Raw genomic sequence first — 54,014 nt, forward strand, 5'->3', positions numbered from 1 at the left:
AACGTGCTCTTGATGTGCGCCTGGCCGTGCGCGACGTTCTTCTTTTCCTTGCGGCGCACCTTCTTGGCAGCGCCCTGACGACCCTTGGGGGGCATCTACAAACTCCTACGGGGAGGTGGTCGGTCCTACAGCGAAGACCGCTGATGAAGCGTTGTCCGCTGAGGACTACTTCTTGCCCGGCTTCTTCTTGCCGGCGATGGCGCGACGCGGGCCCTTGCGGGTACGAGCGTTCGTGCTGGTGCGCTGACCGCGGACCGGCAGACCACGACGGTGACGGAGACCCTGGTAGCAACCGATCTCCACCTTGCGGCGGATGTCGGCCTGGATCTCGCGACGAAGGTCACCCTCGGTCTTGATGTTGGCGTCCACGTACTCGCGGATCGCGACGAGCTGCTCCTCGGAGAGGTCGCGAACGCGGGTGTTCGGGTCGACGCCGGTCGCAGCCAGCGTCTCCTGGGAAAGGGTCCGGCCGATGCCGAACACGTAGGTGAGGGCGACCTCCACACGCTTTTCGCGCGGGATGTCGACACCGGAAACGCGTGCCATTCAATGGCTCCAGTTGATCCTCGGAGGTCTTCCGCAGAACCGACCCCCAGCCGCCGGCCTCTTCTGTCGTGCAGAAGATTTGGTACGGACTGGGTCCCCGGCCTCCGAACCGGGGGTATCGGACGGGACATCCCGTCCGGGCCCTGCGTATGAACAAATTCAGCTCGCGTCGCGCGAAGTCTCTGCGATATCGGTGCAGAGGGTGTGATCCGTGTGCGGTCAGCCCTGGCGCTGCTTGTGGCGCGGGTTCTCGCAAATGACCATGACCCGCCCATGACGGCGGATCACCCTGCACTTGTCGCAGATCTTCTTGACGCTCGGCTTGACCTTCATTGGGTGAGGTTCTCCGGGTCAGTTGCCAACAGCCCCGAACGCCCGTGAGGGCGCACGAAGGTACGGGCAAGATCTACTTGTACCGGTAGACGATCCGGCCACGCGTCAGGTCGTACGGAGACAGCTCCACCACGACCCGGTCGTCAGGGAGGATACGGATGTAGTGCATACGCATCTTGCCGCTGATGTGTGCCAGGACCTGGTGGCCGTTCTGGAGCTCGACCTTGAACATGGCGTTCGGCAGAGACTCGACGACAGTGCCCTCGATCTCGATGGCACCTTGCTTCTTGGCCACGCTTCGCCCTTCGAATCGACTACCTTGATCGGCTCCCCCGCCTTTTCCCTTACGGGCGCATGCGGACATGCGGGTGCACGAGAGCCGACGAGTCAGTCTACGTCAGCCCTAGCTGAAACACGAATCGAGAAGTCTGCCCCACAGGGGAGATCCTTAACCGAGAGACCACCTCGGGGCAATCCAGGACGAAGCGCTGCCCTTCAGCCCGTCGGGCGTTCGAGGACGAGGCCCTGACGGGGCCGAGACGGGGGCCCAGCGGCAGCAGCCTCCCGGGCCGGGACCTTCCCCGGGCCCACGCCGGAGCGAACCCCAGGCCCGGCCCACGGCCACACCGCCGGCGGGCGCCTCAGCCCAGCGGGTCCGGCGCCGCCGTGATCCCGTGCTCGGCCAGCTTCGCCCTGCCCCCGTCGGGAGACGTGAGCACCAGCGGCCCCTCCTCGGTCAACGCCACCGAGTGCTCCCAGTGCGACGACCAGGTCCCGTCCGTCGTGATGACGGTCCACTCGTCCTCCAGGACCTCGGTCCGGGGAGTGCCGAGCGAGACCATCGGCTCGATGGCGAGGCAGAAGCCGGGCACCAGCTTGGGCCCCTTGCCCCGTCGGCGGTCGACGTAGTTCAGCAGGTGCGGGTCCATGTGCATCTCGGTGCCGATGCCGTGACCGCCGTAGTCCTCGATGATGCCGTAGCGGCCGCCGCCGGGCTTCGGCTGGCGGCGGATGTACGTCTCGATGGCCCGCGAGACGTCCACCAGGCGGTTGCCGAGCTTCATGGCCGCGATGCCGGCCCACATCGACTCCTCCGTCACCCGGGAGAGCTCGACCACCTCCGGCGCGTGGCCGGAGCCGACGAAGGCGGTGTACGCCGCGTCGCCGTGCCAGCCGTCCACGACCGCGCCGCAGTCGATCGAGATCACGTCGCCGTCCTTGAGGACGACCTCGCCGGAGGGGATGCCATGGACGACCACGTCGTTCACCGAGGTGCAGATCGTCGCGGGGAAGCCGCCGTAGCCCAGGAAGTTCGACTTCGCGCCGTGCTCCGCGAGGACCTTGCGGGCGACGAGGTCGAGGTCCATCGTCGTCGCACCCGGCACCGCCGCCTCCCGGGTGGCCGCGTGGATGGCGGCGACGACCAACCCCGCCGCGCGCATCTTGGCGATCTGCTCGGGGCTCTTGATCTGCACCATGGGGGGCCTGCGCTCTCCGTCACTCAGGTCGGTCACGTACGTACACAACAGTACGGCCGTGGGGTCCCGGAGGACTCCACGGCCGTATCCGGGCCGACGACTACTGGTCGTCGCCCTCGCGCTTCAGCGCCGCCAGCGCACGGCCGGTGACCTCGTCCACGGGGCCCATGGCCTCGATGGTCACGACCAGGCCCTGCGCCTTGTAGTAGTCGATGATCGGCTCGGTCTGCGTGTGGTAGACCTCGAGCCGCGTGCGGACGGTCTCCTCGGAGTCGTCGTCGCGCTGGTACAGCTCGCCGCCGCAGACGTCGCAGACGCCGTCCTCGGCAGGCTTCTTGTACGAGATGTGGAAGACGTGCGCGGAGTCGTTGCGGCAGATGCGCCGACCGGCGATCCGCTTGACGACCTCCTCCTCCGGGGCCTCCAGGTCCAGTACCGCGTCCAGCTTGATGCCCTCGGTGGTGAGGAGCTCGTCGAGCGCCTCGGCCTGCGAGACGTTGCGCGGGAAGCCGTCCAGCAGGAAGCCTCGCTCGGCGTCCGGCTGCTCCATGCGGTCCTTGGCCATGGCGATGGTGACCTCGTCGGGGACGAGGTTGCCGGCGTCCATGTAGGACTTCGCGAGCTTCCCGAGTTCCGTCTGCTGGCTGATGTTGGCGCGGAACAGGTCGCCCGTGGAGATGTGCGGAACGCGGAGCTTCTCGGCCAGTTTCGTGGCCTGCGTTCCCTTTCCGGCGCCCGGCGGCCCGACGAGGACGATACGCATCAGCGGAGGAACCCTTCGTAATTGCGCTGCTGGAGCTGGCTCTCGATCTGCTTCACCGTTTCGAGACCGACACCCACGATGATCAGGATGCTGGTACCACCGAACGGGAAGTTCTGGCTTGCCCCGAAGCCAACCAACGCCATCGTCGGTACAAGAGCGATAAGACCCAGATACAGCGAACCCGGCCAGGTGATCCGGTTGAGCACGTACGACAGGTACTCAGCGGTCGGTCGGCCAGCCCGGATGCCCGGGATGAAGCCACCATACTTCTTCATGTTGTCGGCGACTTCCTCGGGGTTGAAGGAGATCGCCACGTAGAAGAACGCGAAGAAAACGATCAGCAGGAAGTACATGCTGATGTAGATCGGGTGGTCGCCCTTGGTCAGGTTGGTCTCGATCCAGGTCTTCCAGCTGGACTGTCCGCTGGAGAACTGAGCGACCAGGGCGGGGATGTAGAGCAGCGACGAGGCGAAGATGACCGGGATCACACCGGCCTGGTTCACCTTCAGCGGGATGTACGTCGAGGTGCCGCCGTAGGACCGGCGGCCGATCATGCGCTTCGCGTACTGCACGGGGATCCGGCGCTGGGCCTGCTCGACGAAGACCACCAGACCGACCATGACGAGGCCGACCAGGATGACGGTGCCGAACTCGATCCAGCCGTCCGCCAGCGTGCCCTGCTTCTTGATGGCCCACAGAGCGGAGGGGAACGTCGCGGCGATCGAGATGAACATCAGGATCGACATGCCGTTGCCGATGCCGCGGTCGGTGATGAGCTCACCGAGCCACATGACCATGGCCGTGCCGGCGGTCATGCAGATGACCATGGTGATGGTCGTGAAGATCGCCTGGTCCGGGACGATGCTGGACGCGACCGAGCAGCCGGAGAACAGGGCGCCGCTGCGGGCCGTGGCCACCAGGCCGGTGCCCTGCAGGATGGCGAGCGCCACGGTCAGGTAGCGGGTGTACTGCGTGATCTTCGCCGTACCGGCCTGGCCCTCCTTCTTCAGGGCTTCCAGACGCGGGATGACCACGGTGAGCAGCTGAAGGATGATGCTCGCCGTGATGTACGGCATGATGCCCAGCGCGAAGATGGTGATCTGCAGCAGCGCGCCGCCGCTGAACATGTTCACCAGACCGAAGAGGCCCTGGTTGCCGGACGCCTCGTCCACACACCGCTGAACGGACGTGTAGTCGACACCAGGGATCGGGATGTGCGTCCCGACCCGGTAGATCACGATGATCCCGAGCGTGAAGAGGAGCTTCTTGCGCAGGTCGGGCGTCTTGAACGCCCGGGCGAACGCGGTGAGCACGGTGCCTCCTGCGACCCCCGCGCATCTGCGTCAAGGGTGACGGTCTTGAGGGGCCAATAAAAACAACGACTTACGACAACGACATGAGTAACGGTCGACTGCCGCTCAAGGTGCCCCCTTGGGAGAACCTTGTGAAAAGTGGGCAGTGCTGGTCACCATACCCGCGACACACCTGCCCTAGGAACGACCAACCGGGGATACCCCATTTGTGGGGTATCCCCGGTCGGGATCGCTCAAGTCATCGAGACACCTGAGATGTTCAGATGAGCTCGGTGACGGTACCGCCGGCGGCGGTGATCTTCTCCTTGGCGGAGCCGGAGACGGCGTCGACCGTCACCTGCAGCGCCACGGAGATCTCGCCCTGGCCGAGGACCTTGACGAGGCTGTTCTTGCGAACGGCGCCCTTGGCGACGAGCCCCTCGACGGTGACCTCGCCACCCTCCGGGTACAGCGCGCCCAGCTTGTCGAGGTTCACGACCTGGAACTCGGTCTTGAACGGGTTCCGGAAGCCCTTGAGCTTCGGGAGACGCATGTGGAGGGGCATCTGCCCACCCTCGAAGCGCTCCGGAACCTGGTAACGGGCCTTCGTGCCCTTGGTACCACGACCGGCCGTCTTACCCTTCGACGCCTCACCGCGACCCACACGGGTCTTCGCGGTCTTGGCGCCCGGGGCGGGACGGAGGTTGTGGATCTTGAGCGGGTTGTTCTCCGCCATGATCAGTCGACCTCCTCGACCGTCACGAGGTGGCGGACGGTGTGCACCATTCCGCGGAACTCGGGGCGGTCCTCCTTGACGACCACGTCGTTCAGGCGCTTGAGCCCGAGCGAACGCAGGGTGTCACGGTGGTTCTGCTTGCTGCCGATGTACGACTTCGTCTGCGTGATCCTGAGCTGTGCCATTACGCAGCACCAGCCCCGGCACGCGCACGAAGCAGAGCCGCGGGGGCGACGTCCTCGAGGGGCAGACCGCGGCGGGCCGCGATCTCCTCGGGACGCTGCAGGCCCTTCAGGGCCTCCACGGTCGCGTGCACGATGTTGATCGCGTTCGACGAACCGAGCGACTTCGACAGGATGTCGTGAACGCCGGCGCACTCGAGCACGGCACGCACCGGGCCACCGGCGATAACGCCGGTACCGGGGGAAGCAGGCTTGAGCAGGACGACGCCCGCGGCCTTCTCGCCCGTGATCGGGTGCGGGATGGTGCCCTGGATACGGGGGACCTTGAAGAAGTGCTTCTTGGCCTCCTCAACGCCCTTGGCGATGGCGGCCGGCACCTCCTTGGCCTTGCCGTATCCGACACCCACGGTGCCGTCACCGTCGCCCACCACGACCAGCGCGGTGAAGCTGAAGCGACGACCACCCTTCACAACCTTGGCGACACGGTTGATCGCGACGACGCGCTCAACGTACGCGGTCTTCTCGGCGGCAGCAGCGCCGCCGTCACGGCCCTTCCGGTCCCGCCGCTCGCCGCCACCGGCACCGCCACCGCGGCGCTGGGGTCCAGCCATTGGAATTACCTCTCTCTGTTTCCGCTAGCTACGGAACCGACTCAGAACTTGAGTCCGGCTTCGCGGGCGGCGTCCGCCAGGGCGGCAATGCGCCCGGCGTACTGGTTACCACCACGGTCGAACACGACAGCCTCGACACCGGCAGCCTTGGCGCGCTCGGCGACCAGGGCGCCGACCTGCTTGGCCTGCGAGGACTTGTCGGCCTCACCACCGCGGATCGTGGTGTCCAGGGTCGACGCCGACGCCAGGGTGTGACCCTTGATGTCGTCGATGACCTGGGCCACGATGTGGCGGTTGGAGCGCGTCACGACCAGGCGCGGACGCTCCGCCGTACCCGAGATGTGCTTACGGATCCGGATGTGGCGACGCTTGATCGCGGCACGCTTGTAAGCGTCGCCCTTGAGGATCTTCTGTCCGTATGCCATGGCTTACTTACCCGCCTTTCCGACCTTGCGGCGGATGACTTCGCCCTCGTACTTGACACCCTTGGCCTTGTACGGGTCGGGCTTGCGCAGCTTGCGGATGTTGGCCGCAACCTCGCCGACCTTCTGCTTGTCGATGCCCTCGACCTGGAAGCGGGTCGGGGTCTCCACCTTGAAGGTGATTCCCTCGGGCGCCTCGACGGTGATCGGGTGGCTGTAACCGAGCGCGAACTCGAGGTTCGAGCCCTTCGCGGTCACGCGGTAACCGACACCACTGATCTCGAGCTTCTTCACGTAACCCTCGGTCACGCCGGTGATCATGTTCGCCACCAGCGTGCGGGACAGGCCGTGCAGGGCCTTGCTCTGACGCTCGTCGTTGGGGCGAGTGACGTTCAGGACGCCGTCCTCAGCCTTGGCGATCTCGATCGGCGAAACGACGGTGTGGGTCAGCGAGCCCTTGGGGCCCTTGACCGAGACCGTCTGGCCGTCGATGGTGACGTCCACGCCGGCGGGAACCGTGATAGGGAGCTTGCCAATACGCGACATAGCTGTTTCCTCCGTTCCCTTCCGCTACCAGACGTAGGCGAGAACTTCTCCGCCTACGCCCTTCTTGCCGGCCTGCTTGTCGGTGAGGAGACCGTGCGACGTGGAGATGATCGCCACGCCGAGGCCACCGAGCACCTTGGGCAGGGAGGTGGACTTCGCGTAAACCCGGAGACCGGGCTTGGAGATCCGCTTGATGCCCGCGATGGAGCGCTCACGGTTCGGGCCGAACTTCAGCTCGAGAACGAGGCTCTTGCCGACCTCGGCGTCCTCGACCTTCCAGCCGGTGATGAAGCCCTCCTGCTGGAGGATCTCCGCGATGTGAGACTTGATCTTCGATGCCGGCATCGTCACGGAGTCGTGGTACGCCGAGTTCGCGTTCCGCAGACGCGTAAGCATGTCTGCGATCGGATCAGTCATGGTCATGAATTGGCCTGTGGCCTCTCTCGCCGGGGTTTCCTGGTGCGCCATCCCTCTCCCCGATCCGAGACGGGACGGGTGCGGCGCGGTGGACCTACGGCGTAGTAAGTCGTACGGGCGTCAGGCGCCCAACCCTCCCAGCCTACGGCATGGAAGGACGGGCACCTGACACGCCCATTGCTTACCGAGAGCCTCTGGAACCCTTATTTAGGGGTTTACCAGGAGCTCTTGGTCACGCCCGGCAGCTCGCCGCGGTGAGCCATCTCACGAAGGCACACACGGCAGAGGCCGAACTTGCGGTACACGGAGTGCGGACGACCGCAGCGCTGGCAGCGGTTGTAAGCGCGCACAGCGAACTTGGGCTTGCGAGCAGCCTTAGCGATCAGAGCCTTCTTCGCCATCTCGCTCACGCCTCCTTGAAGGGGAAGCCGAGGTGACGAAGGAGCGCGCGGCCCTCAGCGTCGTTGGTCGCCGTGGTGACCACGGTGATGTCCATACCCCGGACACGGTCGATCTTGTCCTGGTCGATCTCGTGGAACATGACCTGCTCCGTGAGACCGAAGGTGTAGTTGCCACGGCCGTCGAACTGCTTGGGGGACAGACCACGGAAGTCGCGGATGCGCGGAAGCGCGAGCGACAGGGTGCGGTCCAGGAACTCCCACATGCGGTCGCCACGAAGCGTGACGTGGGCACCGATCGGCTGACCCTCGCGCAGCTTGAACTGCGCGATGGACTTGCGGGCCTTGGTGACGGCCGGCTTCTGACCGGTGATCGTGGTGAGGTCGCGGATGGCGCCCTCGATCAGCTTGGAGTCGCGGGCGGCGTCGCCCACACCCATGTTGACCACGATCTTGACGAGGCCGGGGATCTGCATGACGTTCTCGTAGGAGAACTCTTCACGCAGCTTGCCCGCGATCTCCTCGCGGTACTTCGTCTTCAGACGCGGAGTGGTGGTGGTAGCCATCAGATGTCCTCACCCGTCCGCTTGGCAACGCGGATCTTGTTGCCCTCGTCGTCGAAGCGGTAACCGACGCGCGTGACGACCTTGTTGCCGTCCTTCTCCACGACCAGCTGAACGTTGGACACGTGGATCGGGGCCTCGGTGGTCACGATGCCGCCGGCCTGCGAGCCCTTGGCGGTCGGACCGGCCTTCGTGTGCTTCTTGACCCGGTTGACACCCTCGACCAGGACACGGTCCTCACGGGGGAAGGCCGCGATGACCTTGCCCTGCTTGCCCTTGTCCTTACCGGTGATGACCTGGACCAGGTCGCCCTTCTTGATCTTCATGCTTACAGCACCTCCGGAGCCAGCGAGATGATCTTCATGAACTTCTTCTCGCGCAGCTCGCGCCCGACCGGGCCGAAGATGCGGGTGCCGCGAGGGTCGCCGTCGTTCTTCAGAATGACGGCGGCGTTCTCGTCGAAGCGGATGTACGAGCCGTCCGGACGGCGGCGCTCCTTGACGGTGCGAACGATGACCGCCTTGACGACGTCACCCTTCTTCACGTTGCCACCGGGGATCGCGTCCTTGACGGTGGCGACGATGACGTCACCGATGCCCGCGTAGCGGCGACCGGAGCCACCGAGCACACGGATGCAAAGGATTTCCTTCGCACCAGTGTTGTCGGCGACACGCAGTCGCGACTCCTGCTGGATCACGTCTATCTCCTGTTTGTCTGCCGGTTCCCCGGGAGCCGCTCAGCGAGCGGCTCCCGGAGCCTGGCGGAACTGTCCTGCGAGTTTGCCCGCAGGAGGATTACTTGGCCTTCTCGAGGATCTCGACGACGCGCCACCGCTTCGTGGCGGACAGCGGCCGGGTCTCCGCGAGGAGGACACGGTCGCCGACGCCCGCGGCGTTCTGCTCGTCGTGAGCCTTGAGCTTGTTCGTACGGCGGATGACCTTGCCGTACAGCGCGTGCTTCACACGGTCCTCGACGGCGACGACGACGGTCTTGTCCATCTTGTCGCTGACGACCAGACCCTCACGGGTCTTACGGAAGCCGCGGGCCTCGGTCGTGGTGTTCTCGGTCACGTTGCTCTCGCTCATCAGGCGCTCTCCACCGTCTCGATGCCCAGCTCGCGCTCACGCATCAGGGTGTAGATCCGCGCGATGTCCTTACGGACGGCCTTGAGCCGACCGTGGTTCTCGAGCTGACCCGTCGCCGCCTGGAAGCGGAGGTTGAACAGCTCTTCCTTGGCTTCGCGGAGCTTCGCCAGAAGCTCCTCGTCACCCAGTTCGCGCAGCTCGGACGCCTTGGTACCGGCCGACATCACGCTTCACCTGCCTCGCGCTTGACGATCCGGCACTTCATCGGCAGCTTGTGGGCTGCGCGAGTGAGGGCCTCACGGGCGATCTTCTCGTTGGGGTAGGACAGCTCGAACATGACCCGTCCCGGGTGCACGTTCGCGATCCACCACTCGGGAGAACCCTTACCGGAACCCATGCGGGTCTCGGCAGGCTTCTTCGTGAGCGGGCGGTCCGGGTAGATGTTGATCCAGACCTTGCCGCCACGCTTGATGTGGCGGGTCATGGCGATACGGGCCGCCTCGATCTGGCGGTTGGTCACGTACGCCGGCGTGAGGGCCTGAATGCCGTACTCGCCGAACGAGACCGTCGTACCGCCCTTGGCCTGACCACGGCGCTTCGGGTGGTGCTGCTTGCGGTGCTTGACCCTACGGGGGATCAGCATGTCGGTCAGGCCTCCGTTCCGGTGCTCTCAGCCGGAGCGGCAGCCGCCGGAGCCTCGGCCTTGGGGGCCTCGGCAGCGGGAGCCTGCTGCGGCTTACGACCGCGACCGCCACGCTCGCCACCACGGCCACCACGGCCGGCCGGGCGGTCGGCGCCGCCACGGGCCGGGCGGTTGCCGGCGCGGGCAGCAGCGTTCTCGGCGCGGACCTCGGCGATGTTCTTGACGTCGCCCTTGTAGATCCAGACCTTCACGCCGATGCGGCCGAAGGTCGTCTTGGCCTCGAAGAAGCCGTAGTCCACGTTCGCGCGGAGCGTGTGCAGGGGCACACGGCCCTCGCGGTAGAACTCCGAGCGGGACATCTCGGCGCCGCCGAGGCGGCCACCGCACTGGATCTTGATGCCCTTGGCGCCCGCCTTCATCGCCGACTGCATGCTCTTACGCATGGCGCGACGGAAGGAGACGCGGGAGGAGAGCTGCTCGGCGACGGCCTGGGCCACCAGCTGAGCGTCGACCTCGGGGTTCTTGACCTCGAGGATGTTCAGCTGGACCTGCTTCTTGGTCAGCTTCTCCAGGTCGCCACGGATACGGTCGGCCTCGGCGCCGCGGCGGCCGATGACGATGCCCGGACGCGCGGTGTGGATGTCGACGCGGACCCGGTCACGGGTGCGCTCGATCTCCACCTTCGAGATGCCGGCGCGCTCCATGCCGGACGTCATCATCCGACGGATGGCGACGTCTTCTCCGACGTATTCCTTGTACGACTTGTCGGCGTACCAGCGGGACTTGAAGTCCGTGGTGATGCCGAGCCGGAACCCATGCGGGTTAACCTTCTGGCCCATTACCGGGTCCCTTCCTTGCTGCTGACGACCACGGTGATGTGGCTGGTCCGCTTGCGGATCCGGTAGGCGCGGCCCTGGGCGCGCGGACGGAACCGCTTCAGGGTCGGGCCCTCGTCGACGTAGGCCTCGGAGATGAAGAGGCTGTCTGCGTCAGTGTGGTCGTAGTTGTGCGCGGCGTTGGCGATGGCGCTGTCAAGCACCTTGCCGACCGGCACGCTCGCGGCCTGCGGGGCGAAACGCAGGACCGCCTGAGCCTCCGTGGCGTCCATGCCACGGATAAGGTCCACCACCCGGCGGGCCTTCATGGGCGTGACGCGGATGTACCGCGCCTGGGCCCTGGCTTCCATGGTTGTCCTTCCAGTGTCTGTCATGGTCATTCCACCCCGCGTTAGCGGCGCTTCGACTTCCGGTCGTCCTTGACGTGACCCCGGAAGGTGCGCGTCGGCGAGAACTCGCCGAGCTTGTGGCCGACCATCGACTCGGTGACAAACACCGGAATGTGGGTCTTGCCGTTGTGCACCGCGATCGTGTGGCCCAGCATGCTGGGAATGATCATCGAGCGACGGGACCAGGTCTTGATGACGTTCTTGGAACCGGCTTCGTTCTGGGCGTCCACCTTCTTCACGAGGTGGTCGTCGACGAAGGGCCCCTTCTTGAGACTGCGCGGCATCTAAACCCGCTCCTAGCGCTTCTTGTTCGTCTTGCGGCGGCGGACGATGTACTTGTTCGAAGCCTTCTTCGGCGAACGAGTACGACCCTCCTTCTGACCCCAGGGGCTGACCGGGTGGCGACCACCGGAGGTCTTGCCCTCACCACCACCGTGGGGGTGGTCAACCGGGTTCATCGCCACACCGCGAACGGTCGGGCGGACGCCCAGCCAGCGCTTACGGCCGGCCTTGCCCCAGTTGATGTTGCTCTGCTCGGCGTTGCCGACCTCGCCGACCGTGGCGCGGCAGCGCTGGTCGACCAGGCGGATCTCACCGGACGGCATACGAAGGTGGGCCATCGAGCCCTCCTTCGCGAGCAGCTGCACGGAGGCGCCTGCGGAGCGGGCGAACTTGGCGCCGCCACCGGGACGGAGCTCGATCGCGTGGATCGTGGTACCGACCGGGATGTTGCGGATCGCCAGGTTGTTGCCCGGCTTGATGTCGGCCCCGGGACCGTTCTCGACGCGGTCACCCTGCTGCAGGTTGCGCGGGGCGAGGATGTAGCGCTTCTCGCCGTCCGCGTAGTGCAGCAGCGCGATGCGCGCGGTGCGGTTGGGGTCGTACTCGATGTGCGCGACCTTCGCCGGCACGCCGTCCTTGTCGTGACGACGGAAGTCGATCACTCGGTAGGCGCGCTTGTGTCCGCCACCCTGGTGGCGAACGGTCACACGACCGGCGTTGTTACGGCCGCCCTTGCTGTGCAGCGGGCGGACCAGCGACTTCTCCGGCGTGGACCGCGTGACCTCGACGAAGTCGGCGACGCTGGAGCCACGACGGCCCGGCGTAGTCGGCTTGTACTTGCGGATTCCCATTATTCAGTCCTCGTCCGATATCGGACGATCCGGACCGCCCTTAGGCGGTCGGACCGCCGAAGATGTCGATACGGTCGCCCTCAGCAAGGGTCACGATCGCTCGCTTCGTGCCCGCGCGCTGACCGAAACCGGTCTTGGTGCGCTTGCGCTTGCCGATGCGGTTGATCGTGTTGACCCCGGTGACCTTGACCGAGAAGACCGCCTGGACGGCCTGCTTGATCTGGGTCTTGTTGGCGTTCGGGTCGACGATGAACGTGTACTTGTTCTCGTCGAGGAGCGCGTAGCTCTTCTCCGACACGACCGGCTTCAGCAGGACGTCACGGGGGTCCGTGTACGACTTGCTGGGCGCGGTGATGACGGTGTTCTTGCCCTCGGCCTCGTGGCGCTTCGCCTTGGCGACGCGCGCGGCCTTGGCGGCCTTGGCCGCCTTGGAGGCGATGCTCGGGTGACGCGTAGCCATCAGGCGTCACTCCCTTCGGTGTCGTTGGCCTTGTTCGGGCCGGACACGAAGGACTCAAGAGCGGCCTGGGTGAAGACCACGTCGTCCGAGACGATCACGTCGTACGTGTTCAGCTGGCCCGGCTCCAGGATGTGCACCTGGGGCAGGTTGCGGGCGGACAGCCACGCGGCCTCGTCGGCGCGGTCGACGACCAGGAGCAGGTTCTTGCGCTCCGAGATCTTGCCGAACAGCGAGCGAGCGGCCTTCGTGGAGGGGGTCTCGCCCTCGATCACGCCGGAGACGACGTGAATGCGGTTGTGGCGGGCCCGGTCGGTGAGGGCGTGACGCAGAGCGGCAGCCTTCATCTTCTTCGGGGTCCGCTGCGAGTAGTCACGCGGCTGCGGGCCGTGGACGACGCCACCGCCGGCGAACTGCGGCGCGCGGGTCGAGCCCTGGCGCGCACGGCCGGTGCCCTTCTGACGGTAAGGCTTCTTACCGCCACCGCGAACCTCGCCGCGGGTCTTGGTCTTGTGGGTGCCCTGACGGGCAGCCGCGTTCTGCGCGACGACGACCTGGTGGATCAGCGGGATGCTGATCTTCTCCACGCCGAAGATCTCCGCGGGGAGCTCGACGCTACCGGTCTTCTCGCCTGCAGGCGAAAGGATGTCAACAGTGCTCATCGGTTACCTCAGGCCCCCTTGGCCGCGGTGCGGACCAGGACGAGGCCGCCGTTCGGACCGGGGACAGCGCCCTTGATGAGCAGCAGACCCTTCTCCGCGTCAACGGCGTGGACGGTCAGGTTCTGGGTGGTGACACGCTCGTTGCCCATGCGACCCGCCATGCGGAGGCCCTTGAACACGCGGCCCGGGGTGGCGCAGCCACCGATGGAACCGGGCGAGCGGTGCTTGCGCTGGGTGCCGTGACCGGCGCCGAGGCCCTTGAAGTTGTGACGCTTCATGACACCGGCGAAGCCCTTGCCCTTGCTCTTGCCGGTCACGTCGACCTTCACGCCGGCCTCGAAGACCTCGGCGGTGATTTCCTGACCGAGCGTGTACTCGGCGGCATCGGCCGTCCGGATCTCGACGAGGTGGCGACGGGGCGTGACGTCGGCCTTGGCGAAGTGGCCCTTGAGGGGCTTGTTCACCTTGCGCGGGTCGATCTCGCCGAAGGCGATCTGGACCGACTCGTAGCCGTCACTGTCGTTCGTGCGGACCTGGGTCACGACGTTGGGGCCGGCCTTGACGACGGTGACGGGAACAACGCGGTTGTTCTCGTCCCACACCTGCGTCATGCCGAGCTTCTCGCCCAGGATGCCCTTGATCTGCTTAGCCATTCTCAGATCACCAGCCCTCAGAGCTTGATCTCGATGTCGACACCGGCCGGGAGGTCGAGTCGCATCAGAGAGTCAACGGTCTTGGGAGTCGGGTCGAGAATGTCGATCAGGCGCTTGTGCGTGCGCATCTCGAAGTGCTCGCGCGAGTCCTTGTACTTGTGCGGCGACTTGATGACGCAGTACACGTTCTTCTCAGTGGGCAGCGGCACCGGGCCCGCGACCGACGCACCAGTACGCGTCACCGTCTCGACGATCTTCTTCGCCGAGCTGTCGATGACCTCGTGGTCGTAGGCCTTGAGCCGGATGCGGATCTTCTGTCCCGCCATGGCTACTCAGTAGTCCTGTCTCTTCTAACGCTCTGGAACCAGATGGCCCGTTCGCTTCGTCTCTCCGACCCACGCGGTCGGGTGTGTCGCGCCCTCACCGACACAGATGCCCCTTGTTCGAACATCCCTGCTGGGAAAGCACGGCCCTTCCGGAACCGCAAGCCGAGGACGAAAGGTCCACCGGGTGCCTGGTCGGCGCCGCACTGACACTTCCCGAAAGATTCCCGTACGTCCGCCCCAGCGCTGCCATCAGGCAGTTAGGGCGACGAGTACTGTGGGACTCGCTTCCGGTCCTCCCGGCGGGAGGCGCGCAGCATCAACACTCGACCGAGCAACTCCGACAGTCTGCCATATGGGGCAGGGGCCTGGCCAATCGAGCCGGAGAGAATACCCCGGACGTGACGCAGGTCAAACGCGGAGCACGGCGAGCCGCGGCCGGCGGCCTCCACCTGAGCGCTTCACCCATACGGACCGGGCCCGCACATGAGTACGTACGCCGGCGTCGGAAAGCTCCGCATCCTGGCGGCCACGGCGGCCCCGCTGATCACGCTTCCGCCCGTGGGGCTCCTGCTGCTACTGGCCGCTCCGCTGTCCGGCTGACGCGTACGCCACGAACTCGGTCCAGACGGCCGAGGCGACATGGAAGGTGGGACCGCCGTCCGGGTGCTTGCTGTCCCGCACGTGGACGGCGGCGGGGGCGGTCGCCACTTCGACGCAGGAGTCCCCTTCAGGGCCGTCGCTGTAGGTGCTCTTGAACCACGCCAGGTGGTCGGCCTCACGGGTCATGTCTCTCCCAGCAGTTGCTCGATGAAGGCCAGCGACTCCCGCGGCGAGAGAGCCTGAGCCCTGATGGTGCTGTATCGCAGTTCGAGGACGCGGAGTTGCTTCGGATCGGAGGTCGGGCGGCCGTTGAAGGCTCCATCGGAGCGCCCAACCGTCGTACCGTCCTCGAACTTCAGCACCTCGATCTTGCCGCTCAGCCCAGGATGGGCGCCGGAGTCCGTCGGCATCACCTGAAGCGTGACGTTGCGCACCACCGCCACTTCCAGCAGGTGTTCGAGCTGCTGACGCCACACCATTGTGCCTCCAACCTTTCGGCAGAGGGTCACCTCTTCCTGGACGAAGCTGAGCATCGGCACCGGGTCGCGCTCGAAGATCGACTTGCGGGCCATTCGAGCGGCCACGAGGCGCTCCAACTCCGCATCCGTGTAGGCGGACTGGGACACCTCGAACAGGGCACGGGCATGCTCCGGTGTCTGCAACAGGCCATGGATGCTGAGGCCGACGTACACCCCCATCTCGACGGCCTTGGCTTCCAACTCCGCCAGTTCCCGCACCTTCTTCGGGTACTGGACCTTCTTCACGTCCTCGTTCATCGCCGAGAGCAGGCCGCCCGCTCCGAGGATCTCGTCCGCCCTGTCCAGGTACTCGGACCTCGGGATCCTCTTGCCGCCCTCGATCTTGTAGACCATGTCCTCGCCGTACCCCACGGCCACCGCGAAGTCGGCGACCCGCATCCCGACCGCCTCCCGGCGCAGCCTCAGCTGGCGGCCCACCGTGGCCACGACCGCGACGCCCCACTCGTCGTCCGGGTCCACCTCCCAGCCCGGCTCGTCCGTCTCGTCCGTGAGCCGTACCGCCTGCCCGTCGACCGACATCCCCGCACCCCTCCGTCGTCCGTCCGCCGTCCGCCGTCGACAGGCCCGGACAAGACCGGACACGGGGCGGACAGTGACTCTACGCAACCGCGTTGTCACTGTTCACGGTACGCATGCATCGCCACTCTGAGTCACGTGATTCGAGAAACCCCTCAACTCCACTCCCCCGTCCGCAACTTCGACGTGCGCCTTTCGGCCACGCCCCGCGGGGCCCGACTGGCCCGTCTGCTCGCCACCGAGCAACTCCGCGCCTGGGGGCTGCCGATGGACCCGGCGGCCCACATCGTCGCGGAGCTGGCGGCCAACGCCGTGACCCACGGACGCGTCCCGGGACGCGATTTCCAGCTGCTCCTCTACGTCGTCGGGGACGTCCTGCGCATCGAGGTGACGGACACGCGAGGTGACCGGACGCCGTACGTCCGACCGGCCTCCCAAGATCCGGGAGACGGCGAGTCGGGCCGCGGACTGCTTCTCGTGGACGCGCTCTGCGACCGCTGGGGAGTGACCGAGGGGCGGCGGCCACGGAAGACGGTCTGGGCGGAGATCCGGATGTCTCAGGCACCGGAACCCGGTTCTCCGAACTTCGGTGGCAGGGGCGGTCTTTCCCAAGTACCACCGGGGTGAAATGACCCCGCCAAGCCCCACCCCTCCCTCCCGTGGCGCACACTCTGCACATCCGGTCGCTGCCCAAGGGCGCCCGGGTAGACATCAAGACCCTCACGGTCCGTTTCCCGGGAACGCGCCCGCGTCCCCGGCGGCCGGATCATCGCCCGCACGATCTCCTGCAACCGTCCAGGCCACCGGGAGCACCGCCCGGCAGCGACCGCGTTCCCGCGAAACGCCCGGCAGCGCCCCGCAAGGCCCTCCCGCGGTACCGCGGCCCCGCGTACCCGGCTCCGGCCCTCCCGCAGACCGCGACGGGCCTCCTCGTCCGCCTCCGCCGCCACGACTCGCCCGGCCCGAGCCGGACGGTCCGCTGCGGAAACGGCCGCACAGGGCGCAGAAAGGGGCAATCCACCTGCCTCACTCGCAGCCTTGACGGCCCCTCGTCGAGGGCTCGCGCCGTGTTCCACGACACTTCACCTGACGACCACGTCAGCAGACGACTTCGACGATTCGAGTGAGCCCATGAGCGACAACGTCCTCTCGGTGATTCCGACCGACCCGCGCTGGCAGCCGGACGAGGCCGCGGCCGACCGCGCCGCCGCGCTGCTGACCCGTCTCGTTCCCGAGGACGACGCCGGCCAGGACACGGAGATCGACGTCGACTGGTACGACGCCGTCATGGCCGTCGACTGCGGCGAGTACCTGGAGCGGATCGGCTGCCCGCGGTGCGGGGAGACCGTCTCGGACCTCTGGTACGGCGATCTCCTGGAGGCGCACGGCGACGAGGGTTTCGTGACCCTCGACGTGGAGGTCCCGTGTTGCGGGGCGGCCACCTCGCTGGACGCCCTGGAGTACGACCGGGCCTGCGGCTTCGCCCGTTTCGAGATCGCCGTATGGAATCCGGACCGGGAGCCGCTCGACGACGATGAGCTGGCCGATCTCGGCAAGGCGCTCGGGCATCCGGTGCGGCAGATCCTCGCCCGCATCTGAGCGCCGGCCGGCCACGAGGGTCCGGACACGACAAGAGGGCCCGTACGACCGGAGTCGTACGGGCCCTCTCAGGTGCTCAGCTCAGGCTGGAGCTACCAGGTCGAACAACAAGACTTACTTGTTGATCTTGGTGACCTGGCCGGCGCCGACCGTCCGGCCACCCTCACGGATGGCGAACTTCAGGCCCTCTTCCATGGCGACGGGCTGGATGAGCTCCACCTTCATCTCGGTGTTGTCACCCGGCATGACCATCTCGGTGCCCTCGGGGAGGGTCACGACGCCGGTCACGTCCGTCGTACGGAAGTAGAACTGCGGACGGTAGTTGTTGAAGAAGGGGGTGTGACGGCCACCCTCGTCCTTCGACAGGATGTAGGCCTGGGCCTCGAACTCGGTGTGCGGCGTGACCGAACCCGGCTTGATGATGACCTGGCCGCGCTCGACGTCCTCGCGCTTGATGCCACGAAGCAGCAGACCGACGTTCTCACCGGCCTGGCCCTCGTCGAGCAGCTTGCGGAACATCTCGATGCCGGTGACCGTGGTGGTGGTCTTGTCCTGCTTGATGCCGATGATGTCAACGGTCTCGTTGACCTTCAGGACACCACGCTCGATACGGCCGGTGACGACCGTACCGCGACCGGTGATCGTGAAGACGTCCTCGACGGGCATGAGGAACGGCTTGTCGACGTCACGCTCGGGGGTCGGGATCGACTCGTCGACCGCGGCCATGAGCTCCAGGACGGTCTTCGCCCACTCCGGGTCGCCCTCGAGGGCCTTGAGCGCCGAGACCTTGACGACCGGCAGGTCGTCGCCCGGGAACTCGTACTCGGAGAGGAGCTCACGAACCTCGAGCTCGACGAGCTCCAGGATCTCCTCGTCGTCCACCATGTCAGCCTTGTTCAGGGCGACGACGATGTACGGAACGCCGACCTGGCGGGCCAGGAGCACGTGCTCCTTGGTCTGCGGCATCGGGCCGTCGGTGGCGGCGACCACGAGGATGGCGCCGTCCATCTGCGCCGCACCCGTGATCATGTTCTTGATGTAGTCCGCGTGACCGGGGCAGTCGACGTGGGCGTAGTGACGCGTCTCGGTCTGGTACTCGACGTGCGCGATGGAGATGGTGATACCGCGCTGGCGCTCCTCAGGAGCCTTGTCGATCTGGTCGAAGGCCGAGGCCTCGTTCAGGTCCGGGTACGCGTCGTGCAGCACCTTGGTAATGGCGGCCGTGAGGGTCGTCTTACCGTGGTCGATGTGACCGATGGTGCCGATGTTGACGTGCGGCTTAGTCCGCTCGAACTTCGCCTTCGCCACGGGGGTCCTCCTGGAAGTGGTTCTGGAACGCCTTGCTTCATCGGCGCCAGGTGATCTTTGCTGTCAAATCCCGGGCCCGGGGCAAACACTCACGATCCTTGACGGATGCGGGTGATTGCCCCAGAGGCTCCGGAGTCAAGCCTAAAGCGTGTGAACGCGGTGCGTTACTCGCCCTTGGCCTTCGCGATGATCTCCTCGGCGACGTTCCGCGGAACCTCGGCGTAGGAGTCGAACTGCATCGAGTAGCTCGCGCGACCCGACGTCTTGCTGCGGAGGTCGCCGACGTAGCCGAACATCTCCGACAGGGGCACCAGGCCCTTGACGACGCGGGCACCGGCCCGCTCCTCCATGGCCTGGATCTGACCACGGCGGGAGTTGATGTCGCCGATGACCTCGCCCATGTAGTCCTCGGGCGTGGTGACCTCGACGGCCATCATCGGCTCGAGCAGCACGGGGCTGGCCTTGCGAGCGGCCTCCTTGAAGGCCTGCGAACCGGCGATCTTGAACGCGAGCTCGGAGGAGTCCACCTCGTGGTAGCCACCGTCGAGCAGGATGACGCGCACGCCGGTCATCTCGTAACCGGCGAGGATGCCGAACTGCATGGCCTCCTGCGCACCGGCGTCGACCGAAGGGATGTACTCCTTCGGGATACGACCACCGGTCACCTTGTTCACGAACTCGTACGAGGCGTCGCCGCCCTCGATCGGCTCGATCGCGATCTGCACCTTGGCGAACTGGCCGGTACCGCCGGTCTGCTTCTTGTGCGTGTAGTCGACCCGGTCGACCGCCTTGCGGATGGTCTCGCGGTAGGCGACCTGCGGCTTGCCGACGTTGGCCTCGACCTTGAACTCACGGCGCATACGGTCGACCAGCACCTCGAGGTGCAGTTCGCCCATGCCGCCGATGATGGTCTGGCCGGTCTCCTCGTCCGAGTGGACCTGGAACGACGGGTCCTCCTCGGCCAGGCGCTGGATCGCGATGCCCAGCTTCTCCTGGTCGCCCTTCGACTTGGGCTCGATGGCGACCTGGATGACCGGAGCCGGGAAGTCCATGGACTCCAGGATCACCGGCTGCTTGTCGTCGCACAGCGTCTCACCGGTCGTGGTCTGCTTCAGACCCATGACGGCGACGATGTCGCCGGCGCCGACCGACGCGATCTCCTCACGCTTGTTCGCGTGCATGCGGTAGATCTTGCCGATGCGCTCCTTCTTGCCCTTGACGGAGTTCAGCACGGCGGTGCCGGACTCCAGGCGGCCCGAGTAGACCCGGACGAAGGTGAGCTTACCGAGGTGCGGGTCGCTCATGATCTTGAACGCCAGCGCCGACAGCGGCTCGTCGTCGGACGGCTTGCGCTTGACGACCTCCTCCGGGTCGTTCACGGCGTGGCCCTCGATGGCCTCGACGTCGAGCGGGGAGGGGAGGTAGCGCACGACCGCGTCGAGCAGGGGCTGAACGCCCTTGTTCTTGAACGCGGTACCGCAGAACACCGGGGTGACGGTGGTGTCCTTGGACTTGCCGGACGCGATGGTGATGCGACGGATCGCGGCGTACAGCTGCTCCACGGAAGGCTCCTGGCCCTCCAGGTACAGCTCCATGATCTCGTCGTCGTTCTCGGCGACGGTCTCGACGAGCTTGCCGCGGTACTCCTCGGCAGCCTCGGTGTGGGTGGCCGGGATGTCGACGACGTCGTACATCTCGCCCTTCTCCGCCTCGGCGGACCACACGAACGCCTTCATCGTGACCAGGTCGACGACGCCCTTGAAGTCGGCCTCGGCACCGATCGGGAGCTGCATGACGATCGGCTGAGCGCCGAGGCGGTCAGAGATCATGTCGACGCAGCGGTGGAACTCCGCACCGGTCCGGTCGAGCTTGTTGACGAAGCAGATGCGCGGGACGCCGTAACGGTCCGCCTGACGCCAGACCGTCTCGGACTGGGGCTCGACGCCGGCAACGCCGTCGAACACCGTCACGGCACCGTCGAGCACACGCAGGGAACGCTCCACCTCGACGGTGAAGTCGACGTGGCCCGGGGTGTCGATGATGTTGATGGTGTGGTCGACGTCGGCCAGCGGCCAGTGACAGGTGGTGGCAGCAGACGTGATCGTGATGCCACGCTCCTGCTCCTGCTCCATCCAGTCCATGGTGGCAGCGCCGTCGTGGACCTCACCGATCTTGTAAGACACACCGGTGTAGAACAGGATCCGCTCGGTGGTGGTCGTCTTGCCCGCGTCGATGTGGGCCATGATCCCGATGTTGCGGACCTTGGCCAGGTCAAGTGAAGTGGTAGCCATAAGGCTTCAGTCTTCTCTCGGTCTCGATGTGGGTAGCGACTACCAGCGGTAGTGCGCGAAGGCCTTGTTGGACTCGGCCATCTTGTGGGTGTCCTCGCGCTTCTTCACAGCGGCGCCGAGGCCGTTGGACGCGTCGAGAAGCTCGTTGAGCAGGCGCTCGGTCATGGTCTTCTCGCGACGGGCGCGGGAGTAGCCGACGAGCCAGCGCAGAGCAAGGGTGCTCGCGCGGCCGGGCTTGACCTCGATCGGGACCTGGTAGGTCGCACCACCGACACGGCGGGACTTGACCTCGATGGTCGGCTTGATGTTCTCGAGAGCGCGCTTCAGCGTGATGACCGGGTCGTTGCCGGTCTTCTCGCGCAGGCCCTCCATGGCGCCGTAGACGATGCGCTCAGCGGTGGAGCGCTTGCCGTTCAGCAGCACCTTGTTGATGAGCGACGTGACAAGAGGAGAACCGTAGACCGGGTCGATGATGACCGGGCGCTTCGGGGCAGGGCCCTTACGAGGCATTGTTTACTTCTCCTTCTTGGCGCCGTAGCGGCTGCGGGCCTGCTTGCGGTTCTTGACACCCTGGGTGTCGAGGGAACCACGGATGATCTTGTAGCGAACACCGGGCAGGTCCTTCACACGGCCACCACGCACGAGCACGATGGAGTGCTCCTGCAGGTTGTGTCCCTCACCCGGAATGTAAGCAGTGACCTCGATCCCGCTGGTCAGACGCACACGCGCGACCTTACGCAGGGCCGAGTTCGGCTTCTTCGGGGTGGTCGTGAACACACGCGTGCAGACGCCGCGACGCTGGGGCGAACCCTCGAGTGCGGGCGTCTTGTTCTTCTCGACCTTGTCCTGCCGGCCCTTACGGACCAGCTGCTGGATCGTAGGCACTACTTCTCCGGTTTCTGTGTGCCGAATGGTGAAGCTAACCTGGAACTTCGCCGACCCACGCGGTCGGGTGTGTCGGACCCGCAGACTTTCGCCGCAAAGCAGAAAGAGGCGCGGATCGCGGTGGCCACTGCTTGAGACCCGCATGCGGCTGAAGACACGCACGAGGGCCAGGGCACACCCCAGGCACAAGGTATGAGCGTACCTAGCGCACTGACTCCGGTCAAAACAGAAGCCCGGCGGTCGACACGCCGGGGTGTTCAGGAACGCTGCCTGAGCCTTTGCGCGAGCGGAGCCGAGGAGTCCGCGTCGCCCCCCGGGGCAGCCGCCGGAGCCGGCACGCCCGGGTCCACCGTAGCCGCCGCCGCCGCCGTCACCGGGGACGCCGAGGCCGCGGAGTGCGCCCGCGCCGCGGTGTCGTGACCGACGAAATACGTCGGACGGTTCTGCACCGCCGTGTAGATCCGGCCCACGTACTCGCCGAGCAGGCCCACACAGACCAGCTGGACCGCGCCGATGAACAGCACCCCGATGAACAGGGACGTCCAGCCCGGAACGGTGTGCTGGAAGGCGTGCGCGCTCAGCGTGTAGATCATCAGGGCGAGGCAGACCAGGAACGCGAAGCCGCCCAGCCAGGTGGCGATGCGCAGGGGCGCCGCCGAGAACCCCGTGACGCTGTCCACGGCCAGCCGGATCATCCGACCCAGGGGGTACTTGCTCTGGCCCGCCGGCCGCGGGGCCCGCTCGTAGGTGACCTCGCCGCTGGGAAAGCCCAGCCAGGGCACGAGGAGGCGGTAGACCCGCTGCTGGTCCGGCAGCGCCTTCAGGGCGTCCACCGCGGCCCTGCTCAGCAGCCGGAAGTCACCTGCCTGGGCCGGCACGGACGGGCCCGCCAGACGGCGCACCAGGCGGTAGTACAGGCCCGCCGTCCACCGCTTGAAGCCGGTGTCGCTGGCCCGGTCGGCCCGGATGCCGTACACGATGTCCAGGTGCTCGGCGCGGGCCAGCGTGAGCATGTCGGGAATCTTCTCGGGCGGGTCCTGCAGGTCCGCGTCGATGCTGACCACATAGGCGCCCACGGCCCGGTCGAGGCCCGCGGTGAGGGCGGCCTGGTGACCGGAGTTGCGGCGCAGACCGATCACGCGCAGTTCCGGCCAGCCGAGCCGGAAGGCGTCGAGGAGCGCGGCCGTGCGGTCCGTGCTGCCGTCGTCCACGGCGACGACCTCGTACGGGACGCCGAGGCCGGCGAGGACCGGACGCAACCGGCTGACCAGCGCGGGAAGGACCTCTTCCTCGTTGTACATCGGTATGACGACCGACAAGACGGTCGCAGCAGCCGTGGTCGTCGGCGCTTCGGACACCCGTCCTCCCCCCACCTGTGGCGCACATGTGCGACTCTGTTGCGATCTTATGACCGCACTCTTATGACCGAACGTCACGATCATCCGGACAACGGCGCCGCCCCTGGGTGTCCGGCGATCGGCCGAGGGGGACCCCAGCCATGAGCACGGCTTCCAGCGACACGGCGACCGATCCCGCCGTGCCCGACGGGCCGACGGAGCCGTCGCGGCGACAGCGCCGCCTCGCCCTGCCCGACGGGGTACGACCGTACCTCGCCCCGCTGCTCCTCTACGGCGTGACGAAGCTCGTGGGACTGACCGTGTTCGTCCGGCTCCTGAAAGCGGCCGACGAGTACCAGAAGAAGGACCCGCGCTTCGGCGGCGGCGCCCACTGGTGGGACGTGCTCGCCACCTGGGACGGCTGGTGGTACCTCCAGGTCGCCGAGAAGGGGTACGAGCCCGGCCCGCTGGTGAAACTGGCTCCCGGCGGCCTGTTCACCGTCAAGCAGAACTCCGTGGCGTTCTTCCCCCTCTACCCGGGCCTGATCCGGGGGGTCTCCGAGATCACCGGCCTCGGCCTGTACGGGTCCGCGATCGCGGTCTCGGTCCTCGCCTCCTTCGTCGCGGCCGCCGGCGTCTACGCGGTGATCTCGACGCTGGCCGGCGCGCGGGCGGGCACGATCGCGGCCGGCCTGTGGGCGCTGGCGCCCGGCGCGGGCGTGCAGTGGGCGGTCTACTCGGAGTCGGTGTTCGTCGCCATCGCCGCCTGGTGCTGTTACTGCGTGATGAAGAACCGCTGGGTTGCCGCGGGACTGCTCGCCTTCCTGGCCGGGCTCAACCGGCCGACGTCCGCCGCGCTCATCGGCGCGGTCGGCCTCGCCGCGATCGTCGCCCTCGCCCGGCCGGAGAGCAGACGCGAGCACGGGGTCGCCGGGCCCGTGTACGCCATGATCGCCGCCCCGCTGGGCCTGCTCACCTACGTCACCTGGGTCGGCCTCGAGGCGAACGACCTCACCGCCTACTTCACGCTCCAGCGCGAGGGCTGGGCCCACTACTTCGACTTCGGCGCCTACACCCTGGACGTGCTGGGCAACACGGCGATCGGGCACAACAACTACCTGTTCGCGTTCTCCGTGCCCGACCTCATCGCCGTCCAGCTGGTCCTGGCACTGCCGTTCCTGATCGCGCTGATGCTGCGCAGGAAGCCGCCGCTGGTGCTGGTCGCGTACACCCTGGCGAGCGTCATCGCCGTCCTGGGGACCCAGCAGATGTTCGGCAACACGGGCCGCTACCTGCTCCCGGTCTTCCCCCTCCTCCTGGCCCCGGCCGCGGCGATGAGCCGCCTGAAGTGGCCGAGCCTGACGGTGTTCTTCACCACCGCGGCCGTCGCCTCGGGCTGGTACGCCCACTTCGTCATCTTCGAACTGGGAATCCCGTAACCACACCGAGGCCCGAGCGGCCCGGCCGGGCGGTCCGCCCGAGCGGCCTTCCTCGCCGAACGGCGCGCCGCAGACCGTCCCCGGCCACGGCGAACCCGTCGCGGGCGGCGTCCGGGCGGTCTGAGGGCTCTCGCCGGAGCCGGGGCGCTCCGCGACCGTGGCCGTCCCCGTAGCGCGGTAGAACGCCGGGCAGGGACCGTCCCGGGCACGCCGAAGGGCGGTCCCCCCGTGAAACACGGGGAGACCGCCCTTCAGTGCGTCGGACTCACGCCTTACTGGTTGTACGGACCGTAGTCGTAGTCCTCCAGCGGAACGGCCTGGCCGGAGCCGGTGCCGAACGGCGAGTAGTCGATGTCGTCGTAACCGACGGCCGAGTACATCGCGGCCTTGGCCTCTTCGGTCGGCTCGACCCGGATGTTGCGGTAGCGGGACAGACCCGTACCGGCCGGGATGAGCTTACCGATGATGACGTTCTCCTTGAGGCCGATGAGGCTGTCGGACTTGGCGTTGATCGCCGCATCCGTCAGGACTCGGGTCGTCTCCTGGAAGGAGGCGGCCGACAGCCAGGATTCCGTCGCCAGCGAGGCCTTGGTGATACCCATCAGCTGCGGACGACCGGAGGCCGGGTGACCGCCCTCCTGCACCACACGACGGTTCTCGACCTCGAACTTCGAGCGCTCGACGAGCTCGCCGGGCAGCAGCTCGGCGTCGCCGGACTCGATGATCGTCACCCGGCGCAGCATCTGCCGGATGATGATCTCGATGTGCTTGTCGTGGATCGACACGCCCTGCGAGTTGTACACCTTCTGGACCTCGCCGACCAGGTGGACCTGGACGGCACGCTGACCCAGGATGCGCAGCACGTCGTGCGGGTTGGTGGCACCCACGGTGAGCTTCTGGCCCACCTCGACGTGCTCGCCCTCGCTGACCAGGAGACGGGCGCGCTTCGAGATCGGGAACGCCGTCTCGTCGCTGCCGTCGTCCGGCGTGATGACGATCTTCTTCGTCTTCTCGGTCTCCTCGATCCGCACGCGGCCGGAGGCCTCGGAGATCGGGGCGACACCCTTCGGGGTACGGGCCTCGAAGAGCTCGACGACACGCGGCAGACCCTGCGTGATGTCGTCACCGGCCACACCACCGGTGTGGAAGGTACGCATCGTCAGCTGCGTGCCGGGCTCACCGATGGACTGGGCGGCGATGATGCCGACCGCCTCACCGATGTCGACCAGCTTGCCGGTGGCCAGCGAGCGGCCGTAGCACATGGCACACGTGCCGACCTGCGACTCACAGGTCAGGATCGAGCGGGTCTTGACCTCCTCGACGCCGTGGCGCACGAGCTGGTCGATGAGCACGTCGCCCAGGTCCACGTTGGCCGGCGCGATCACCTTGCCGTCGATGACGACGTCCTCGGCGAGCATGCGGGCGTAGACGCTGGTCTCGACGTCGTCCGTCTTGCGCAGGGCGCCGTCCTCGCCGCGGACGGCGATCTTCAGCTTCAGACCGCGCTCGGTGCCGCAGTCCTCCTCGCGGATGATGACGTCCTGCGAGACGTCCACCAGACGACGGGTCAGGTAACCCGAGTCGGCGGTACGCAGGGCGGTGTCCGCAAGACCCTTACGGGCGCCGTGCGTGGAGATGAAGTACTCCAGCACGGACAGGCCCTCACGGAAGGACGCCTTGATCGGACGCGGGATGGTCTCGTTCTTCGCGTTCGACACCAGACCGCGCATACCCGCGATCTGCCGCATCTGCATCATGTTTCCTCGGGCGCCCGAGTCGACCATCATGAAGATGGGGTTGGTCTTGGGGAAGTTCGCGTTCATCGCCTCGGCGACCTCGTTGGTCGCCTTGGTCCAGATCGCGATGAGCTCCTGCGTGCGCTCTTCCTTGGTGATCAGACCGCGCTCGTACTGCTTCTGGACCTTCTCGTCCTGCGCCTCGTAACCCTTGACGATCTCCTTCTTCGCCTCGGGAACGACGACGTCGGAGATGGCCACGGTGACACCGGAACGGGTCGCCCAGTAGAAGCCGGACGCCTTCAGGTTGTCGAGCGTCGCCGCCACGATGACCTTGGGGTAGCGCTCGGCCAGGTCGTTGACGATCTCGGAGAGCTGCTTCTTGCCCACCGAGTAGTCGACGAACGGGTAGTCCTCGGGCAGCAGCTCGTTGAAGAGCGCGCGGCCCAGGGTCGTCCGCAGACGGAAGGTGTCACCCTGCTGCCACTCGGGCTCGCCCTCCTCCCGCGCCGGCGGCATCCAGCCACGCGGCGGGATGGTGCCCACCGGGAAGCGGATGTCGATCGGCGACTGCAGCGCGAGCTCACCGGCGTCGAACGCCATGATCGCCTCGGCCGTGGAGCCGAAGGACCGGCCCTCGCCCTTGGTGTCGCGCAGCTCGCCGTCGGTGGTGAGGAAGAACAGACCGAGGACCATGTCCTGGGTCGGCATCGTCACCGGACGGCCGTCGGCGGGCTTGAGGATGTTGTTCGAGGACAGCATCAGGATGCGGGCCTCGGCCTGCGCCTCCGCGGAGAGCGGCAGGTGGACGGCCATCTGGTCACCGTCGAAGTCCGCGTTGAACGCGGTGCAGACGAGCGGGTGGATCTGGATGGCCTTGCCCTCGACCAGCTGCGGCTCGAAGGCCTGGATGCCGAGGCGGTGCAGGGTGGGCGCACGGTTCAGCAGAACCGGGTGCTCGGCGATGACCTCTTCGAGGACGTCGTACACGACCGTGCGGCCGCGCTCCACCATGCGCTTGGCGCTCTTGATGTTCTGCGCGTGGTTGAGGTCCACGAGCCGCTTCATCACGAACGGCTTGAACAGCTCCAGCGCCATCGCCTTCGGCAGACCGCACTGGTGCAGCTTCAGCTGCGGACCGACGACGATCACGGAACGCGCGGAGTAGTCCACACGCTTGCCGAGCAGGTTCTGACGGAAACGGCCCTGCTTGCCCTTGAGCATGTCGGACAGCGACTTCAGCGGACGGTTACCGGGGCCCGTGACCGGGCGACCACGACGGCCGTTGTCGAAGAGCGCGTCGACGGCCTCCTGGAGCATGCGCTTCTCGTTGTTCACGATGATCTCGGGCGCGCCGAGGTCGAGAAGCCGCTTCAGACGGTTGTTGCGGTTGATCACACGGCGGTACAGGTCGTTCAGGTCGGAGGTCGCGAAGCGGCCACCGTCCAGCTGCACCATCGGGCGAAGGTCCGGCGGGATGACCGGCACGCAGTCGAGCACCATGCCCTTGGGGCTGTTGCTGGTCTGCAGGAACGCGGAGACGACCTTCAGGCGCTTGAGCGCACGGGTCTTCTTCTGGCCCTTGCCGGTGCGGATGATCTCGCGGAGCTTCTCGGCCTCCTCGTCGAGGTCGAAGGACTCCAGGCGCTTCTGCAGCGCCGCGGCGCCCATCGAACCGTCGAAGTACGTGCCGAAGCGGTCACGCAGCTCGCGGTAGAGGAGCTCGTCGCCCTCCAGGTCCTGGACCTTGAGGTTCTTGAACCGGGTCCACACCTCGTCGAGACGGTCGATCTCGCGCTGCGCACGGTCGCGCAGCTGCTTCATCTCGCGCTCGGCGCCTTCGCGCACCTTGCGGCGCACGTCGGCCTTGGCGCCCTCGGCCTCGAGCTCGGCCAGGTCGGTCTCGAGCTTCTTGGCGCGGGCCTCCAGGTCGGAGTCGCGACGGTTCTCGATCTGCTGACGCTCGACGGAGACGTGCGCCTCCAGCGAGGGCAGGTCACGCGTACGGCGCTCGTCGTCGACGAACGTGATCATGTACGCCGCGAAGTAGATGACCTTCTCGAGGTCCTTGGGAGCCAGGTCGAGCAGGTAGCCCAGACGGCTCGGGACGCCCTTGAAGTACCAGATGTGGGTGACGGGAGCGGCCAGTTCGATGTGGCCCATCCGCTCACGACGCACCTTGGCGCGGGTCACCTCGACGCCGCAGCGCTCACAGATGATGCCCTTGAAGCGGACACGCTTGTACTTGCCGCAGTAGCACTCCCAGTCCCGGGTCGGACCGAAGATCTTCTCGCAGAAGAGTCCGTCCTTTTCGGGCTTGAGCGTGCGGTAGTTGATCGTCTCGGGCTTCTTGACCTCGCCGTGGCTCCACTGACGGATGTCGTCAGCGGTAGCCAGACCGATCCGGAGCTCGTCGAAGAAGTTGACGTCGAGCACTATGCGTCAATCCCTCTCAGGGTTGTAAGTCTTGGGGTCTGATACGGGGGTCCCGGGGCCGGCCGGAGGTTCAGGGATCTTCATCGCCGAACCTCCGGACCGGACTCCCGTCAGACCTCTTCGACGCTGCTCGGCTCGCGCCGGGACAGGTCGATGCCGAGCTCCTCCGCCGCGCGGAAGACGTCCTCGTCGGTGTCACGCATCTCGATGGACATACCGTCGCTGGACAGCACCTCCACGTTCAGGCAGAGAGACTGCATCTCCTTGATGAGCACCTTGAAGGACTCGGGGATGCCGGGCTCGGGGATGTTCTCGCCCTTGACGATGGCCTCGTAGACCTTCACGCGGCCGGTGACGTCGTCGGACTTGATGGTCAGGAGCTCCTGGAGGGCGTACGCGGCGCCGTATGCCTCCAGCGCCCACACCTCCATCTCACCGAAGCGCTGACCGCCGAACTGCGCCTTACCACCCAGCGGCTGCTGGGTGATCATCGAGTACGGACCGGTCGAACGGGCGTGCAGCTTGTCGTCGACCAGGTGGTGCAGCTTCAGGATGTACATGTACCCGATGGAGATCGGGTCCGGGAACGGCTCACCGGAGCGGCCGTCGAACAGCCTCGCCTTGCCGGTCGGCTGCACCATCCGCTCACCGTCGCGGTTCGGGATGGTGTGCTGCAGCAGACCCGCGAGCTCGTCCTCACGGGCGCCGTCGAACACCGGGGTGGCGACGTTGGTGCCCGGGGCGACCTGGTCGGCGCCGATGACCTGCAGGCGCTGCGCCCAGTCCTCGCCGAGCCCGGAGACGTCCCAGCCGCGGCTGGCGAGCCAGCCGAGGTGGATCTCCAGCACCTGTCCCGGGTTCATTCGGGACGGCACGCCCAGCGGGTTGAGGATGATGTCGACCGGGGTCCCGTCCTCGAGGAACGGCATGTCCTCGATGGGCAGGATCTTGGAGATGACACCCTTGTTGCCGTGACGGCCGGCGAGCTTGTCACCGTCCGTGATCTTGCGCTTCTGCGCCACGTAGACACGAACCAGCTGGTTCACGCCCGGCGGCAGCTCGTCGCCTTCCTCACGGTCGAAGACGCGGACGCCGATGACCTTGCCGATCTCGCCGTGCGGCACCTTCAGCGAGGTGTCACGGACCTCACGGGCCTTCTCGCCGAAGATCGCGCGCAGCAGGCGCTCCTCCGGGGTCAGCTCCGTCTCGCCCTTGGGCGTGACCTTGCCGACCAGGATGTCGCCTGCGACGACCTCGGCGCCGATGCGGATGATGCCGCGCTCGTCGAGGTCGGCGAGGACCTCCTCGGAGACGTTCGGGATGTCCCGGGTGATCTCCTCGGGGCCGAGCTTGGTGTCACGGGCGTCGACCTCGTGCTCCTCGATGTGGATCGAGGAGAGGACGTCGTCCTGCACGAGGCGCTGCGACAGGATGATCGCGTCCTCGTAGTTGTGACCCTCCCACGGCATGAACGCGACGAGCAGGTTCTTGCCCAGCGCCATCTCGCCGTTCTCGGTGGCCGGGCCGTCGGCGAGGACCTGACCGGTGATGATCCGGTCGCCCTCGTTGACGATGACCTTCTGGTTGACCGAGGTGCCCTGGTTGGAGCGCGAGAACTTGGCCAGGCGGTACGTGATGTACGTGCCGTCGTCGTTGGTCGTGGTGATGTAGTCCGCGGAGACCTCCTGGACCACACCGTCCTTCTCGGCCTTGACCACGTCGCCGGCGTCGACGGCGGAGCGGTACTCCATGCCGGTGCCGACGAGCGGGGACTCGCTCTTGATGAGCGGCACGGCCTGACGCATCATGTTCGCGCCCATGAGGGCACGGTTGGCGTCGTCGTGCTCGAGGAACGGGATCATGGCGGTCGCGACCGACACCATCTGGCGCGGCGAGACGTCCATGTAGTCCACGTCGTCACCGGGGACGTAGTCGACCTCGCCGCCACGACGGCGGACCAGGACGCGGTTCTCGGTGAAGCGCATGTCGTCGTCGAGCGTGGCGTTGGCCTGCGCGATGACGAACCGGTCCTCCTCGTCGGCCGTGAGGTAGTCGACCTCGTCGGTGACGATGCCGTCGGTGACCCGGCGGTACGGCGTCTCGACGAAGCCGAACGCGTTGACCCGGCCGTAGGAGGCGAGCGAACCGATCAGACCGATGTTCGGGCCTTCGGGCGTCTCGATCGGGCACATGCGTCCGTAGTGGGACGGGTGCACGTCACGGACCTCGAAGCCGGCCCGCTCACGGGAGAGACCACCCGGGCCGAGCGCCGACAGACGGCGCTTGTGGGTGAGACCCGACAGCGGGTTGTTCTGGTCCATGAACTGCGACAGCTGGCTGGTGCCGAAGAACTCCTTGATGGAGGCGACGACCGGCCGGATGTTGATCAGGGTCTGCGGCGTGATCGCCTCGACGTCCTGGGTCGTCATCCGCTCGCGGACGACTCGCTCCATACGCGCCAGACCCGTACGGACCTGGTTCTGGATGAGCTCGCCGACGCTGCGCAGACGACGGTTGCCGAAGTGGTCGATGTCGTCGGTCTCGACGACGATCGTGGTGCCGTTGTCCGCACCCGTCTCGGTCTCGCCGGCGTGCAGCTTGACCAGGTACTTGATCGTCGAGATGACGTCCTCGACGGTCAGGACGCCCGCGTCGAGCGGAGCGTCCGCACCCAGCTTCTTGTTGACCTTGTAGCGGCCGACCTTCGCGAGGTCGTAGCGCTTGGGGTTGAAATAAAGGTTCTCAAGAAGCGTCTGCGCGGCCTCACGCGTGGGGGGCTCGCCCGGACGCAGCTTGCGGTAGATGTCCAGCAGCGCGTCGTCCTGGCCCTGGGTGTGGTCCTTCTCCAGGGTGGCGCGCATGGACTCGTACTCGCCGAACTCCTCCAGGATCTGCTCGGTGGTCCAGCCGAGAGCCTTCAGGAGGACGGTGACGGACTGCTTGCGCTTGCGGTCGATGCGGACACCGACCATGTCGCGCTTGTCGATCTCCATCTCCAGCCAGGCGCCCCGGGAGGGGATGATCTTGGCGGAGAAGATGTCCTTGTCGGACGTCTTGTCGATCGAGGAGTCGAAGTAGACGCCCGGCGAACGGACCAGCTGCGACACCACGACACGCTCGGTGCCGTTGATGACGAAGGTGCCCTTGTTGGTCATGAGCGGGAAGTCGCCCATGAAGACCGTCTGGGACTTGATCTCGCCGGTCTCGTTGTTCGTGAACTCGGCCGTCACGAAGAGCGGGGCCGCGTACGTGAAGTCACGGTCCTTGCACTCGTCGATGCTGTTCTTCGGCGGCTCGAAACGGTGGTCGCGGAAAGTCAGCGACATCGACCCGGAGAAGTCCTCGATCGGAGAGATCTCCTCGAAGATCTCCTCCAGACCCGACTTCGTGGGGACGTCCTGACCGGACTCCAGAGCCGCCTCGACCCGACTCTGCCAGGCGGTGTTCCCGAGCAGCCAGTCAAAGCTCTCGGTCTGCAACGCGAGCAGGTTGGGAACCTCGAGGGGCTCCTTGATCTTTGCAAAAGAGATGCGCAGCGGGGCGGTGCTGGCGGCGTTGTTCGTATTCGCGGTCGAGGCGTTGCGCGAGGCGGCCAAGAGGGGGTCCTTCCGAGGGCTCGGACTCACTACGCGCGTACCGGCCCCTCTCTCGCGCACGGAGACGGACAGTTCCCGATCTGGCAGAAAGCCAGGTGGGAGACGTCTGATCGTCCGGGTTCAAGGGAGGGCATGCCCCTGGTGACGGGCAGGGGACAGCTAACAGGCAGCGCAAAGGGTCAGTGTAGCCACTTGGCACACTGATGTCCAGTGCGGGTTATTCGCGACCCTCGTGGTTCTCAACGCCCTCGGTCCGGTAGCCCTCAACGCACGGTGATACTGCCCTCTTCGTCGCCGATCCATGCCTCGGATTCGGATCGATGTGACGACGCGTCCTGAGAATTGCGCGCTGCGTGCGGTTCGTCAAGGCCCCCCCGCACGAACCGGGGTGCTCGGAGACACGACGAAGATCACCATACCCCCCGCTCAGAGGGGTACAAGGCAACCGTGGCCGCACCCCAGGGAACGACGAAGAGCGACCACCCAGATGGATGATCGCTCTTCGGTGCGTGGGCGTTACAGCCCCCGGAGGGGCAGTTTCAGCCTCCGCTCGCGGTCGTCGCCGACCGCAGGGTGTTACTTGACCTCGACCGAGGCGCCGGCGGCCTTGAGGGACTCGGCAGCCTTCTCCGCGGCCTCCTTGGCGACCTTCTCGAGAACGGGCTTCGGAGCGCCGTCCACGAGGTCCTTGGCCTCCTTCAGGCCCAGGGAGGTCAGCTCGCGCACGACCTTGATGACCTGGATCTTCTTCTCGCCGGCACCCGTGAGGATGACGTCGAACTCGTCCTGCTCCTCGACGGCCTCGGCGGCGGCGGCCGGACCGGCCGGACCGGCGACGGCGACCGCGGCGGCGGCGGTGACGTCGAACTTCTCCTCGAACGCCTTCACGAACTCGGAGAGCTGGATGAGGGTCATGCCCTCGAACTCGGCGAGCAGTTCGTCCTGGGTGAGAGCCATTACGGCTTTCCTTCCACTAATTCGGCTGGTGCCGGTATGTACATGTCTGGCGGGCGTACGTTCGGCCCGCTACGACCGCTGCTTCAGGCGGACTGCCTCAGGCGGCGGTCATTTCGGGAGCCGAATTACTCGGCACCGCCCTGCTCGGCCTGCTTGGCACGAAGAGCGTCCACGGTGCGGACGAGCTTCGAGGGAAGCGCCTGGAAGAGCTGAGCAGCCTGAGTCTGCTTACCCTTGAAGGCACCCGCCAGCTTGCTGAGCAGAACCTCGCGGGACTCGAGGTCCGCAAGCTTCTTGATCTCGTCGGCGGACAGCGCCTTGCCGTCAAGGACACCGCCCTTGATGACGAGGTTCGGGTTGTCCTTGGCGAAGTCACGAAGACCCTTCGCCGACTCCACCGGGTCACCGGTGATGAAGGCGACCGCCGTCGGACCGTTGAAAAGGTCGTCCAGCGTGTTGATCCCGGCCTCGTTGGCCGCAATCTTGGTCAGCGTGTTCTTCACCACGGCGTACTGGGCGTTCTCACCGAGCGAACGACGCAGCGTCTTGAGCTGCGCCACGGTGAGACCCCGGTACTCGGTCAGCACGGCGGCGTTCGAGCTGCGGAACGACTCCGTCAGCTCGGCTACCGCGGCAGCCTTGTCGGGCCTTGCCATGAGCGTCGGCCTCCTTCCGGGTGATGAGGACCGCTCAGAAGGGGCTGTGACAGACGAAACGCCCCGGCGCAGGCGCACGGGGCGTAGCTCGACCGCAAGAATTCCGTGGGAGGATTTCTCTCGGGAGCACATTCCACTGACACCTGCGCGGGTCGTCCGCATTGCAGCGAATCCTTCGGCCACCGCCCCCTCTTGCGAGAGCACGGCAACGACCAGCGGTCTTTGGCTTCTCGTGGAGAGTACGTGAACCGGTCGCCGTCAAGCAAATCCGCCCGTACGGACCACCTCAGCGGCGGGCCTTCCTCATCTCCTCGGCCATGTCGACGGTGTCCGAGGCCGGCGGGGCCTTCACGGTCACGGGCTTGCCGAAGTCGGTGAACGTGAGGGTGAGGTCGAGCTGACCGTGCCGTCCGAAGCCCTGCATGCGCAGCCGCCGTGTGCGGTCCTGGGCGTCGGCCCACAGGTCCATGGTGAGTTCGCCGACGCCCAGCTTCTCGTACTGGGCGAGGCTCTTCTCGGTCCGCTGCCGGACGCTCGTCTCGGCGTCCTTGTACGAGGCGCGGATGGCGTCGAGGGTGGCGGTGCCCGTGTAGTGGGTGGTGCTCACGCCCCCGACGGTCTCCACACCGGCCTTCTTCAGGTCGTCGGCCGCGACGAGGAACCCGCTCTCGTGGGAGGGGTTGTCGCGGACCCGGTCCACCATCGTGCCCGTGTCGACCTTGATGCCGCTCGGGGTGCCTGTCCTGCCCGGCGCGCCGAACTTGATCCAGTGCTTGCCGCCCTGGCCGGGCTGGTCGGAGCCCACGTAGAGCACCCCGCCGACCAGCCGGAACTCTCCGGTGCCGCGGTCGGCCCCGCTCAGCACGGTCGACTTCAGGCTCATCGCCGGCGGCTTGACGCCGATCGCGGCCTCGCCCTTGATCCGGCCCTCCTCCGGCGTCCTGCCGGTCATCCGGTAACGCAGGGAGACGGGCTCCTCCGCCTTCCGGGCGGCCCGTGTGACGGCGGCCGCTGCGGCCGGCTCGCCCCCGCCCCCGCCCTCGGAGCCGCCCACCGCCGCACAGCCGGTGACCAGCAGCACGGACAGCCCGAGGACACCCACGGAAGACCTCATTCAACTTCCCCCAGAACCCGGACCGCGGAACTCGTACGGAGGACTTGTACGGAGGTCTCGCACCCAGAACCCTTACAGAGGTCTCGTAACTGAGAATCCGTACCGAGGACTCGCACACAGAACACACGGTCGCATCACGGCAAGACCGTGAAGGTATCCCAGCGGGGCGGTGAGGGTCCTGTGGATTACGGGCGGCTGCCCGCACCCTGCTGACGCAACAGCTCCGTGAAGTCCGCGGTGTCGGCCGCCGGGGGCTCCTTCGCCGAGACCTCGGTGCCGTAGTCGGTGTAGTAGGCGGTCTGGGTGTACCCGCCCTGCGCCGTCTGGCCCCGCTCCACCTTCTTGACCAGCAGGTCCCGGCCGTCCACCCAGATGTCGACCGTCTCGGTCGTCACGCCTGCCTGTTCCAGGGTCTTCTTCAGATCGGCGAGCTGGCTGCGGCTGAGGTTGGAGTTCTGCCGTGCGAGGTCGGCCACGTCGACCGTCCCCGCGTAGTGGGTGGTGTTCTGGCCCCGTACCTTCTCCGTGCCGACCCGGCGCACGTCCCCCGAGGCCAGCAGCAGCTTGACCGACTGGTTGGGGGTGGTGTGGGTCATCTGGTCCTTCAGATACGCGCCGGAGCTGCCGCCGAGGCTCTTCAGGTCGTCGTACGCGTACTTGATCCAGTGCTTGCCGCCGGCCTGCCGCGCGAACGCGTCGCCCATCCTGGCGTAGTAGGCGTCGGGCAGATAGCGGGCCTGCATCGACGTCGTGCCCAGCTGGCGCATCGTGTCGGCGAGGGTGCCGCCGGTGTACGTGATGGTGAGGGCGCCGGTGAGACCGTCGCCCCAGCCGAGGGCGCCGTCGGCGGTCATCGACATCAGCGAGCCGATGGTCGTGCTGGACTCGACCTTCGCCGAGTCCGCGCCGTCGGTGGACTTCTCAGCGGTGCGCAGGGCCGCGACAGGGCTCAGCCGCGGGCTGCCCTCCCCGGATCCTGTGGACCCCCCGGAGCCCTCGGAACGCCCGGACCCGCCAGAACCCCCGGTACCGCAGGCCGTCACCCCCGCGAACAGCGTCACGGCAACGATCGACAGCCCCGCCCGGCGCATGGTCGCCCGCTTCATTCGCCCACCCCCCAGATTCCCGTGCCTGCACGCTAACCCACGGCACTGACAGCCGTACGGGAAAGCGACGTACGGCAAAAGGGACGAGCCCCGCACCTCGAAAGGTTGCGGGGCTCGTCACCGACTGAGGGTGAGCTGTCAGGCTCAGACCGCGGCCGGGTCCTCCTCGACGAGGAGGTTGCGGGTGCGGTTCGGGTCGACCGGGACGCCGGGGCCGATCGTGGTGCTGATCGCGGCCTTCTTGATGTAGCGACCCTTGGCGGCGGACGGCTTCAGACGGAGGATCTCCTCCAGCGCCGCGCCGTAGTTCTCCACCAGCTTCTCGTCCTCGAAGGACGACTTGCCGATGATGAAGTGCAGGTTCGAGTGCTTGTCGACGCGGAACTCGATCTTGCCACCCTTGATCTCGGTGACGGCCTTGGCCACGTCGGGGGTGACGGTGCCGGTCTTCGGGTTCGGCATCAGACCACGCGGACCGAGCACGCGGCCGAGGCGGCCGACCTTGCCCATGAGGTCCGGGGTGGCGACGACGGCGTCGAAGTCCAGACGGCCCTTCGCGACCTCGTCGATCAGTTCGTCGGAGCCGACGATGTCGGCGCCCGCGGCCTCTGCGGCCGCAGCACGGTCACCGGTCGCGAAGACCAGGACCCGGGCGGTCTTGCCGGTGCCGTGCGGCAGGTTCACGGTGCCACGGACCATCTGGTCGGCCTTGCGCGGGTCGACACCCAGGCGGAAGGCGACCTCGACGGTGCCGTCGAACTTGCTCGTGGAGGTCTCCTTGGCGAGACGGACGGCCTCGAGCGGGGCGTAGAGCTTCTCCCGGTCGATCTTGGCGTCCGCAGCGCGGAGAGACTTGCTGCGCTTGCTCACTACTGCTCCTGGTGATTCTGAGGAGTCGTGGTCCGGGCCGAGCAGGCCCTTCCACACTTCTGCTTGGTACGGGGGGTGAGGTCAGCCCTCGACGGTGATGCCCATGGAACGGGCGGTGCCGGCGATGATCTTCGACGCGGCGTCCAGGTCGTTGGCGTTCAGGTCGGGCAGCTTGGTCGTGGCGATCTCACGGACCTGCGCCTGAGTGATCTTGGCGACCTTGGTCTTGTGCGGCTCGCCCGAGCCCTTCTCGACACCCGCGGCCTTGAGGATCATCTTCGCGGCCGGCGGCGTCTTGGTGATGAAGGTGAAGGAACGGTCCTCGTAGACCGTGATCTCCACCGGGATCACCCAGCCACGCTGCGACTCGGTCGCGGCGTTGTAGGCCTTGCAGAACTCCATGATGTTGACGCCGTGCTGGCCGAGCGCGGGGCCGACCGGCGGGGCCGGGTTCGCCGCACCGGCGTTGATCTGGAGCTTGATGAGCCCCGTGACCTTCTTCTTCTTGGGAGGCATTGCTCTCTCCGGGTCCTAGTGAGAGTTTTTTCAGCCGTCCGGTCCGGATGATCCGGATGGAGGCATACCGCACAACGATAACGGGTATCCATGCGCGGCCAAAAACCGAGCAGGTCAGGCGAGCTGTGACAGCCCGCCTGACCTGTTCGGAGGCGTGGGTTCCAGAAGGTGTCAGTTCTTCTGGATCTGGTCGAAGCTGAGCTCGACCGGGGTCTCGCGGCCGAAGATCTCCACGAGACCCTTGACCTTCTTCGAGTCCGCGTTGATCTCGTTGATCGTGGCCTGCAGCGTGGCGAACGGACCGTCGGTGACGGTGACCGAGTCGCCCACCTCGAAGTCCAGCACCTGGACCTCGACCTTGCGGGCCGGAGCCGGCTTGCCCTCGGCCTCGGCGGCCTCACGGGCGGCCTTCTCCTCGGCCTCCGGCGCGAGCATCTTGACGATCTCGTCCAGGGTCAGCGGGTACGGGTCGTAGGCGTTGCCCACGAAGCCGGTCACGCCGGGAGTGTTGCGGACGACGCCCCAGGACTCGTTCGTCAGGTCCATACGCACCAGCACATAGCCGGGGAGCTTGTTCTGACGGATCGTCTTGCGGTCGCCGTTCTTGATCTGGACGACCTCTTCCTGCGGCACCTCGGCCGCGAAGATGTAGTCCTCGACGTTCAGGGAGACCGCGCGCTGCTCCAGGTTGGTCTTCACACGGTTCTCGTAGCCGGCGTACGTGTGGATGACGTACCACTCGCCGGGGAGGGTGCGCAGCTCCTCGCGCAGGGCGACGACAGGGTCGACGGGCTCGGCCGGCTCTTCTTCCTCGGCCTCGGCCTCGTCGAGGGGAGCCTCGTCGGCTTCCTCGGCGTCGGCTTCGTCGGCGTCCTCGTCCTCGACGTGGAGCGCGGCTTCCTCGGCGGGCTCGCCCGCTTCGGCCTCGGCAGCCTCGAACTCGTCCAGGTCCTCGTCCGCGCCCTCGACGATGTCGAGCTCGTCGTCCACGGACTCGACGTCCTCGTTCAGGTTCTGGTCAGACACGGTGGCTGCTTCTTCCTGGATACATAGGGGTGGAACATGCGAAAGGGGCGCCGGATACCTCGGCGCCCTTCGCTCTTGGATCAGCCGAAGACGTACTTGGCGGCGTGGCTGAGTCCATAGTCAATCACGGTCACCAGGCCGATCATGATGACGACGAAGACGATCACCACGGTCGTGTACGTCGTCAGCTGGTTGCGCGTCGGCCATACGACCTTGCGAAGCTCCGCGACGATCTGACGGTAGAAGATCGCGAGGCGCTTCAGCGGGCCCTTCTTGGCCCGCTTGCCGCCCTTGCGTGCCTTCTTCTTCGCCTCAGGCACCTCGTCCTGGGCATCAGGCGTGTCGATGGAGCCCACGGCATCCGCCATTCGTCCTCACCTGTTCCCGGGTCGTGGCCGTGCCGCGCCCGGTGTGAGCCGCACGGCGAGTGCATTGCTGGACGTACATGCGCTGCGCACACATCCTGGTGACGGAGTGTGTAGCAGGGCCGGAGGGACTTGAACCCCCAACCGCTGGTTTTGGAGACCAGTGCTCTACCAATTGAGCTACGACCCTTTGTGTGTCCCCAACGTACCGCATCCGACCGGGTGCTCGGTGTGCACCTTTGGCGGCGCGGCTGTCGAAGGCCAACGACGTGTGAGTGTACGTGGTCTTGAGCGCCTCGTCGAACGTGAAAGGCCTGCGGGGACCTCCTCGGCGGAAGATCGCCCAACATGGCAAGCGAATCCGGACGGATGTTCAGGCCTTTGCCCGTACATGTTCAGTAGGTGAAACCCGTGTGCCGGGGTGGTTTCCGGTCTGAAACCATGGGGCCCATGAGCGCTGCAACCCCTCCCACCGAGCGCCGGGTCTCCGCCCGAGTCGGCGCGATCTCCGAGTCCGCCACCCTCGCCGTGGATGCCAAGGCCAAGGCCCTGAAGGCCGCCGGGCGGCCGGTGATCGGCTTCGGCGCCGGTGAGCCCGACTTCCCGACCCCGGACTACATCGTCGAGGCGGCCGTCGAGGCCTGCAAGAACCCGAAGTACCACCGGTACACCCCGGCCGGCGGTCTGCCCGAGCTGAAGGCCGCCATCGCCGCCAAGACGCTGCGCGACTCCGGCTACGAGGTCGACCCCGCGCAGATCCTCGTCACCAACGGCGGCAAGCAGGCGATCTACGAGGCCTTCGCGGCGATCCTCGACCCGGGCGACGAGGTCATCGTCCCGGCGCCGTACTGGACGACGTACCCGGAGTCGATCCGGCTGGCCGGCGGCGTCCCCGTGGACGTCGTGGCCGACGAGACCACCGGCTACCGGGTCTCGATCGAGCAGCTGGAGGCGGCGCGCACCGAGAAGACGAAGGTCGTGCTCTTCGTCTCCCCGTCGAACCCGACCGGCGCGGTCTACAGCGCCGAGGACGCCGAGGCGATCGGCCGCTGGGCCGTCGAGCACGGCCTGTGGGTGATGACGGACGAGATCTACGAACACCTCGTCTACGGCGACGCGACGTTCACGTCGCTGCCGGCGGTCGTCCCCGAGCTGCGCGACAAGTGCATCGTGGTCAACGGCGTCGCCAAGACGTACGCGATGACGGGCTGGCGGGTGGGCTGGATCATCGGCCCGAAGGACGTCGTCCAAGCCGCGACGAACCTGCAGTCGCACGCCACCTCGAACGTATCGAACGTGGCGCAGGTCGCCGCCCTGGCGGCCGTCTCCGGCGACCTGTCCGCCGTGGAGAAGATGCGCGAGGCCTTCGACCGGCGCCGTAAGACGATCGTGCGGATGCTCAACGAGATCGACGGCGTGCTCTGCCCGGAGCCCGAGGGCGCGTTCTACGCGTACCCGTCCGTGAAGGCGCTGCTCGGCAAGGAGATCCGCGGCAAGCGCCCGCAGGACACGGTCGAGCTGGCCGCGCTCATCCTGGAGGAGGCCGAGGTCGCGGTGGTGCCGGGCGAGGCCTTCGGCACTCCGGGGTACCTGCGGCTGTCGTACGCGCTGGGCGACGAGGACCTCGTCGAGGGCGTGAGCCGCATCCAGAAGCTGCTGGCGGAGGCCAGGGACTGACCGCTCTCCAGCCTGCTTCGGCTGAGCAGCCTGCGGGCCGTCTCCTTCGGGAGGCGGCCCGCTGTTGTGTGCGAGCAAGACCACGTTCGGGGAATCGGCTACCCGGACGACGCCCGCGTACGGCAGGATTCCTGAATGGAGCGCGTACGTGATGTCTCTGAACTGCCGAAAGCCCATCTGCACCTGCACTTCACCGGTTCGATGCGGCCCACCACCGTGCTGGAACTGGCCGACAAGCACGGCGTGCGCCTGCCAGAGGCGCTGACCGAGGCGCTGACGAGCGGGGAACCGCCGAAGCTGCGGGCCACCGACGAGCGGGGCTGGTTCCGCTTCCAGCGCCTCTACGACGCGGCGCGTTCCTGCCTGCGGGAGCCGGAGGACATACAGCGGCTGGTGCGGGAGGCGGCGGAGGAGGACCTCAAGGACGGCTCGGGCTGGCTGGAGATCCAGGTCGACCCGACGTCGTACGCACCCCGGCTGGGCGGGCTGATCCCGGCGCTGGAGGTCATCCTCGACGCGGTGGAGACGACCTCGCGCGAGACCGGGCTCGGGATGCGGGTGCTGGTCGCGGCGAACCGGATGAAGCACCCGCTGGACGCGCGCACCCTGGCCCGGCTGGCCGTGCGCTACGCCGACCGCGGGGTGATCGGCTTCGGGCTGTCGAACGACGAGCGCCGGGGCCTTGCGCGGGACTTCGACCGGGCGTTCGCGATCGCGCGGGACGGCGGCCTGCTGTCCGCCCCGCACGGCGGCGAGCTGACCGGCCCGTCGTCCGTCCGCGACTGCCTGGACGACCTGCACGCCGACCGTCTGGGGCACGGGGTGCGGGCCGCCGAGGACCCCCGGCTCCTGAAGAAGCTCGCCGAGCGCGGCGTGACCTGCGAGGTCTGCCCCGCGTCGAACGTGGCTCTCGGGGTGTACGAGAAGCCGGAGGACGTGCCGCTGCGGACCCTGTTCGACGCCGGGGTGCCGATGGCCCTGGGCGCCGACGACCCGCTGCTGTTCGGTTCGCGTCTGGCGGCCCAGTACGACATCGCCCGCGACCACCACGCCTTCACGGACGAGGAGTTGGCCGAGCTGGCCCGGCAGTCGGTGCGGGGTTCGGCGGCGCCGGAGGACGTGCGGCGAAAGCTGCTGGCGGGCGTGGACGACTGGCTGGCGTCCTGAGCCGTCAGACGGCGTCCTGAGCCGTCAAGACGCCTTTTGCCGTAAGGGCCTTCTGCCGTAAGGGCCTTCTGCCCTCAGGCCCTTCTGCCGTCAGGACGCCTTCTGCCGTCAGGTCGGCGTCGTGCGCAGCCGGGCCCGCGTCTGAGCCAGGCCCGCGTCCGAGCCGTCAGGCGGCGATGGCGGCCAGGAGGGTGCGTGCGAGGCGTGCGGCGAAGCCGTCCGCCTCCGGCCGCTCCCCCGTCACGTCGTAGGCGAACGCGCGCTGCGCGCAGGCGCCCAGCAGCAACGAGGCCGCGGCGAACGCGTCCGCGTCCTCCCGTACCCGGCCCGCCGCCTGCTCGGCCCGCAGATAGGCCGCGAGCTGCTCGATCGGCATGTGCGGCCCGGCGCCCAGCTTCCGCATGGCGTCGTCGTGCCGCCGCTTGAGCTGCTTCTCGGCGTACAGGGAGGCCGCGATCGGGAAGCTCTCCTCGTAGAACAGGGCGGCCTGGCGGGCGATCTCGGTGAGGTTGCCCTCCAGCGTGCCGCGCCCCGGCTCGTCGACGAGGCTGCTGAGCAGCGGGGTCAGCTGGGGCAGGCGTTCCGCGAGGACCCGGATGAACAGCTCTTCCTTGCTCGCGAAGTACTTGTACAGCGCCGCCTCGGAGCAGTCGGCCGCCTTGGCGATCTCCTTGGTGGTGGCGCGGCCCAGCCCGACGGTGAGCATCAGCTCGTGCGCGGCGTCGAGGATGCGGACGCGGGCCGGTCGTTCCATTCGGATTCCCCCTTGACGAGTGAGTGAATGCTTACCCACTCTAGAGGAGGCAGGGGTGAGTGAATACTCACCCACCTGACCGGAGTGGGGAGCACGCCATGAAGTTCACCGTTTTCGGCGCCACCGGGGGCATCGGCCGGGAGGTCGTCCGCCAGGCCCTGGCCGCCGGCCACCAGGTCACCGCCGTGGTACGGGATCCCGCCGGGCTCGGCGTCACCGACGCCCGGCTGGAGGTGGTCCGCGCCGACCTGACCGATCCGCAGCCGCTGCGCACCGCCGTGGCCGGCCGGGACGCGGTCCTGTCCGGGCTCGGGGCGCGCCGCCGCAAGGACGCCGGCGTCGCCGCCCGGCTCACCCGCACCGTGCTGTCGGCCCTGGAGGCGGAGGGGGTGCGCCGGCTGCTCGTGGTGAGCGCGGGCCCGGTCGGCCCGGCCCCCGAGGGCGACGGCGCCCTGGACCGCACCATGCGCTCCCTCGTCTCCGCGGCCCTGAAGGACGTGTACGCCGACCTGCGGGAGATGGAGGCCGAGCTGGCGCGCAGCACCACGGACTGGACGGTCGTACGCCCTCCGCGCCTGCAGGACAAGCCGCTCACCGGCTCGTACCGCACGGCGGTGGGCGGCTTCCCGCCCAGGGGCCGGTTCATCGGCCGCGCCGACGTGGCCCACGCGATGCTGACGATGGTCACCGACACGGGAACGGTGAAACAGGGGGTGGGGGTGGCTTACTAGGGCCGGACCGGGGCGGGGGCGGACGGGAGTGGGGGCGGCTCGGAGTTGGGGGCGGCCCGGGCGGGCCGGGGCAGGCGGGCCCTACAGCTCGACGCCCACCATCACGGGCTCGTTGACGAGCGTGACGCCGAAGGCCTCACGCACCCCGGCGACCACTTCGCGGGCCAGCTCCAGCAGGTCGTCCGCGGTGGCCGCGCCCCGGTTGGTGAGGGCGAGGGTGTGCTTCGTGGAGATGCGGGCGGGTCCGCTGCCGTAGCCCTTGGTGAAGCCCGCCTTGTCGATCAGCCAGGCCGCGGAGGTCTTGGTGTGTCCCTGTCCCGCCGGGTAGGCGGGCGGTTCCACGGCGTCGCCGAGCCGCTCCCGCACACGCGCGTGGAACGCGGCGAAGTCGGCGTCGGTGAGGATCGGGTTGGTGAAGAACGAACCGGCCGACCAGGTGTCGTGGTCCTCCGCGTCCAGGACCATGCCCTTCCCGGCGCGCAGCTTCAGCACGGTCTCGCGGGCGTCGGCGAGCGGTACGCGGTCCCCGGGCTCGACGCCCAGCGCGCGTGCCGTCTCGGCGTACTTCAGGGGCGCCGACAGCCCGCCCGCGTCCTCCAGCGCGAACCGGACGCGCAGCACGACGTACCGCTCGGGGTCGGCCTTGAAGCGGCTGTGACGGTAGGAGAAGGCGCACTCCTCACCGGTGAGCGCGACCGTCTCGCCCGTGCGGCGGTCGTACGCGACGACCTCGGTGATCGTCGAGGAGACCTCCTGGCCGTACGCCCCGACGTTCTGGATCGGGGTGGCCCCCGCCGAGCCGGGAATGCCGGCCAGGCACTCGACGCCGGCGAGCCCGGCCTCCACGGTGCGGGCGACGGCGTCGGTCCACACCTCTCCGGCGGCCAGTTCGAGCCGGGTCCCGACGAGTTCGTAGCCGCGGGTGGCGATGCGCAGGGCCGTGCCGGGGAAGCCCTTGTCGCCGATGACGAGGTTCGAGCCGCCGCCCACGATCAGCAGCGGCGTACCGTCGGCGTCGGCCTCGCGCACGGCGGCGACCACCTCGGCATCGGTCGTCGCGGTCACCAGCCTGGCGGCGGGACCGCCCAGCCGGAAGGTGGTCAGCGGGGCGAGCGGGGCGTCACGGAGTTCCTGCACGCGCCCAGCCTACGAGACAGCGCTGACACCGATCCGGCCAGGCGTCCGCCGACGGGCCGTGGGATCGGCCGACGGGCGTCGGATCCGCCGACGGACGGTTGGGACCGGCCGACGGACGGTTGGGGCCGGCCGACGGACGGTTGGGACCGGCCGACGGGCCGCGGGGGACGCGTAAGGGGCGTCTCTCCATGGAGGACGCCCCTTACGGCACCGTCTGCTGCCGGGCGTCCCGGCCGGGTCGCCCTCAGGCCAGTCGTACGACCGCCCGGGACATCCCGAGAACCTTCAACCCGCCGCTGGTCACCGTCAGATCGACCCGCACGGTGTTGTCGTCGAGCTTGGCGCCGACCTTGCCGGTCACCTCGATGACCGCGCCCTGGTCGTCGTTCGGAACGACGACGGGCTTGGTGAAGCGGACGCCGTAGTCCACGAGCGCGCCCGGGTCGCCGGTCCAGTCGGTGACGACGCGGATCGCCTCGGCCATGGTGAACATGCCGTGCGCGATGACGTCCGGCAGGCCCACCTCCCTGGCGAACTTCTCGTTCCAGTGGATGGGGTTGAAGTCCCCGGAGGCACCCGCGTAGCGCACGAGCGTGGCGCGGTTCACAGGGAAGGACTGGGCCGGCAGCTCGGTGCCGACCTCGACGTCGTCGTAAGCGATCTTCGTCGTCATCGGTTCCTCACGCCTTCCCGTCGGCCTGCGCCGCGGCTTCCGCGGGGTCTGCGGGGTCCGCCGCGCGGGCGACGAGCTTGGTCCAGGCGGTCACGACGTGCTCGCCCGCCTCGTCGTGCACCTCGCCGCGGATGTCCAGGATGTCGTTGCCCGCCATGGACTTGACGGCCTCGATGGTCGAGGTGACCGTGAGCCGGTCACCCGCGCGCACCGGGCGCCGGTAGGCGAACTTCTGGTCTCCGTGCACCACGCGGCTGTAGTCCAGCCCCAGCTGAGGGTCCTGGACGACCTGTCCGGCCGCCTTGAAGGTGATCGAGAACACGAACGTCGGCGGCGCGATCACATCCGGGTGTCCCAGGGCCTTGGCGGCGTCCGGGTCGGTGTACGCCGGATGGGCGTCCCCCACGGCCTCGGCGAACTCGCGGATCTTCTCCCGGCCGACCTCATAGGGATCGGTGGGCGGGTAGGTCCGCCCGACGAAGGACTGGTCGAGTGCCATGGGCCTCGGCACCTCCTGATTTGCTCTGCGCCGCTCTGGGACTGCGTCGCTCTACTGACCGGTACGAGTCGCTCAACGACACGAGGCCGCCCCCGATCACTCGGGGACGGCCTCGCATACGAGCCTGGTTTATCGCGTTTCGCGGTGCGCGGTGTGCGCATTGCAACGCGGGCAGTGCTTCTTCATCTCCATTCGGTCCGGGTTGTTACGCCGGTTCTTCTTGGTGATGTAGTTCCGCTCCTTGCACTCCACGCAGGCCAGCGTGATCTTCGGGCGGACGTCGGTGGCAGCCACAGGAGTGCTCCTTGACGAACGGATGGGACGATTAACGCATAGAAGAGTAGCCGATCGAAGGACCGACCCCACAATCGGCTACTGTCAGTAGCGGTGACCGGACTTGAACCGGTGACACAGCGATTATGAGCCGCTTGCTCTACCGACTGAGCTACACCGCTTTGATGGGATCGGGCCCCGCCTCGCGACGGGAACCTCACCCACCAGAGCCCCAATACGGAATCGAACCGTAGACCTTCTCCTTACCATGGAGACGCTCTACCGACTGAGCTATTGGGGCGAGCGATGAAGACATTACACGGTCCGCAGCCGTTCACCCAAATCCGTTTCACGGGCCCCTCCGGGACCGCCCCGAGGGCCGTCTTCCGAGGTCCCGGCAGCCTCCCGCGCCCCTCCCGCACAGGGGGCCACACCAGTACGACTATTGCGCTCCTCCCCGCCCGCGCCGAACCGCCGCCCTAGGCTCGACTCACTCTGCGTGATCACGCGTCCCTGTGCGACGCCTGCGTCCTCAGCGTGTGCTGCGTCACCGGCGCAGTCCCGAGCCCCTGGAGCGCGATGCCCGACAGCCAGCCGCAGCCGCCCCACTCGTGGTCGTCCTCGTCCGGCGACTCCGACGGCTCGACCGACCCGGCAGCCCTGCTGCTGTGCGGGGCCCGTCTGACGGACGGCCGGACCGTGGACGTCCGGCTGGGCCGCGGGCGCATCGAGGCGGTCGGCACGGCAGGCAGCCTGACGGCCGGACCGGGCCCCTCCGGCCCGATCGCCGGCGCCCGCGTGGACCTCGGCGGCTATCTGCTGCTCCCGGCCCCGGCAGAGCCGCACGCACACGCCGACACGGCCCTCACGGCCGACGTCGACGGCCCCGTCTCCTACGCCCCCCTTGACGTCCAGCGCCGCGCCACGGAGGCGGTCCTGGTGCAACTGGGCCATGGCGCGACGGCGGTACGCGCCCATGTCCACGTGGGCGACGTCCAGGGGCTGGGCGCGCTCGCCGCCGTGCTGCGGGCCCAACGCTCGCTGCGCGGGCTCGCGGAGCTGACGACGGTGGCGATGCCCCGGGTGCTGACCGGCGCGGCGGGAGCGGACGGACTCGCCATGCTCCGGGACGCGGTGAAGATGGGCGCCTCGGCGGTGGGCGGCTGCCCTGACCTGGACCCCGACCCCACGGGCTACGTGGAGGCCGTGCTCGAAGTCGCCGCCGAACACGGTTGCCCCGTCGACCTGCACACCGACGCCGGCGACCCCGGCCGCCTGGCCCGTCTCGCCGCGATGGCCGGCGGTCTGCGCCCCGGCGTGGTCCTCAGCCCCTGCGGTGGCCTAGCCCGCCTCCCCGCCGACACGGCCGGCCGCACCGCCGACCAACTGGCCGCCGCCGGCGTGACGGTGGTCTGCCTCCCCCAGGGCGGCTGCGGAGGCGTCGACCAGCGGGGCGCGGCCCCCGTACGGCTGTTGCGCGCGGCCGGGGTGCGGGTGGCGGCCGGCAGCGGGGCCTTGCGGGACGTCGGCAACCCGGTCGGCCGCGGCGACCCCCTGGAAGGGGCCTATCTCCTGGCGTCCCGTCACGGCCTGCGCCCCGAGGACGCCTACGACGCCGTGAGCACGTCCGCCCGCGCCGCGCTGGGCCTGCCCGAGGTGCGCGTCGAGGCGGGCTTCCCGGCCGACCTCCTCGCCGTCCGCGGCGACCGGCTGGCGGGCGCCCTGTCACTGGCGTACAGCAGGATCGTCATCCATCAGGGCCGTGTGGTGGCCCGCACGAGCGCGGTCCGCGAGTACTGCGACTCGGCGGCCGCCACGGAGTTGGGCCTCCCGAGACAGGGACGCGGGGACCTGTCATGAGGACGACGGTCCATGAGGGATGACGGGCGCCGGCCCGCCGGCCCCGCCGGGCTCCGGACGACGGGCGGATCCTGAGCGGATCGGATCCGGCCCGTGCGGCGGGCGGGGCTCCCGGGGCGTACGGTCGACAGCATGCGCATTGTCATCGCTGGTGGTCATGGTCAGATCGCGCTGCGGCTGGAGCGTCTGCTCGCCGCTCGCGGAGACGAGGTCGCGGGGATCATCCGCAAGGCGGAACAGAGCGACGACCTACGGGCGGCCGGCGCCGAACCGGTCGTGCTGGACCTGGAGTCGGCGTCCGTCGAGGAGGTCGCCGAGCGGCTGCGGGGCGCGGACGCGGCCGTGTTCGCGGCGGGTGCGGGCCCGGGCAGCGGGGTGGCCCGCAAGGACACGGTGGACAGGGATGCGGCGGTGCTGTTCGCCGACGCGGCCGTGCGGGCGGGGGTGCGCCGCTTCGTGGTCGTGTCCTCCATGGGCGCGGACCCCGACCACCGGGGCGACGAGATCTTCGACGTCTATCTGCGCGCCAAGGGCCAGGCGGACGCGTACGTGCAGGGTCAGGAGTCCCTCGACTGGACGATCCTGCGCCCCGGCTCGCTCACGGACGACGCCGGCACCGGCCTGGTGCGTCTGGAGGCCCGCACGGGCCGGGGCTCGGTCCCGCGCGACGACGTGGCCGCCGTGCTGGCGGAACTGCTCGACACCCCGGCGACGTCCGGTCTGGTCCTGGAGCTGATCAGCGGCTCCGCCCCGGTGGCCGTGGCGGTGAAGGCGGTGGCGGGGAACTGAGACCGCTCCGCCGCCGGGCCCGTGGAGGCGGAGCAGACGGGGCAGGCGCAGGCGCGGGAGCGGGCGCGCGGGAGCGGGAGCGCTGGAGCGGGCGCGCGGGAGCGGGAGCGGGCGCGCTGGAGCGGGCGCGCGGGAGCGGGAGCGGGCGCGCTGGAGCGGGCGCGCTGGAGCGGGAGCGCGGGAGCGGGAGCGGGCGCGCTGGAGCGGGAGCGCGGGAGCGGGCGCGCTGGAGCGGGAGCGGGCGCGCTGGAGCGGGCGCGCTGGAGCGCTAGAAGAGCGGCAGTTGCCCCGGGAACTCCGGCACGACGTAGCCGTCCAAGGACGGCTGAGCGGCCCCCAGTTGGGCCGTGCTGCGGGAGCCGGGACAGGAGACCAGGTCGCCGCTCCCCCGCGCCCCCGGCGGGTCGTGCCGGGCGAACCGTCCGGCGACGACGGCGATCTCGCGACGGCACTCCGGACAGGTTCTGCGACGGCTGGACGCGCTGGACATGGGGCCAGTCTGCCCCAGTGGGCCACGCGGGTGCCCCTGGCGGGACGCGCCCCGCTCACCGCGCGGAAGTGCGCCGCCCTCCCTAGCATCGCTACACGTGGCACATACCTTCGAGGAACTCGTGCAGAAGCAACGCGCGGCCGACGAGGCACACGCGAGGGTCGAAGCGCTGCGGGACGCCTACGGCGCGCCCACGGCCACTCCCTGGTCGGAGATCCAGACCGACACCTACGAGACCGCATGGCGCGCCTGGCGCGACCTGGCCCGCGACGTCCAGGCCACGGTGACCGAGTACGCCAAGGACGAGAACAAGCCGCGCAACGACGTCGAGGCGGAGGTGAAAAGGGCGGCGAAGTCCCCCTCCGAGGAAGCCTGAGACCAAACAGCCCCGGCTTGCCCGGAGACACCCGGCCCCACACGAAGAAACCCCTCCGCTCTACGTTTCCGCAGTTCAGAGGGGTCACTTCACTCAGCGTGGCGGCGCCAGGATTCGAACCTGGGAAGGCTGAGCCGGCAGATTTACAGCCCTCACACGATCGCCTGGTTACACGTCCTCTGACCTGCGGCTTCTCGCGCATCGAAAGCCGGGCAATGGGTCATCGTCCACGACTCGTCCACATCCAGGAGGTCATGCGATGACCCACGGCAGCATGACGCACCTGAAGGGCACGGTCTATGTAATGGCCGCAGCCTGAGATCTTGGGCCTGAACCACTGGGGGAATCTCCCCGTCGGCGGGCCCCGGGCGGGGGGTCGCCTGGCCCACGCACATCTTCCAGCACCGCTTGCCCGCGCTGGTCAACGAATTTCGTGAACAGCTCCTGCGAGTACCCGAAGATGATGGCCCAGGCGATGATCTGCGCGGATGAGTCGAGCGCACTGAGACCTGGAACAAATCCACCGCGCATGAGGAGAAGACCTCCGACAGCCGTCAGAGCGCCCGCTGGCAACTTCAATGCTGCCAGAGCAACTGGTACCCCATAAGGGGTGGCTGTACCTCTGATCTTCCGCAACGCTGAGGCTGAGGCGAGGCCAGCCGCTACAAGGCCAGCGACTTCAACAACGAAATAGTCTCGGCGCATGGCGGTCTTCTCGAGGTTTACGTCCACATCTGGGGAGGAAGGAAAAGGATCACTTCCTGTAGGGCAGACCACCTCGTACATCACTGGTGACTTTGTCCCCGGCTTCTCCGATTCTACTGAAAGAGCTTCCACCGACTTCGTTGGGTTAAAACAGAGTGGTACTACCTCGGGCCAGAGGGCACTGAGCGTGCAGATACTCACCGCCAGAACAAACAAGAACCCAGCCACCACCCATACGATGCGCACAAAGCTCTTGGCGCGCAGTTTTTCACGGAGGCTAACCGCCTGAGCAGCTTCGACCGCCTCGGTGATCATTACCACGTCGATATCGCTCAGGGAATCGCCGCGCCGGACATTCTCGACGGATTTCCTGCGCTCGTCGCCCGAGGGAAGATGCTCCTTGACGACTGCCAGCAAGCTAGGCAGATATGGCTTAATGGCCTCCGGAGACGACAGGAAGGACTTTACCCAGAGCAGTCGAGCCGCACTAAGGTGGATCTGAGCAGCAGTTACATGTGACCCCAGCGGCATCCTGTGATGTTTTTCAAAGTCGAGCAACAAGTCTGCGGAATCCAATTCAGCACGGGCCGCCGCGAGTAGCTTCTTACCAGCATCAAGGTCAGAAAGGCTGTCATCCGTAGCCTCTACGAGAGCTCTCATGGTGCGAATAGTGGCGCGACCCTCTTCACTAAGTTCCCAGGAGCGTCGCTCCCGCCACCACTCACGGAAGCGCCCAAAATACCTATCGGCCAACTCTGCCATGCCGCTCCATCTACCCCGACATACGATTGGAATCGCCCTAATTGACCTATCCGGCGCATTCCTATCGCTCGTCTTGATGACGGCTATTACAACCGTAAGCCACGAAAAGACATCGTCCGAGCTGCTACCGACAGGACGTCCCGATGCTTCGCGCGCGGCTAGCCTCCGGCGAGTACGCCCCAGGTGACAAGTTCCCCGGGACGCTGTGTCGTTGCGGCTACCCAACCCACCGGACTCGTGCGCTTTCCGGCACCTCGACGTCACGGGGAACGACCCACGACTTGAAGCCCTCCCGCTTGCAGGTGAGTACGACCCGCATCGGGGAGTTCAGCCACTGGTCCCGCCATCGAGCAGCCCGATCGTGGCCTTCCTGCCAATGCGGCGGCCTGGTGCGCTCGATGCTGAACGGCCGCCCCGTACCAACATCCAAAGAGAACGGGGCAACGGTCTTCCCGTGCACGTCCGCACCATCGGCGCCATGCGTGAAACAGACCGGTCCCCACACCTGCGCGTCCACTTGCTCTTGTGTCGGCCCGCCGGTCAGGGTTGCGGTACGGGACATGTCGTCACTCTGCGCGATTTCGATGCGGATCTCGTCCAAGTGACAAAGGGGCAGCGGGCCAATGAGGCGCACCCTGAGCGTGGCTCGGTCGCCTTCACGGTCCTCGATGGAGAGGTCGAACTGCGGCAGCAGGTCAGCGTGCCACCGGTCCTGCTCGATCCGGGCGACTGTGTCAGCGGTGCGGCCGGACCGCCGGGCGGCAAACCATGCGCCGAAGGCGGCCACAGTGCTGAGGCCAGCCGTGGATAACGAGGCGACATCGCCCCTGGGGATATCCATGCGGCGGGAGACTGGCGGCAGACACCCGCGCTGTGGATCCGATCGGCTCGCGCAGAGTCAGCCGTCGACGAAGGGAGCAGGGCCAAGCCCTGCGAGCCCGACTTCGTCCGGGCCGCAACCTGTTTCGCCATGAACTCGCTCTCGCGGCCTTCCGGCATGCGCAGCACCCCAGGTGCCGCATCGAAAAGGTCGACCCCCTCCGCTGACTCAGCCAAGGCGACGCTGCCAGCCCAGGTGCTGGTGCGGTCGGACTCCCGGTTGTCGGTGCGGCTGGGGTCGTAGCGGAGCACGGCCGAAGCAGTGACCGCCACTTCGCAACCGTCCGGCATGACGACGACGGCGGGACCGACGTGCACGGTTGTTGTTACTAGCCCGTGGCGGGGCTGGCGCGGCCAGTCAGTGTTTGACGATGTAGGCCACGACGATGACCGCGATGATCAGCGTGACGAGAATGACGAGCGCAGCACCGCCGCCCGAGGATGCGGTCTCGGCAGGCTTGGCCTGCCAGCCGATCGGCGCCTGCTCGAACCCGTCAACCCCGCGCGGCTCCAGGCCGCCGTGCTCCTGCTGCCGGTGTGCCACAGCATCTGCCTGCACTGCCTCCTCGCTATCGCGGGGCTGATTCTGCCCCTGGCAGCTATTGCAGAAATACCGAAGGCCCCAGACCACCTGGCCCTGAGGAACTGGGTGCTCATTCTCCACGAGCAGACGGTAGCGACGCGGCGACTCTTCGCGTAGGCAGTGCATCGGTGAAGTGGCCCACCCCACACGCTGCCGTTGCGGTGCAGCGTGCCGTCACCCCTCGTAGGGTGTTCCTGCTCGGGGCTGTCGCGGAGGTCCCTCAGGCTCCGAATCAGGAGTGGCAGGAGATGGGCCGAGAGCCAAGCGCCGCCGTGACCAGTGATCACGAGCGCTTCCGCGCTGGTGCTGCAGATCTATAGTCCTGTCAAGACTGCATCCTCTGAGCCGCATTTGACCTGCGCAGATGACGGAGCCGGGAGGCAAGTCGACCTCAGACGTCCACGCCTCGTCCACGTGCGGCCGGCTAGGCCCTCCGCCGGCCGATCGGAACGGCGATGTATAGCTGTCGGAAACCGTGCAGAGCGGCATGGAACGCAGCCGCGATCTCGCGCACCCTCTGCTCGCTTTCGATCGCTCGCATGGAGATGTAGTCGGGCGAGATGTTGGGCTGTGTCGCTGTGTCCGCGAGCACCAGTGCTTCAGCCACAGACTGCAAGACCGTCATGGCCTCGTCCGGGATGGTGGGCCCACTGCAAGACATAGCGTCAAGCTCCACCATCCACCCTCAGCCCGACGAGCGATGCATACAAAGATCGCGTCGTCGGTCTTGGCTCTTCTGTAGGCCGCGCGGTGGGCTTCCGGCTATGGGGAAGTCTGGGCCGAAGCCCGCAAACGGGCCCTGACCCCAGCGGAGTTCGAGTCGGTGTTGGCCGAACGGCCGTATGACCTTCGCCACGCGGCGGTCTCCACCTGGCTCAGCTCTGGAGTCGAGCCTCAGCTTGTGGCAGAGCGCGCCGGTCACAGCGTGGCCGTCCTGTTTCGCGTGTACGCCAAGTTCCTCAAGGACGGAGATGAGGCCGCGAACGCCAAGATCTCCGCCCGGCTGGGACAGGGTGGGTGAGGACTGGATCCCGTCCACGCCCCGTCCACAGCGTTCGAGATGGGGGCGTTCGAACGAGACAGTGCGCTGATCGCCGGGTACATGACTAAGGGCCCTGTGAACAGCTGAAACAGCTGGTCACAGGGCCCTTAGTTCCCGTGTGGCGGCGCCAGGATTCGAACCTGGGAAGGCTGAGCCGGCAGATTTACAGTCTGCTCCCTTTGGCCGCTCGGGCACACCGCCGGGTTTGCTGCCGATTCGAACCGCTTTTCGGCGGTGCTCCCTGGCAACGACGT

63 protein-coding genes, 4 tRNA genes and 1 pseudogene (1 of these 68 cut by a window edge) are annotated in these 54,014 nt (G+C 67.5%); 10 read left to right on the top strand and 58 right to left on the bottom strand.

Going from position 1 to position 54,014, the window contains the following annotated elements:
- The 30 genes from rpsK to BG482_RS19840 all read right to left on the bottom strand — a co-directional run.
- Positions 1–95, bottom strand: partial view of a 30S ribosomal protein S11 gene (gene rpsK / locus BG482_RS19695; protein WP_010354218.1) — the 5' end (the start) only. Its footprint begins 310 nt before the window's first position; only the first 95 of its 405 coding nucleotides appear in the window; the start codon lies at positions 93–95; its stop codon lies off the left edge, out of view.
- 70 nt (positions 96–165) lie between these two features.
- On the bottom strand, positions 166–546 hold the full coding sequence (rpsM, locus tag BG482_RS19700) for a 30S ribosomal protein S13 (RefSeq protein ID WP_020132619.1): 381 nt from the start codon (positions 544–546) through the stop codon (positions 166–168).
- A 219-nt stretch (positions 547–765) separates the two neighbouring features.
- Positions 766–879, bottom strand: coding sequence for a 50S ribosomal protein L36 (rpmJ, locus tag BG482_RS19705; RefSeq protein WP_003998809.1), 114 nt, complete (start codon positions 877–879; stop codon positions 766–768).
- 73 nt (positions 880–952) lie between these two features.
- Positions 953–1,174, bottom strand: coding sequence for a translation initiation factor IF-1 (gene infA, locus BG482_RS19710; RefSeq protein ID WP_003948620.1), 222 nt, complete (start codon positions 1,172–1,174; stop codon positions 953–955).
- A gap of 346 nt (positions 1,175–1,520) precedes the next feature.
- Positions 1,521–2,357 carry a type I methionyl aminopeptidase gene (map, locus tag BG482_RS19715; RefSeq protein ID WP_069770393.1) on the bottom strand — a complete coding sequence of 279 codons (837 nt, stop codon included), beginning with the start codon at positions 2,355–2,357 and terminating at the stop codon, positions 1,521–1,523.
- A gap of 100 nt (positions 2,358–2,457) precedes the next feature.
- Positions 2,458–3,120: an adenylate kinase gene (locus BG482_RS19720; protein WP_069770394.1), complete on the bottom strand. Its 663-nt coding sequence runs from the start codon at positions 3,118–3,120 to the stop codon at positions 2,458–2,460.
- Complete coding sequence (gene secY / locus BG482_RS19725; RefSeq protein WP_069770395.1) at positions 3,120–4,433, bottom strand: preprotein translocase subunit SecY; 1,314 nt, start codon at positions 4,431–4,433, stop codon at positions 3,120–3,122. Before secY ends, BG482_RS19720 begins: the two co-directional genes overlap by 1 nt.
- A gap of 259 nt (positions 4,434–4,692) precedes the next feature.
- Positions 4,693–5,148: a 50S ribosomal protein L15 gene (gene rplO, locus BG482_RS19730; protein ID WP_069770396.1), complete on the bottom strand. Its 456-nt coding sequence runs from the start codon at positions 5,146–5,148 to the stop codon at positions 4,693–4,695.
- A gap of 2 nt (positions 5,149–5,150) precedes the next feature.
- Positions 5,151–5,333 (bottom strand): 50S ribosomal protein L30, encoded by a 183-nt coding sequence (rpmD, locus tag BG482_RS19735; RefSeq protein WP_060901490.1) that lies wholly within the window; start codon positions 5,331–5,333, stop codon positions 5,151–5,153.
- Positions 5,333–5,941, bottom strand: a complete 609-nt coding sequence (rpsE, locus tag BG482_RS19740; RefSeq protein ID WP_013001409.1) for a 30S ribosomal protein S5 — start codon at positions 5,939–5,941, stop codon at positions 5,333–5,335. Before rpsE ends, rpmD begins: the two co-directional genes overlap by 1 nt.
- Before the next feature lie 41 nt (positions 5,942–5,982).
- A complete protein-coding gene (gene rplR, locus BG482_RS19745; RefSeq protein WP_057584673.1) occupies positions 5,983–6,366 on the bottom strand; it encodes a 50S ribosomal protein L18 in 384 nt (127 codons plus the stop codon).
- A gap of 3 nt (positions 6,367–6,369) precedes the next feature.
- Entirely contained in the window at positions 6,370–6,909 is a 540-nt protein-coding gene (rplF, locus tag BG482_RS19750; RefSeq protein ID WP_057584674.1) for a 50S ribosomal protein L6, read from the bottom strand.
- A gap of 24 nt (positions 6,910–6,933) precedes the next feature.
- Positions 6,934–7,332, bottom strand: coding sequence for a 30S ribosomal protein S8 (gene rpsH / locus BG482_RS19755; RefSeq protein WP_057607912.1), 399 nt, complete (start codon positions 7,330–7,332; stop codon positions 6,934–6,936).
- A gap of 209 nt (positions 7,333–7,541) precedes the next feature.
- Positions 7,542–7,727, bottom strand: coding sequence for a type Z 30S ribosomal protein S14 (locus tag BG482_RS19760; protein ID WP_030890724.1), 186 nt, complete (start codon positions 7,725–7,727; stop codon positions 7,542–7,544).
- A gap of 5 nt (positions 7,728–7,732) precedes the next feature.
- Positions 7,733–8,290: a 50S ribosomal protein L5 gene (gene rplE / locus BG482_RS19765; protein WP_030788262.1), complete on the bottom strand. Its 558-nt coding sequence runs from the start codon at positions 8,288–8,290 to the stop codon at positions 7,733–7,735.
- A complete protein-coding gene (gene rplX / locus BG482_RS19770) occupies positions 8,290–8,613 on the bottom strand; it encodes a 50S ribosomal protein L24 (RefSeq protein ID WP_030039760.1) in 324 nt (107 codons plus the stop codon). Before rplX ends, rplE begins: the two co-directional genes overlap by 1 nt.
- 2 nt (positions 8,614–8,615) lie before the next feature.
- Complete coding sequence (gene rplN / locus BG482_RS19775) at positions 8,616–8,984, bottom strand: 50S ribosomal protein L14 (protein WP_003998823.1); 369 nt, start codon at positions 8,982–8,984, stop codon at positions 8,616–8,618.
- 97 nt (positions 8,985–9,081) lie between these two features.
- Positions 9,082–9,372, bottom strand: coding sequence for a 30S ribosomal protein S17 (gene rpsQ, locus BG482_RS19780; RefSeq protein ID WP_069770397.1), 291 nt, complete (start codon positions 9,370–9,372; stop codon positions 9,082–9,084).
- The gene (gene rpmC / locus BG482_RS19785) at positions 9,372–9,596 is read right to left on the bottom strand and encodes a 50S ribosomal protein L29 (protein ID WP_003998824.1); all 225 of its coding nucleotides are present in this window, start codon (positions 9,594–9,596) and stop codon (positions 9,372–9,374) included. Before rpmC ends, rpsQ begins: the two co-directional genes overlap by 1 nt.
- The gene (rplP, locus tag BG482_RS19790) at positions 9,596–10,015 is read right to left on the bottom strand and encodes a 50S ribosomal protein L16 (RefSeq protein WP_006140905.1); all 420 of its coding nucleotides are present in this window, start codon (positions 10,013–10,015) and stop codon (positions 9,596–9,598) included. Before rplP ends, rpmC begins: the two co-directional genes overlap by 1 nt.
- A gap of 5 nt (positions 10,016–10,020) precedes the next feature.
- Positions 10,021–10,854: a 30S ribosomal protein S3 gene (rpsC, locus tag BG482_RS19795; RefSeq protein WP_069770398.1), complete on the bottom strand. Its 834-nt coding sequence runs from the start codon at positions 10,852–10,854 to the stop codon at positions 10,021–10,023.
- A complete protein-coding gene (gene rplV, locus BG482_RS19800) occupies positions 10,854–11,201 on the bottom strand; it encodes a 50S ribosomal protein L22 (protein WP_003974262.1) in 348 nt (115 codons plus the stop codon). Before rplV ends, rpsC begins: the two co-directional genes overlap by 1 nt.
- 41 nt (positions 11,202–11,242) lie before the next feature.
- Positions 11,243–11,524 (bottom strand): 30S ribosomal protein S19, encoded by a 282-nt coding sequence (rpsS, locus tag BG482_RS19805; RefSeq protein ID WP_069770399.1) that lies wholly within the window; start codon positions 11,522–11,524, stop codon positions 11,243–11,245.
- Positions 11,525–11,536: 12 nt separating this feature from the next.
- Positions 11,537–12,373, bottom strand: a complete 837-nt coding sequence (gene rplB, locus BG482_RS19810) for a 50S ribosomal protein L2 (protein ID WP_019980874.1) — start codon at positions 12,371–12,373, stop codon at positions 11,537–11,539.
- 40 nt (positions 12,374–12,413) lie between these two features.
- Positions 12,414–12,833: a 50S ribosomal protein L23 gene (gene rplW / locus BG482_RS19815; protein ID WP_069770400.1), complete on the bottom strand. Its 420-nt coding sequence runs from the start codon at positions 12,831–12,833 to the stop codon at positions 12,414–12,416.
- A complete protein-coding gene (rplD, locus tag BG482_RS19820; protein WP_069770401.1) occupies positions 12,833–13,492 on the bottom strand; it encodes a 50S ribosomal protein L4 in 660 nt (219 codons plus the stop codon). Before rplD ends, rplW begins: the two co-directional genes overlap by 1 nt.
- An 8-nt stretch (positions 13,493–13,500) precedes the next feature.
- The gene (gene rplC, locus BG482_RS19825; RefSeq protein WP_069770402.1) at positions 13,501–14,145 is read right to left on the bottom strand and encodes a 50S ribosomal protein L3; all 645 of its coding nucleotides are present in this window, start codon (positions 14,143–14,145) and stop codon (positions 13,501–13,503) included.
- A gap of 17 nt (positions 14,146–14,162) precedes the next feature.
- Positions 14,163–14,471, bottom strand: a complete 309-nt coding sequence (gene rpsJ / locus BG482_RS19830; protein WP_003948644.1) for a 30S ribosomal protein S10 — start codon at positions 14,469–14,471, stop codon at positions 14,163–14,165.
- A gap of 573 nt (positions 14,472–15,044) precedes the next feature.
- Positions 15,045–15,257, bottom strand: coding sequence for a DUF397 domain-containing protein (locus BG482_RS19835; protein WP_069770403.1), 213 nt, complete (start codon positions 15,255–15,257; stop codon positions 15,045–15,047).
- Entirely contained in the window at positions 15,254–16,129 is an 876-nt protein-coding gene (locus tag BG482_RS19840) for a helix-turn-helix transcriptional regulator (protein ID WP_069770404.1), read from the bottom strand. Before BG482_RS19840 ends, BG482_RS19835 begins: the two co-directional genes overlap by 4 nt.
- A 135-nt stretch (positions 16,130–16,264) precedes the next feature.
- Between BG482_RS19840 and BG482_RS19845 the strand changes: the two genes are divergently transcribed.
- Together BG482_RS19845 and BG482_RS19850 are read left to right on the top strand one after the other, a co-directional pair.
- Positions 16,265–16,753 (top strand): ATP-binding protein, encoded by a 489-nt coding sequence (locus BG482_RS19845; protein WP_079141936.1) that lies wholly within the window; start codon positions 16,265–16,267, stop codon positions 16,751–16,753.
- A 504-nt stretch (positions 16,754–17,257) separates the two neighbouring features.
- Complete coding sequence (locus tag BG482_RS19850) at positions 17,258–17,725, top strand: hypothetical protein (protein ID WP_069770405.1); 468 nt, start codon at positions 17,258–17,260, stop codon at positions 17,723–17,725.
- Between the two features lie 114 nt (positions 17,726–17,839).
- Here the strand turns inward: BG482_RS19850 and tuf are convergent, their stop codons facing one another.
- The 5 genes from tuf to BG482_RS19875 all read right to left on the bottom strand — a co-directional run bounded on the left by tuf (position 17,840) and on the right by BG482_RS19875 (position 23,510).
- Positions 17,840–19,033 carry an elongation factor Tu gene (tuf, locus tag BG482_RS19855; RefSeq protein ID WP_057584687.1) on the bottom strand — a complete coding sequence of 398 codons (1,194 nt, stop codon included), beginning with the start codon at positions 19,031–19,033 and terminating at the stop codon, positions 17,840–17,842.
- 164 nt (positions 19,034–19,197) lie between these two features.
- Entirely contained in the window at positions 19,198–21,324 is a 2,127-nt protein-coding gene (gene fusA / locus BG482_RS19860; RefSeq protein ID WP_069770406.1) for an elongation factor G, read from the bottom strand.
- Positions 21,325–21,363: 39 nt separating this feature from the next.
- Positions 21,364–21,834, bottom strand: coding sequence for a 30S ribosomal protein S7 (gene rpsG, locus BG482_RS19865; protein ID WP_020132641.1), 471 nt, complete (start codon positions 21,832–21,834; stop codon positions 21,364–21,366).
- Positions 21,835–21,837: 3 nt separating this feature from the next.
- Positions 21,838–22,209, bottom strand: a complete 372-nt coding sequence (rpsL, locus tag BG482_RS19870; protein WP_003948652.1) for a 30S ribosomal protein S12 — start codon at positions 22,207–22,209, stop codon at positions 21,838–21,840.
- 257 nt (positions 22,210–22,466) lie between these two features.
- Positions 22,467–23,510 (bottom strand): glycosyltransferase family 2 protein, encoded by a 1,044-nt coding sequence (locus tag BG482_RS19875; protein WP_069770448.1) that lies wholly within the window; start codon positions 23,508–23,510, stop codon positions 22,467–22,469.
- A gap of 197 nt (positions 23,511–23,707) precedes the next feature.
- Between BG482_RS19875 and BG482_RS19880 the strand changes: the two genes are divergently transcribed.
- Positions 23,708–24,985 (top strand): glycosyltransferase family 39 protein, encoded by a 1,278-nt coding sequence (locus BG482_RS19880; protein ID WP_069770407.1) that lies wholly within the window; start codon positions 23,708–23,710, stop codon positions 24,983–24,985.
- Positions 24,986–25,257: 272 nt separating this feature from the next.
- Here the strand turns inward: BG482_RS19880 and BG482_RS19885 are convergent, their stop codons facing one another.
- From BG482_RS19885 to BG482_RS19935, 11 genes are all read right to left on the bottom strand, one after another.
- Positions 25,258–29,157 (bottom strand): DNA-directed RNA polymerase subunit beta', encoded by a 3,900-nt coding sequence (locus BG482_RS19885; RefSeq protein WP_069770408.1) that lies wholly within the window; start codon positions 29,155–29,157, stop codon positions 25,258–25,260.
- Between the two features lie 110 nt (positions 29,158–29,267).
- Complete coding sequence (gene rpoB / locus BG482_RS19890; protein WP_069770409.1) at positions 29,268–32,753, bottom strand: DNA-directed RNA polymerase subunit beta; 3,486 nt, start codon at positions 32,751–32,753, stop codon at positions 29,268–29,270.
- Positions 32,754–33,329: 576 nt separating this feature from the next.
- Positions 33,330–33,710, bottom strand: coding sequence for a 50S ribosomal protein L7/L12 (gene rplL / locus BG482_RS19895; RefSeq protein WP_069770410.1), 381 nt, complete (start codon positions 33,708–33,710; stop codon positions 33,330–33,332).
- A gap of 125 nt (positions 33,711–33,835) precedes the next feature.
- Complete coding sequence (rplJ, locus tag BG482_RS19900; protein ID WP_069770411.1) at positions 33,836–34,366, bottom strand: 50S ribosomal protein L10; 531 nt, start codon at positions 34,364–34,366, stop codon at positions 33,836–33,838.
- A 286-nt stretch (positions 34,367–34,652) separates the two neighbouring features.
- The gene (locus BG482_RS19905) at positions 34,653–35,468 is read right to left on the bottom strand and encodes a hypothetical protein (RefSeq protein WP_256096414.1); all 816 of its coding nucleotides are present in this window, start codon (positions 35,466–35,468) and stop codon (positions 34,653–34,655) included.
- 197 nt (positions 35,469–35,665) lie between these two features.
- Positions 35,666–36,586, bottom strand: a complete 921-nt coding sequence (locus BG482_RS19910; RefSeq protein WP_069770413.1) for a hypothetical protein — start codon at positions 36,584–36,586, stop codon at positions 35,666–35,668.
- 144 nt (positions 36,587–36,730) lie between these two features.
- The gene (gene rplA, locus BG482_RS19915) at positions 36,731–37,456 is read right to left on the bottom strand and encodes a 50S ribosomal protein L1 (protein ID WP_069770414.1); all 726 of its coding nucleotides are present in this window, start codon (positions 37,454–37,456) and stop codon (positions 36,731–36,733) included.
- A gap of 81 nt (positions 37,457–37,537) precedes the next feature.
- Entirely contained in the window at positions 37,538–37,972 is a 435-nt protein-coding gene (gene rplK / locus BG482_RS19920; RefSeq protein WP_006383482.1) for a 50S ribosomal protein L11, read from the bottom strand.
- A gap of 171 nt (positions 37,973–38,143) precedes the next feature.
- On the bottom strand, positions 38,144–38,998 hold the full coding sequence (nusG, locus tag BG482_RS19925) for a transcription termination/antitermination protein NusG (RefSeq protein ID WP_069770415.1): 855 nt from the start codon (positions 38,996–38,998) through the stop codon (positions 38,144–38,146).
- A gap of 80 nt (positions 38,999–39,078) precedes the next feature.
- The gene (gene secE, locus BG482_RS19930; RefSeq protein ID WP_069770416.1) at positions 39,079–39,366 is read right to left on the bottom strand and encodes a preprotein translocase subunit SecE; all 288 of its coding nucleotides are present in this window, start codon (positions 39,364–39,366) and stop codon (positions 39,079–39,081) included.
- A gap of 114 nt (positions 39,367–39,480) precedes the next feature.
- A tRNA-Trp gene (locus tag BG482_RS19935) sits at positions 39,481–39,553 on the bottom strand.
- Positions 39,554–39,813: 260 nt separating this feature from the next.
- On the opposite strand from BG482_RS19935, the gene BG482_RS19940 reads away from it, so the two are divergent.
- A complete protein-coding gene (locus BG482_RS19940; protein WP_069770417.1) occupies positions 39,814–41,040 on the top strand; it encodes a pyridoxal phosphate-dependent aminotransferase in 1,227 nt (408 codons plus the stop codon).
- 135 nt (positions 41,041–41,175) lie between these two features.
- On the top strand, positions 41,176–42,207 hold the full coding sequence (locus BG482_RS19945; protein ID WP_069770418.1) for an adenosine deaminase: 1,032 nt from the start codon (positions 41,176–41,178) through the stop codon (positions 42,205–42,207).
- Positions 42,208–42,373: 166 nt separating this feature from the next.
- On the opposite strand, the gene BG482_RS19950 is transcribed toward BG482_RS19945, so the two are convergent.
- On the bottom strand, positions 42,374–42,961 hold the full coding sequence (locus BG482_RS19950; protein ID WP_069770419.1) for a TetR/AcrR family transcriptional regulator: 588 nt from the start codon (positions 42,959–42,961) through the stop codon (positions 42,374–42,376).
- A gap of 98 nt (positions 42,962–43,059) precedes the next feature.
- On the opposite strand from BG482_RS19950, the gene BG482_RS19955 reads away from it, so the two are divergent.
- Positions 43,060–43,692 carry an NAD(P)-dependent oxidoreductase gene (locus BG482_RS19955; protein ID WP_069770420.1) on the top strand — a complete coding sequence of 211 codons (633 nt, stop codon included), beginning with the start codon at positions 43,060–43,062 and terminating at the stop codon, positions 43,690–43,692.
- Positions 43,693–43,773: 81 nt separating this feature from the next.
- Here BG482_RS19955 and BG482_RS19960 read toward each other — a convergent pair whose 3' ends face one another.
- The 6 genes from BG482_RS19960 to BG482_RS19985 form a co-directional block, all read right to left on the bottom strand.
- The gene (locus BG482_RS19960; RefSeq protein WP_069770421.1) at positions 43,774–44,829 is read right to left on the bottom strand and encodes a UDP-N-acetylmuramate dehydrogenase; all 1,056 of its coding nucleotides are present in this window, start codon (positions 44,827–44,829) and stop codon (positions 43,774–43,776) included.
- A gap of 244 nt (positions 44,830–45,073) precedes the next feature.
- On the bottom strand, positions 45,074–45,502 hold the full coding sequence (locus tag BG482_RS19965; RefSeq protein WP_069770422.1) for a MaoC family dehydratase: 429 nt from the start codon (positions 45,500–45,502) through the stop codon (positions 45,074–45,076).
- Between the two features lie 7 nt (positions 45,503–45,509).
- Complete coding sequence (locus tag BG482_RS19970; protein ID WP_069770423.1) at positions 45,510–46,001, bottom strand: MaoC family dehydratase N-terminal domain-containing protein; 492 nt, start codon at positions 45,999–46,001, stop codon at positions 45,510–45,512.
- Between the two features lie 129 nt (positions 46,002–46,130).
- A complete protein-coding gene (rpmG, locus tag BG482_RS19975) occupies positions 46,131–46,295 on the bottom strand; it encodes a 50S ribosomal protein L33 (RefSeq protein WP_018834916.1) in 165 nt (54 codons plus the stop codon).
- A gap of 88 nt (positions 46,296–46,383) precedes the next feature.
- Positions 46,384–46,456, bottom strand: a tRNA-Met gene (locus BG482_RS19980).
- A gap of 46 nt (positions 46,457–46,502) precedes the next feature.
- A tRNA-Thr gene (locus BG482_RS19985) sits at positions 46,503–46,575 on the bottom strand.
- A 278-nt stretch (positions 46,576–46,853) separates the two neighbouring features.
- Here BG482_RS19985 and BG482_RS19990 point away from each other — a divergent pair.
- Entirely contained in the window at positions 46,854–48,134 is a 1,281-nt protein-coding gene (locus BG482_RS19990) for an amidohydrolase family protein (protein ID WP_069770424.1), read from the top strand.
- A gap of 132 nt (positions 48,135–48,266) precedes the next feature.
- Positions 48,267–48,923, top strand: coding sequence for an SDR family oxidoreductase (locus BG482_RS19995; protein ID WP_069770425.1), 657 nt, complete (start codon positions 48,267–48,269; stop codon positions 48,921–48,923).
- Between the two features lie 268 nt (positions 48,924–49,191).
- On the opposite strand, the gene BG482_RS41215 is transcribed toward BG482_RS19995, so the two are convergent.
- A complete protein-coding gene (locus BG482_RS41215) occupies positions 49,192–49,413 on the bottom strand; it encodes a hypothetical protein (RefSeq protein WP_079141938.1) in 222 nt (73 codons plus the stop codon).
- Between the two features lie 97 nt (positions 49,414–49,510).
- On the opposite strand from BG482_RS41215, the gene BG482_RS20000 reads away from it, so the two are divergent.
- Positions 49,511–49,789, top strand: a complete 279-nt coding sequence (locus tag BG482_RS20000; RefSeq protein ID WP_069770426.1) for a hypothetical protein — start codon at positions 49,511–49,513, stop codon at positions 49,787–49,789.
- A 297-nt stretch (positions 49,790–50,086) separates the two neighbouring features.
- Here the strand turns inward: BG482_RS20000 and BG482_RS43475 are convergent, their stop codons facing one another.
- From BG482_RS43475 to BG482_RS43480, 3 genes are all read right to left on the bottom strand, one after another.
- Entirely contained in the window at positions 50,087–51,154 is a 1,068-nt protein-coding gene (locus tag BG482_RS43475) for a hypothetical protein (RefSeq protein WP_141746643.1), read from the bottom strand.
- 319 nt (positions 51,155–51,473) lie between these two features.
- Positions 51,474–52,097 (bottom strand): hypothetical protein, encoded by a 624-nt coding sequence (locus BG482_RS20005; RefSeq protein WP_069770427.1) that lies wholly within the window; start codon positions 52,095–52,097, stop codon positions 51,474–51,476.
- 396 nt (positions 52,098–52,493) lie between these two features.
- Entirely contained in the window at positions 52,494–52,799 is a 306-nt protein-coding gene (locus tag BG482_RS43480; RefSeq protein WP_141746644.1) for a hypothetical protein, read from the bottom strand.
- Between the two features lie 676 nt (positions 52,800–53,475).
- Here BG482_RS43480 and BG482_RS41220 point away from each other — a divergent pair.
- Positions 53,476–53,739: pseudogene (locus tag BG482_RS41220) on the top strand (site-specific integrase); the annotation flags it as partial.
- 140 nt (positions 53,740–53,879) lie between these two features.
- On the opposite strand, the gene BG482_RS20020 reads toward BG482_RS41220, so the two are convergent.
- A tRNA-Tyr gene (locus BG482_RS20020) sits at positions 53,880–53,961 on the bottom strand.
- Positions 53,962–54,014: the final 53 nt, after the last annotated feature.

Origin of the sequence: Streptomyces sp. LUP30 (genome assembly GCF_001746365.1) — a bacterium.
GTDB lineage: Bacteria > Actinomycetota > Actinomycetes > Streptomycetales > Streptomycetaceae > Streptomyces.

Excerpts from the sequence above, each read along its gene's own strand:
- BG482_RS19940 (WP_069770417.1), top strand. The coding sequence starts at position 39,814 with ATGAGCGCTGCAACCCCTCCCACCGAGCGCCGGGTCTCCGCCCGAGTC.
- BG482_RS19910 (WP_069770413.1), bottom strand. The coding sequence starts at position 36,586 with ATGAAGCGGGCGACCATGCGCCGGGCGGGGCTGTCGATCGTTGCCGTG.
- rplR (WP_057584673.1), bottom strand. The coding sequence starts at position 6,366 with ATGGCATACGGACAGAAGATCCTCAAGGGCGACGCTTACAAGCGTGCC.
- rpsQ (WP_069770397.1), bottom strand. The coding sequence starts at position 9,372 with ATGAGCGAGAGCAACGTGACCGAGAACACCACGACCGAGGCCCGCGGC.
- BG482_RS20005 (WP_069770427.1), bottom strand. The coding sequence starts at position 52,097 with ATGGATATCCCCAGGGGCGATGTCGCCTCGTTATCCACGGCTGGCCTC.
- rpsE (WP_013001409.1), bottom strand. The coding sequence starts at position 5,941 with ATGGCTGGACCCCAGCGCCGCGGTGGCGGTGCCGGTGGCGGCGAGCGG.
- rplJ (WP_069770411.1), bottom strand. The coding sequence starts at position 34,366 with ATGGCAAGGCCCGACAAGGCTGCCGCGGTAGCCGAGCTGACGGAGTCG.
- BG482_RS19990 (WP_069770424.1), top strand. The coding sequence starts at position 46,854 with ATGCCCGACAGCCAGCCGCAGCCGCCCCACTCGTGGTCGTCCTCGTCC.
- BG482_RS19995 (WP_069770425.1), top strand. The coding sequence starts at position 48,267 with ATGCGCATTGTCATCGCTGGTGGTCATGGTCAGATCGCGCTGCGGCTG.
- rplX (WP_030039760.1), bottom strand. The coding sequence starts at position 8,613 with ATGAAGATCAAGAAGGGCGACCTGGTCCAGGTCATCACCGGTAAGGAC.
- BG482_RS19950 (WP_069770419.1), bottom strand. The coding sequence starts at position 42,961 with ATGGAACGACCGGCCCGCGTCCGCATCCTCGACGCCGCGCACGAGCTG.
- BG482_RS19955 (WP_069770420.1), top strand. The coding sequence starts at position 43,060 with ATGAAGTTCACCGTTTTCGGCGCCACCGGGGGCATCGGCCGGGAGGTC.
- BG482_RS43475 (WP_141746643.1), bottom strand. The coding sequence starts at position 51,154 with ATGAGAGCTCTCGTAGAGGCTACGGATGACAGCCTTTCTGACCTTGAT.
- rpsC (WP_069770398.1), bottom strand. The coding sequence starts at position 10,854 with ATGGGCCAGAAGGTTAACCCGCATGGGTTCCGGCTCGGCATCACCACG.
- rpsS (WP_069770399.1), bottom strand. The coding sequence starts at position 11,524 with ATGCCGCGCAGTCTCAAGAAGGGGCCCTTCGTCGACGACCACCTCGTG.
- BG482_RS19835 (WP_069770403.1), bottom strand. The coding sequence starts at position 15,257 with ATGACCCGTGAGGCCGACCACCTGGCGTGGTTCAAGAGCACCTACAGC.
- rpmC (WP_003998824.1), bottom strand. The coding sequence starts at position 9,596 with ATGTCGGCCGGTACCAAGGCGTCCGAGCTGCGCGAACTGGGTGACGAG.
- rplE (WP_030788262.1), bottom strand. The coding sequence starts at position 8,290 with ATGGCTACCACCACCACTCCGCGTCTGAAGACGAAGTACCGCGAGGAG.
- BG482_RS19720 (WP_069770394.1), bottom strand. The coding sequence starts at position 3,120 with ATGCGTATCGTCCTCGTCGGGCCGCCGGGCGCCGGAAAGGGAACGCAG.
- secE (WP_069770416.1), bottom strand. The coding sequence starts at position 39,366 with ATGGCGGATGCCGTGGGCTCCATCGACACGCCTGATGCCCAGGACGAG.
- rpsH (WP_057607912.1), bottom strand. The coding sequence starts at position 7,332 with ATGACCATGACTGATCCGATCGCAGACATGCTTACGCGTCTGCGGAAC.
- rplC (WP_069770402.1), bottom strand. The coding sequence starts at position 14,145 with ATGGCTAAGCAGATCAAGGGCATCCTGGGCGAGAAGCTCGGCATGACG.
- rplB (WP_019980874.1), bottom strand. The coding sequence starts at position 12,373 with ATGGGAATCCGCAAGTACAAGCCGACTACGCCGGGCCGTCGTGGCTCC.
- rpsG (WP_020132641.1), bottom strand. The coding sequence starts at position 21,834 with ATGCCTCGTAAGGGCCCTGCCCCGAAGCGCCCGGTCATCATCGACCCG.
- map (WP_069770393.1), bottom strand. The coding sequence starts at position 2,357 with ATGGTGCAGATCAAGAGCCCCGAGCAGATCGCCAAGATGCGCGCGGCG.
- BG482_RS19965 (WP_069770422.1), bottom strand. The coding sequence starts at position 45,502 with ATGACGACGAAGATCGCTTACGACGACGTCGAGGTCGGCACCGAGCTG.
- BG482_RS19970 (WP_069770423.1), bottom strand. The coding sequence starts at position 46,001 with ATGGCACTCGACCAGTCCTTCGTCGGGCGGACCTACCCGCCCACCGAT.
- BG482_RS19945 (WP_069770418.1), top strand. The coding sequence starts at position 41,176 with ATGGAGCGCGTACGTGATGTCTCTGAACTGCCGAAAGCCCATCTGCAC.
- rplL (WP_069770410.1), bottom strand. The coding sequence starts at position 33,710 with ATGGCTCTCACCCAGGACGAACTGCTCGCCGAGTTCGAGGGCATGACC.
- fusA (WP_069770406.1), bottom strand. The coding sequence starts at position 21,324 with ATGGCTACCACTTCACTTGACCTGGCCAAGGTCCGCAACATCGGGATC.
- rpmJ (WP_003998809.1), bottom strand. The coding sequence starts at position 879 with ATGAAGGTCAAGCCGAGCGTCAAGAAGATCTGCGACAAGTGCAGGGTG.
- BG482_RS19760 (WP_030890724.1), bottom strand. The coding sequence starts at position 7,727 with ATGGCGAAGAAGGCTCTGATCGCTAAGGCTGCTCGCAAGCCCAAGTTC.
- rplO (WP_069770396.1), bottom strand. The coding sequence starts at position 5,148 with ATGGCGGAGAACAACCCGCTCAAGATCCACAACCTCCGTCCCGCCCCG.
- BG482_RS19840 (WP_069770404.1), bottom strand. The coding sequence starts at position 16,129 with ATGTCGGTCGACGGGCAGGCGGTACGGCTCACGGACGAGACGGACGAG.
- BG482_RS41215 (WP_079141938.1), bottom strand. The coding sequence starts at position 49,413 with ATGTCCAGCGCGTCCAGCCGTCGCAGAACCTGTCCGGAGTGCCGTCGC.
- BG482_RS19850 (WP_069770405.1), top strand. The coding sequence starts at position 17,258 with ATGAGCGACAACGTCCTCTCGGTGATTCCGACCGACCCGCGCTGGCAG.
- rplP (WP_006140905.1), bottom strand. The coding sequence starts at position 10,015 with ATGCTGATCCCCCGTAGGGTCAAGCACCGCAAGCAGCACCACCCGAAG.
- BG482_RS19880 (WP_069770407.1), top strand. The coding sequence starts at position 23,708 with ATGAGCACGGCTTCCAGCGACACGGCGACCGATCCCGCCGTGCCCGAC.
- rplW (WP_069770400.1), bottom strand. The coding sequence starts at position 12,833 with ATGGCTACGCGTCACCCGAGCATCGCCTCCAAGGCGGCCAAGGCCGCC.
- rpmD (WP_060901490.1), bottom strand. The coding sequence starts at position 5,333 with ATGGCACAGCTCAGGATCACGCAGACGAAGTCGTACATCGGCAGCAAG.
- BG482_RS19875 (WP_069770448.1), bottom strand. The coding sequence starts at position 23,510 with ATGTACAACGAGGAAGAGGTCCTTCCCGCGCTGGTCAGCCGGTTGCGT.
- rplK (WP_006383482.1), bottom strand. The coding sequence starts at position 37,972 with ATGCCTCCCAAGAAGAAGAAGGTCACGGGGCTCATCAAGCTCCAGATC.
- rplD (WP_069770401.1), bottom strand. The coding sequence starts at position 13,492 with ATGAGCACTGTTGACATCCTTTCGCCTGCAGGCGAGAAGACCGGTAGC.
- rplF (WP_057584674.1), bottom strand. The coding sequence starts at position 6,909 with ATGTCGCGTATTGGCAAGCTCCCTATCACGGTTCCCGCCGGCGTGGAC.
- rpsJ (WP_003948644.1), bottom strand. The coding sequence starts at position 14,471 with ATGGCGGGACAGAAGATCCGCATCCGGCTCAAGGCCTACGACCACGAG.
- rpsM (WP_020132619.1), bottom strand. The coding sequence starts at position 546 with ATGGCACGCGTTTCCGGTGTCGACATCCCGCGCGAAAAGCGTGTGGAG.
- rplV (WP_003974262.1), bottom strand. The coding sequence starts at position 11,201 with ATGGAAGCCAGGGCCCAGGCGCGGTACATCCGCGTCACGCCCATGAAG.